Genomic DNA, 57,671 nt, shown 5'->3' on the forward strand with positions numbered 1-57,671 from the left:
TTAATTGGTGATCTAGTGTAACCTGATATTGAGCCATGAATAAATACTCCCCTCTGGAATGGTCTAGGCAACTTCTTCTAGATGAGTATTTACTTCATGGCTTACTTTTTATGAAGTTCTTCATTTTACACAATTATATGGACTCAACTCTTTTTGATGAATTAACAGGGGAAATTCCCGTTAGCGTAGGGATTCTCGTAACAATTGAAGGGATTTACGTGTGAAAAATGGATTTAGTAAAGGGTTTGGGTAACATTTGCGTGAATCGCGCGTAAAAAATTGAGTTAGCGTAGGGATTTCTCGTACCAATTGAGGGGAAATCCCGTGTGAAGAATCGAGTTAGTATAGGGAGTTTCGTATCATGGGAAAATTCATACGAAGAATCCAGTCAGTATAAGGATTTAGGTAATAAATTAGTGAATTCAGTGTGAAAATTTTCAGTTGGCGTAGGGAGCTTAGTAACGAGTGGCGAAGCAAGCTTGACTTTGGCAGCAGCGAAAGCGTGGCGCCAATTTGTAAAAAAGAGTCGTGGAAATTAGACGGATAAGTGTTGACGGATGGAAAACATCATGTTAAATTTAATTTATCCTATTGAATTAGTCGGAAATGAATAATGACACTTGCATCGTCATTCATGGCAATGGTTTCGCTATATTTGATTGCAAGTCGCGCTCGCTAGAAAACTGGAGGCGCATGCCAACCGAATGCCGAATCGGTTGTCGTGCGCCTTCTTTTTATTCAAAGGAAGAGGAGATGGGGATAGTGAGTCATGTTGGTTTTGGAGCTAATGCTCAGTCACTTGAGCAGCAATACAGTAAAGAGGTTGCCGATGCAAGAAGCCCTGATTATCCTGTACACCCGCTTATTCTGAATCGATGGTCGCCACGATCCTACTCGGAGCAGCTTGTGAGCGATGAAGAGCTTTATACGGTTTTGGAAGCTGCAAGGTGGGCGCCATCGTCCAGCAATTTGCAGCCATGGAGATTTTACGTGGCAAGGGAAGAAGCCGAGCATGAGCAGTTCCGCAAGTTCATCGTGCCTGGCAACCGCTTGTGGACAGACCACGCACCCGTGCTGCTGCTTCTAGCTTCTGAAGCGGTTAAGCAAGATGGCAATCCGAATGTGTCGCATGCTTTCGATACAGGAGCTGCTTGGGCAACTTTGGCGCTGCAAGCAAGGCTGCTTGGTCTATCGACTCGTGCCGTTGGAGGATTTGACCGAGCGGAAGCACGCAAGATTTTAGAAGTACCTGAACATATTGCACTGCATGCCGTCATCGCACTCGGTCATCGTGGAGGACTTGATACGCTCGATGAAAAGTTTCGCGATAAAGAAATTCCGAATGGGCGTCGTCCCTTGGCTGAGAGTCTATTGGAGATTAAGGTAGATTAAACGGCAAATGCTTTCTGGAAACCCGTGTGACCATGCATTTGGTTTGATGGCACTTATACATTTAGTTTGAAAACACTCATAAATTTGGAGAGGATGTTGAATATGTCCAGAACGGTTGAGGTTGCTGATGAATGGTTGAAGCGAATACAGGATCAATTGGCAGGCGTTCAATATGGCATCGTTCAAATTACGATTCATAATGGTCAAATTGTACAAATTGATCGGACGGAGCGCAGCCGTTACGAGGTGGAGAAGCTGCCATCTGCTGCTCGCAAGCAAAGATAACCGTTTATAAGTGGAGAGGATGCGTATGAAGAACGATAGGAGCTCCAGTTTATATGAATGGCCGGATCTTGCCTTTCATCATTACTGCTTGCAAATGTATCGGCTGAACCGTGGTGTCTACAATACCATTGATCAATGGCTGTATGACAACGGTTATGCTGGAATTAAAGGCCGGCGGAAGATGATTATTCAGTTTCTAGATCACATGATCAAGCTGCAGGCGGAAGAAGGCCGTAAGTATTTATCTTTTGGCAAAGGAAATTTGGTCGCTCAGCTTAGCCAATTTGCTGCTGAACACGAAGTTCCGGTAATAAGAGCCTTGGCCGCATACTAATAATGAATATATTCGACCGGAAAACCGGAGACATTTTGCAAATGCAAAACCTGTCTCCGGTTTTTTTTTGTACAAAATTTGAGGAGGATAACGAACATGGAATATCGTAAATTGGGAAGAACAGGACTAAAAGTATCTGAGGTGAGCTTAGGTACGATGGCGTTTGGAAGATGGATTGATGAGGAGGCATCTGCTGGAATTTTGGATGCCGCGCTGGATCATGGCATTAACCTCGTGGACACTGCTAATGTATACGGGGAAGGTGAGTCGGAACGTATACTGGGCAATTTGTTAAAAGAAAGACGTCACCAAATTGTGCTGGCAACCAAAGTTCATGGCCGCGTAGGCGAAGGGGTAAATGATTCGGGGCAAAGCCGCTATCATATTTACAAGGCTGTTGAAGACAGCTTGAAACGGTTGAAAACCGATTATTTGGATCTGTATCAGGTACATCGATTTGATCCTAATACCCCTCTTGAAGAAACGCTTCGAGCTTTAGATGATCTGGTGCGTCAAGGGAAAGTAAGATACATAGGCGCTTCTAATTTTGCTGCATGGCAGCTTGCGAAGGCTCACGGTATAAGCGCGCTGCATAGCCTGCATCGCTTCGAAAGTCTCCAACCGGAATACAGCATCATCTCGCGTGAAATTGAGAAGGAAATTATACCTTTTGTGCAATCGGAGCAAGTAGGCGTTATCGTTTATAGTCCGCTTGGCAGAGGAATACTCTCTGGCAAGTATAGGGTTGGAGAAGCGCCGCCTGAAGGATCACGGCTTGCGGCAGGCGAGCAAAGGCTGGAGGAGCTTTTGAAGAAAAATGCAATTCCAGTTGCTGAGGCGATTAGACCTTTGGCGGAAGAAAAGGGCCTTACTCAAGCGCAATACGCATTGTCTTGGGTACTGAGTCGTCCTGGCATTACTTCGGCAATTCTAGGCGCTTCAAAGCTTGAGCATATTACGGAAGCTGCAAAAAGCTGGGATGTTAAACTAAGCGCTGAGGAACTGGCGAAGGCTGATGAAGCAACCTCCAATTTGGAGTCGGCAAAAGAAGCCATTCCGAGCTAATTCTATAATGGAATACATTCTACCGTATAAATGGAGGATATCAGAGCAGTGTGTGATATCCTCATTTTTTTATCAAGTTCGGATGGGAGGCGGTAAGCATGGCGGGAGTAACGATTAATCATCTATACAAAAGATATGGCAAAGACAAACACGCGGTTGTGCAGGATTTCCAGCTGGAAATTAAAGATAAGGAATTTATCGTATTCGTCGGTCCTTCCGGCTGCGGCAAATCGACGACATTAAGAATGATTGCCGGGCTTGAAGAGATCTCCGAAGGCGAAATTTATATTGGAGAGCAGCTCGTCAATAAGCTACCTCCGAAGGACCGTGATATTTCGATGGTTTTTCAGAACTATGCCCTCTACCCCAATCTAAGTGTATATGAGAATATTGCGTTTGGACTGAGGATGCGCAAGCTTCCTAAGCATGAGATCGATTTGGCGGTAAAAAATGCTAGCCGAATTCTGGAGATTGAGCCGTATTTAAATCGCAAGCCAAAGGAGCTGTCGGGCGGTCAGCGCCAGCGGGTGGCGCTTGGCAGAGCTATCGTGCGTGACCCGAAGCTGTTTTTGATGGATGAGCCGTTGTCTAACTTAGATGCCAAGCTTAGAGTAACAATGCGTATGGAAATAACGAAGCTGCACAAAAAATTAGGCACAACCTTTATATTCGTTACCCATGATCAGGTCGAAGCGATGACGATGGCGGACCGTATTGTCGTGATGAAGGGCGGACTCATTCAACAATGTGATACGCCGGAGCTGATCTACTCCAAACCTTCGAATACGTTTGTTGCGAGCTTCATAGGTTCTCCTCAAATCAATTTCATTCATGGACGCGTGCAGGAAAATCCGCAGGGGCGATTAGAGTTTCATACGAATCGTTTTCAACTGAAGTTAAATGAAGTGATGGAGGATATTTTACGCAAAAATAACCAACTAAACAAATCGGTGATATTAGGTATAAGGCCGGAAAATGTGAAGCTGGAAGGCTTGTTCTCGGAGACGATCATTACCGGAACCTATAAGGACAATGAACTTATGGGCGCTGATCGTTTTCTTTATTTAGACATCGGACAGGAGAAGCTGCTCATTGCACGCGTCGATCCCGATAATCGTTTTGCTGAAAATGAGAAAGTGAAAGTAGAGCTTGATATATCGAAGGCTCATTTCTTTCATAAGGATACGGGTGAAAGATTTACAGAATGATCGGTATTTGCGAAGGAGGGAGGCGGCTTAACCTTTATGAATAAGAAACGGAAATGGCTTGTCTATGGTGCCAGTATTGTCATTGCAGCATGGCTGCTTAATGCTGGAGCGGCAGTAAACTCAGAATCTGGAGACAAAACCGATACGGTCCAATATGACAAGCTCGTAACTACATTTAATTATGAGGTTGATCCTTATTTTAGCGATGCGCTGGCAGCATGGCAGGAGAAGGGCCTGAGCAATGCAACAACTTCAATTCAGCTGGATGCAGCGAAGCCATCTCGTGTATCGAATGAAGAGGAGATCAAAGCAGGCGATTATGACGGTAAATCAAACATACTGATTTGGAATACAAGGAACACAGGATGGGTTGAATATCAAGTTGACGTTGCAGAGAGTGCGCTGTATGAAATCCACGTATCTTATAACCCTCTGAAGGATGGAAGAAAGGGACCGATCGGGTGGGAGGTAACGATAGATGGCCAAAGGCCGTTTAGGGAAGCCTCTTCCATATCCTTATATCGGACATGGGAGGATGTGCGCCCTATTCTGAAGAACTCAGACGGCGATGAAATTCGTCCTCGTTCGATTGATGTGTCGGGCTGGAGCGAGAAGCCGTTAACGGATTCAGGAGGGGCATATGCGCAGCCTTTGCAATGGCATTTCGAACAAGGAACGCATACCATTCGATTGCAAGGGTTTGACCCCGTTGTGCTTGAGCGAATTAAGCTTGTTCCGAGCAAGCAAATACCTGATTATGCTGAAGTTAAGGCTGCGTATTCCGATACGCCTTCTCTTGCGGGCGATGTATTGACGATTCAAGCGGAGGATTTTACGAGCAAAAATGATACGGCAATAAAGCTATTTTCGGATAAAAACTCACGCACGCTGCCGCGGTATACGGGAAGAATTATTTACAATACGGTCGGCGGTCCGCGCTGGCTTGAACAAAACCAGGAAATCTCATGGTCGTTTGAGGTGCCGGAGAGCGGCTTGTACAAAATAGGCTTTCGCGCTCTGCAAAATACGATAGCTCAGAAAACCTCCTACCGGGTCGTTCGAGTGGATGGAGAGGTACCGTTTACGCAATTTTTAGCGTATGGCTTTCCTTATTCTACTGGTTGGAACGGAATGATTTTGCAGGACGAAAAAAAGAATCCGTATTTGCTTAATCTAGAGAAGGGCAAACATACGTTGTCGCTAGCCGTCACACAATCGCCTATTAAGTCTATCGTTGTGGATGTCGAGAAGCTGATCGCTCATTTGGATGCGATTGACTGGGATTTGCGTACGATTACAGGCTCGAGCTCGAAGAAGACCATTGACCGCAATCGTACGTGGAACATGGAGCAGGACTTCCCAGGGATGACTGACAAGATGGCGCTGGCAGCGGATGTCATGGAGTCACTGTCGAAGCGGGTAGTTAAAGCAAATGGCAACAAGGATTCAATCAGTCAAGGACTCGATACATCAGCAAAGGATTTGCGAGCATTGCTTAAGAAGCCTGAAGAAATTCCTTATCAGGTCGAAGAGATTTCTTCGATGAGAGAGAAATTCGGTACTTTTATCGATACACTGCTCAAGCAATCGCTGCAGCTGGATGAGGTTTATATTATTCCCGAGAAGACGGATGCTCCGAAAATGGAAGCTGGTTTTTTTGGCCGGCTATGGGGCAGCGCTCAAAACTTTATTTACTCTTTCGATGCGAGGGACAGCCTTAACGATTTGGACGACAAGAAGCTGAACATTTGGGTTCAGCGCGGCAGGGATTATGTGGATCAGCTGCAGCAGCTTGCTGATGAGTCGTTCACGCCAGAAACAGGCATTGAGGTAAAGGTGAACCTGCTTCCAAATGCTGAGCTTTTGCTTATGTCTAATGCAGCTGGCGTGCAGCCGGATATTGCCCTTGGCTTGACGCAGGATTTGCCAGTCGATTATGCCATTCGCGGTACGCTGCAGGATTTAAGCAAGTTTGAAGATTTTGATCAGTTGTATCCGAAGTTTAGTCCGGGATCGTGGCTGCCGCTGCACTACGATGGCGGTTATTATGGCGTGCCGGAAACGCAGTCGTTTCAAGTTCTCTATTACCGCAAGGATATTTTGAAGCGTATTGGAGCTGAAATTCCCGAGACATGGGAGGACGTATATCAGCTATTGCCTACGCTGCAGCAAAACTTTATGAACTTCTACGTAAATCCGAAGGAGTTTACGCATTTCTTCTATCAAAATGGCGTCGAGTTTTATGAACCCGGCGGTGTGAAATCAGGTCTCGATGGTCCAGAGGCTTATCGTGCTTTCAAGCAATGGACGGATCTATTTAATACATACGCTGTGGAGCGGGAGGTGCCGAGCTTCTATCAGCATTTCCGCAGCGGAACGATGCCAATCGGCATATCGGATTACAACATGTATGTGCAGCTTTCGGCTGCTGCGCCTGAGCTGAATGGACGCTGGGGCATCGCGCTTATTCCCGGTACGAAGCAGGCGGACGGATCGATAAGCCGCTGGGCTGGCGGGGGGCAGCGTACGGGTGTCATTTTTGACAAGTCCAATAAAAAAGCAGAGTCATGGCAATTCCTAAAGTGGTGGTTGTCAGCTGAGGTGCAGGAGCAATATGGCTCTGATTTGGAAGCGGTCAATGGCGTCGCTTTCCGCTGGAATACGTCCAACGTGGAAGCCTTCACGCATCTGCCGTGGAAAAAGGAGGATGCTGAAATTATTTTGAACCAGTGGAAATGGTATAAGGATATTCCGAATGTGCCCGGCGGATATTTCTTGGAACGCGAGATTCATAATGCATGGAATCGATCCGTTGTTGGAACAGCGAATTATATGTCCTCCTTGGAGCAAGCCGTTCGGGACATTAACCGCGAGCTTCTAAGGAAGCAGCAGGAATTTGGCTACATCAATGAGCGAGGCGAACAGGTGAATAAGCTGGACATTCCTATTGTCGATCAGCCTTGGGAAGGGATTGATCGTTATGTGGAGTAGATTATGGTCGTATCGTATTTCGTATTTGTTTATCGCGCCGTTTCTGATATGCTTCGCTCTGTTTATCGTTATTCCGATTCTTGCCGCGGTAGGCTTAAGCTTTACCTATTACAACGGGATTGAGCCTCCTCGCTTTATTGGCTGGAGCAACTTTCAGTATTTGATCGCGCAGGATCTGCTGTTCCTAAAATATGCGCTGCCCAATACATTTAAGTTTGCTGTCATTGTTGGTCCCGGCGGTTATGCTGCCGCCTTCCTGCTCGCATGGCTTATTTCACGGCTGCGCGGCGGCGTTCGCAAGTGGGTGGCGCTTGCGATGTATACGCCATCGCTTACCGTTGGCATAGCGATGACGATTATCTGGCTTCCCTTGCTGTCGGGCGATCGCATTGGCTATTTGAACAGCTTTCTATTAAAAGCAGGCCTTATCGACGTGCCAAAGTTATGGGTGACCAGTCCAGAGTTTCTTATGAACTCGATGATCGTCGTCACATTGTGGTCGAGCATGGGTGTAGGCTTCCTAGCAATGCTGGCGGGTATTCTTAACGTGGATACGATACTTTATGAGGCAGGAAGAATCGACGGCATCAGAAACAACATACAGGAGCTATGGTATATTACGATTCCGTCCATGAAGCCGCAAATGCTGTTTGGCGCCGTAATGGCGATTGTTACGACCTTTAAGACCGGATCAATTGGTGTTGAGCTATCCGGTCAAAACCCGACGCCCGAATATGCCGGGCATTTGATCGTGAACCATATTAACGATTATGGTCTCATCCGTTTTGAAATGGGTTATGCGGCGACGGTTTCGGTGTTTCTTCTTATATTTATGTATTTCGCGAACAAGCTCAGCTGGGGATTGTTCGGTACGAAGGAGGAGTAACAGCTGAAACAATCAAGCCTTGGTATAAAAATAAGCTTTAATCTGTTCATGCTTATCATATCCGTCATCATGATCCTGCCGATCATTTATATTTTTAATCATGCCTTCAAGCCTTATCATGAATTGTTCGTCTATCCGCCGACCTTCTTTGTGAAGGAGCCGAACATTCAGAACTTTGTTGAGCTCTTTTGGGTAACGTCCAATTCAATCGTTCCGGTATCGCGCTATTTGTTCAATAGTTTGTTCATTTCGGCTGCGAGTGTTGTTGGCGTGACGACTGTGAGTGCGCTTTGCGCTTATCCGTTGTCAAAACATCCTTTTCCGGGCCGCGCATTCATCTTTGCTACGATTATTCTAATGCTGATGTTTACGCCGGAGGTTATTCAAATTCCGAGGTATTTGGTCGTCAGCCACCTTGGCATTATGAATACGTATTGGGGGCATTTGCTGCCCGTACTTGCTTTGCCGGTGGGCGTGTTCCTGCTCAAGCAATTCGTGGATCAGATTCCTGATTCACTGCTGGAGGCTGCACGAATAGACGGGGCAAACGAATTTATCGTATTTGCTCGTATCGTCATTCCGATGTGTATGCCGGCCATCGCAACCGTTGCGATACTCTCCTTTCAGAACTCTTGGGGCAACGTGGAGACATCGATGCTGTTCATGCAGGACGATGAAATGAAAAACTTTCCGTTTTTCCTATCGACATTGACCAATAACTTGGCGAACAATGTGGCACGTCAAGGCGCCGCTGCTGTAGCAGCGCTTATTATGCTCGTTCCGAATTTAATTTTCTTTGTTATTTTGCAAAGCAAGGTCATTTCGACAATGGCGCATTCCGGTATTAAATAAGGGGGAAATCGTTTGAAGAACAGGAGGCTGCGGATTCGTCCGATCATTATAATCCTGATTACGGCGATTTACATAGCTTGGCCCATCTCACCGGCCACAGCCTCGCAGTTACCGTACGAAACCTACTATAAGGATGGATTCGGACAGCTGGTGAAGACGCAAGCGGCTTACATTCCTGCTGGCATTATTGGCACGGATGTTGAGATTACGGAAGCAAACCAAGCTGCGGGAGCCGAAGGGAAAACAAAGCTGCAGCTTAATCAGCCCAAGGATCTATTTGTGGATGATAAGGATCATATTTACATCGCAGACACGGGCAATAATCGAATCGTACACTTGGATGAGCAAGGCCAATATATTCGTGAAATCAAAGTAACAGAAAGCCCCCTCAAGAAGCCAAGCGGCATTTATGTCGATGAGGCTGGAGAGATTTACGTTGCAGATACGGGCAACAACCGGGTTGTAAGGCTCGATCAAGAAGGCAAGCTGCTAAAAGCATTTGGCCGTCCGGAGTCCAGCTATTTGCCGCCGGCTTTCAAGTATGATCCGGTTAACCTCATTGTAGATAAGCGCGGCTTTATTTATGTAACGACGCTTGGCGCTTTTCAAGGCTTGGTGCAGCTTGATCCAGAGGGCAATTTCATTAGTTTTTTTGGGCCGAATCGCGTAAGCTTCTCTTTGTTTGATGCATTTAAGCGATTTGTATATACGCGGGAAATGTATCAAAGGGAGCTTAAGAAGCTGCCTGGAGCTATCGCCAACTCAACGATAGACAAAAACGGATTTATTTATACGGTGACGAAGGAAATTAGCGCGGATCAGGTGAAGAAGCTCAACATCGCGGGTCTCGACCAGCTGGTAGGCAAAGGTGAATTTGCTGCCCTGCAGCCGGTGCGTTCTTACGGAGAGGTATTTCACAGAACGAAGCAAAGTGTAAGTCCCCAGCTCAATGATATTACGGTGGATGCTGCCGGCAACTTTACTGTGATCGACTCTGTAGGCAATATGATTAGTCAATATGATTCGAATGGCAATCTGTTGTTTTTCTGGGGCGGGGATGTCATTACCGCTACGTCCAAGACAGGAATCGTCAAAGCGCCAGCAGCTATTGCGAGCAATTCCAAGGGTGAGCTGCTCGTGCTGGACAGCGTCAATAATTTCATTCAAGTGCTGCGGCTGTCTGAGTTCGGCCATCTCGTCCACGAAGCGAATCAATTAACGCAGGAAGGCAGATACGAGCAAAGCGAGCCGCTCTGGAGCGAGGTTCATCGTTTAAATGCACAATATACACCGGCACTGATCGGTTTGGCGAAGGCCGCTTACAAAAAAGAGGAGTACGCAAGATCGGAGCAGCTGTTTTATCAGGCAGGCGTAGTAGGCGGCTATTCAGAATCCTTTTGGCAAAATCGGTTGACGTGGTTCCAGAAGCACTTTGGCGTCCTCATGAATGTGGCGCTCGTGCTTGGCATCGTGTATCTTCTCTGGAATGTTTTATCCAAAAAGCTTCGCTTAAAAGGCAAACCATCAGCTAAACGCAGTGCTAGGCATCCGATACTTGAACAGCTGCAGCATATGTTCTATTTAATAAAACATCCTGTAGACGGCTTCTATGCTATTCGGTACGAAAACAAAGCAGGATGGTTAAGCAGCATACTGATACTTGTATTTGCATTAGCATCGTACGGATATATGCAGGCGGGCACAAGCTTTGTCTTTAACCCTGCTGTGCATGTCGGTATTGATTTGTTTCCCATTACGATTCAATTTATCGGAATTTGGCTCGGCTTTGTCGTCTCCAACTATTTAATCAGCTCGCTTCTTAGAGGTGAGGGACGGTTCCGAGACGTATTTTATGGCAGCTGCTATGCCTTATTTCCGATTATTCTCATCGGTATACCTGTAACTCTACTCTCGAATGTACTGACCTTAAACGAGCTGGCGATCTTTAAGTTTTTGAAGCTGTTTATCGTTTTATGGGTAGTATTCCTGTTCATATGGATGGTGCAAGGCATACACAACTATACCTTCATCGAAGCTATTTTTATTATCCTCTTATCGTTGCTTGCGCTTGCGATAATCGTCATTCTTATTTTCATCTTGATTAGCCTAAGCATAGAATTGGTCAACTTTATTAATTCCTTATATCAGGAGGTGATCATCCGATGACTGTACGCAAAATAAACATAAAGCTCGTTATGAAGCTGCTGCTCTTAGCTGTTTTGCTGACCGGTATAGGATGGTTTGCTCTTGTGGCGGTCGGGTTATGGGGTAAACCCGCCGACGTGGCCGTAGTTGCTGCAAATCCATTTGAAACGAAAGGCACTGTTCCCTATAAAGCGGGATTGCCAGTTGAAGCAAATTTTGAGCAAATCGCAGAATCAGACCAATTACTGTTGCTTGTAGATAAGGAATCAGCTCACTTCCAAGTAATCAATAAAGCAACAGGGAAGATATGGCGTTCCTATCCAGAGCCGAAGTATTGGGAGGAAGAAACGGTACCGAATACGTGGAAAAATAATTTAACTTCTCCCGTCATCATTGAATACGTAAATGCTAAAAACTACAAATCCTCTTCTGTAACTGCCGGATTAATCGAGAACCAAGGTTACTTGGAAAACTTCCAGGCTGCGGAAAATGGATTTTCGGTCACCTTCGCGCTGCCGAAGGTGCAGTTGAAAATTCCGATTGAGGTGCGTCTGCACAAGGACTATGTAGAGACGAGAATTTTGGATGAGGGAATCGTCGAAGGCGCTTTAAGCTTATTGAATATTAAGCTTTACCCTTTGTTTGGGGCTCAGCCGTCTGCTGGCCAAGAGGGTTACCTTTTGCTGCCGGACGGCTCCGGCTCGTTGATCCATTTTGAGGCAGATCGCTTGATGCAGCAGTTGACCTACAATGAGAGTGTTTATGGGCAGGATCTATCCTATTACAACGAAAATACAGGCAGACAGGGGATTACGATGCCTGTATTCGGCTTAAAGTCAGGGGATCAGGCGTTTGTTGCGATCATCTCCGAAGGGGAGTCGTTCGCGAATGTTTATGCAGCGCCGTCAGGCGCGGTGGGCCGCTCGAACTGGGTGACGACCGAATGGCAGTATCGGAAAAAGTTTTTCCAAAGTGTAAGCAAGAGCACGGGTGAAGGCTTCTATACATACAGCGGCGATAAGTTTATAACGAAAGCTCGCGCAACGCGTTATTATCCACTGCTCCCTAATAAAAGCGATTATGCTGGCATGGCGGAGGTTTATCGCAATTATTTGATTCAAGAGCAGGGTGTAAAACCGCTGGAAACAAACAAAAAAGACATTCCGCTGTTTGTAGATATTGTAGGCGCAGACATCGAGAAGGGGCTTTTTGCAGATTCATATTTAAAAGCGACTACGACAGAAGAGGCGACCGAGCTTGTTCGTTCGATTTATGACAGCGGCATTCAGCATCTGCAAATTCAATTCTCAGGGTGGCAGCAGGACGGTTACAGCACGCATGGCGGCTACTTTCCTGTAGATAAGCGCTTAGGTGGAAACAAAGGGATGAAAAGCTTTATCTCCTTCGCTCATACCTTGGATATTCCTGTTTATTTGACGGCGAATTATACGCTCAATACGAATGGCGATGATCGGTTCTGGTGGAGGCGCGACGGCTTGCGCAATTTGGCAGGAACGGTGCTGGAGGAAAGGGGAAATGAGGACCAGGATGCAGCGAAGTTTGTAAGCCCGAGGTTTTATGAGAAGGTGGTCTCGGCCGATTTGAACAGCTATAAGAGCTTGGGAGCAGACGGCATCTATTTCGAGGATGGCATTGGCAAGCAGGTCAATACGGATTTCAACAGCCGATACTTGGCGAGCAGGGCAGAGGTTGTCGATGTACAGCGCAGCATTTTGAACAAGAGCAAGGAAGCACTCGGGTCGCTTGTGGCGAATAATGTGAATTTCTATGCGCTAGCTCAAATCGACCATATCCATCGCCTAACCGCTGATTATTCGTATGATGTCTTCATCAGTGAAGCGATTCCTTTTGCCCAAATCGTTCTCCATGGCTTGCGCACATATTCGCTGGAATGGTCTAATTTGCGCGATGAGTTTGATGATGAGCTGCTCCGCAGCATTGAATATGGGGCATACCCTGCTTATGTGCTTAGCGGCGACAAGGCAGCTGATTTGAAAAATTCCTATTCCTACTGGTATTACAGCTTGAACTATAAGGATTGGATCGATCATTTAAGTGCTGAATATGCCAAAACCAATGAGGCGCTTGCAGCTGTGCAGGAGCAGTTTATTACGGGACATCGTACGCTCGCTCCAAATGTGAAGGAAACAGAGTATGGCAGCGATTATCGCATTATCGTCAATTATAATCAGACCGATTACAGCAAGAATGGCATTATCGTTCCAGCAAAAGACTTTGTCGTCATAAAAGGAGGAACGAAGCCATGAGATGGAGTCGCAAGCTGGAAAATACGACAGTTAGGAAGCTCGAAGGCTCCCTGTTTATCGCGCCTTGGGTGTTTGGCTTCCTCGTTTTTGTGGCGTTCCCGCTCGGCTATTCGCTGTACATGAGCTTTCATCAGGTGAAAATTACGGTGAGCAGCGTCAACTATACGTTTATTGGACTCAGCCATTACCGGGAAATTTTGATCGCGAACGGAAGCTTGCTCTATGAGGAGCTGTTCCCGTTTCTAAGGGAGTCTGCCATGATGATTCCGATCATTCTTGTCTTTTCCCTGTTTGTCGCCATTTTGCTTAATTTGCGTTTTCCAGGCAGAACGCTGTTTCGGGTCATCTTCTTTTTGCCTGTTATTTTCTCCTCTGGCCAGATTGTGCAGGAGTTTATTGCGCAGGGGGAAGGCTCTCTCAGCATTATGGAGACGCTGCGTATCGACTATTATTTGCGTGAATATGTTCCGGGATCATGGGCGGCTCCGATTCAAAAGGTCATGAGCTCATTTGTTCTCGTCCTTTGGTATTCAGGCGTGCAAATCCTTATTTTCCTTGCTGGACGCCAGACGCTGCCAGCATCTGTGTACGAGGCTTCCCGTATTGACGGCTCGGGACCTTGGAATACATTTTGGAAAATAACGCTGCCCGGTCTTGTCCCTTATATCTTCTTGAACTTAATGTACACGGTAGTCGATTTATTCACCTTCCCATCCAATCCGATTGTCAGCCGAGTGAATACGAGCAATTATGGCAGCTCCAGCGCTTTGGCATGGATCTATTTCTTAATCATCCTAACCTTCGTACTCTTGACCTTATTGCTATACAGCCGAGTGGATAAGTCGCTTTCAGGAAAACGATAAGTGGGAAAGAGAGGTGAGCGTTCATGAAAATTGTGAAAAAAGGAAATGAGATTGCGGCTAATCTATATAGCGATGAAAAGCTGCGAAGAAGCTTGATTGGTCTCAGGTATCGGCTGCTTGGAGCAGAAATTGATAAGGGCATTCTCTTCAAGCTGTTTGTTTATATTATTCTGATTAATGTCGCCTTCATCTATATGAAGCCGATTCTATACATGGTGACGACGATGGTTAAGGATGCGAGAAACATTCTTGACCCAACCGTTATTTGGGTGCCGCGGTCCATATTTTTGGGGCATCTGCAGCAGGCGAGTGAAATGCTGAATTACACGAAGAGTTTCCTCATCAGCGTCTCGCTGGCTTCTTCCGTAGCGGTGCTGCAGGTATTCTCCTGTGCAATTGCCGGTTATGCGTTCGCAAGGCTGGAGTTCCCCTTCAAAAAAGTATGGGGAGCTCTGCTGTTGTTTACGTTTATTATGCCGCCGCAAATTACGATTTTGCCATCGATCATGCTCTTTAAAGAGTTCGGCTGGCTGAACACGTTTTTGCCGATGGTTGTCCCCGCTCTATTTGGCCATGGATTGAAAGGAGCAATGTTCGTTATCATCTATCGATCCTTCTATTCCACACTGCCCAAAGAGCTGGATGAGGCTGCGCGTATGGACGGAGCAGGCCCTTTCCGCCTGTTCTTTCGCGTCATGTTTCCGCTGTCGAGGTCGGCTACCGTTGTGGTCGTACTATTTTCCTTCGTTTGGAACTGGAATGATTTTTACTTTCCGTCACTCTTTATGTTTACTGCGGAGAACGTACCTCTCTCCATTACGCTGGCAAGAATGGCTGGCGAGATGAAGCTGGCTGAAGGGGCAGGGGAGATTACGGTTTATGCCGAAGCGATCAAGATGGCGGCCTCTTTCCTAATTATTATGCCGCTGCTTGTCGTGTATTTGTTCGCTCAGCGGTGGTTCATTGAAGGGGTTGAACGGACAGGATTGGTAGAATAGTAAATCAAAAAAACATTGACATTACGAAGTTGAGATGATAAATTCTTAGCACTTACTATAATACTTATAAAACCAATTTGTTTAATTGGAAATAATCGACCGGATAGCCGGAGATTGCCTTAGGGCAGCTCTGGCTATTTTTTTTGGGAATTGAACAACGGTAATTAATTCGAAAATGACTTAAGGGGAGTCGTGCGATGAGTGGATCGGAGAGAAAACTAAATCTTAATGCGTTTCTGGCCGCATCAGGCCATCATGAAGCATCGTGGCGGCATGCGGATACGCAGCCGGAGCGAGGCGTTGATATTAAGCATTACTTGAAGCTGACTCAAATTGCCGAACGCGGCTTGCTCGATTCTGTATTTCTGGCGGATGGCTACTGGGCGGGATCGGGATCGCTTGAACCGTTCACCATGCTGTCAGCATTAGCAGCAGCAACCAAACATATCGGTCTAATTGCAACGGTAGAAACGACCTATAATCAACCGTTTCATATCGCAAGGAAGTTTGCATCCTTAGACCATATTAGCAAGGGTCGTGCAGGCTGGAATATCGTGACGGGAGCGGGACCTGCTGCAGAGCAGTTCAGCAGGGAACAGCATCCGGAGCATCATGATCGTTATGAATCAGCGGAGGAATTTGTAGAGATCGTCAAGCAGCTGTGGGACAGCTGGGAGGATGACGCGCTGCCAAATGACAAGATCAGCGGCATCCTGATCGACGAAGCCAAGGTTCATACGATTGATTATGCTGGGAAGTATTTCAAAGTAAAGGGACCGCTAAATATCGCGCGGCCGCCGCAAGGTTATCCTGTACTCGTCCAAGCGGGCTCATCTGAGACGGGCAAGGAATTTGCCGCTAAGCTGGCGGAGGTTATTTTCACTGCTCAACTAACCTTCGAGGAGGCAGCAGCTTTTTATAAAGACGTGAAGTTACGTTTGGCGAAGTATGGCAGGACGACGGATCAGCTGAAAATATTGCCTGGACTTAGTCCGATATTGGCGGATACAGAGGCAGAGGCGCAGGATCTGGAAAATGAGCTGTTTGCGCTTATCGATCATGAAGGGGCGATTAAGCGGTTATCGGGTCGCTTAGGCGTTGATTTGTCTAATCATTCACTTGATGACCTTGTCAATCTGGATGGCGCACAAACGACAGATCAGGTAAGCGGCATGAAGAGTCGTCACCAGCTTATTTTGGATTTAGTAGAACGCGAACAGCCGACGCTCAGGCAATTGATCAATCGCTTAGCAGGGGCAAGAGGGCATTTTACTTTTACGGGTACACCGCTGCAGCTGGCTGATGTCATTGAAAAGTGGTTCAAGAATGGGGCGGCCGATGGCTTTAATGTGATGCCACAGGTGTATCCAAGCGGGCTGGAGCGCTTTGTCGATAAAGTTATCCCTGAGCTGCAAAATCGCGGATTGTTCCGTACATCCTATGAAGAGCAAACGCTGCGCGGAAATCTAGGTTTAGCGAGACCTACAAATAGCTGGCAGGCCAAAAAAACGGAAGAAGAGGTGCATTCCTAATGAGTGAAGCGAGTCGAAAGGTTCATTTGAATGTTTTTTTGAGAGCGACAGGCCATCATGCGGGAGCTTGGCGGCATCCAGATGCGCGTCCGGATTTGGAGCTGGATATTGATTACTTAGGGCAGCTGGCTCGAATCGCTGAGCGTGGCAAGCTGGATTCCGTATTTTTAGCAGATGGATATGCAGGCGGCGGCAGCAAGCTGGAGCCGTTCACGCTGCTCGCAGCACTTGCTTCTGTAACGGAGCATATCGGCTTGATTGCGACAGTCGGGACCGTATATAACGATCCGTTCCATGTCGCAAGGCAGTTCGCCTCGCTGGATCATATAAGCAGCGGCAGGGCTGGCTGGAATATTGTGACGGGTGCGGGCTCAGCTGCCCATAACTTCAGCAGAGACGAACATCCAGAGCATGCGCAGCGCTACGAGACGGGCGAGGAGTTTGTGGAAGTGGTGAAGCAGCTATGGGACAGCTGGGAAGACGACGCCCTTATTTTCGATAAAAAAGCGGGTAAATTGCTGGATGCAAATAAGGTACACGAGATCAACTTCAAAGGCCATACCTATTCGGTGAAGGGACCGCTTAATATTCCGCGTCCGCCGCAAGGATATCCGGTGCTCGTGCAAGCAGGCTCCTCCGAGCAAGGCAAGGAGCTGGCAGCGAAAACGGCGGAGGTTATTTTTACGGCGCAGCAAACGTTCGATGCAGGCCGTGCCTTCTACTACGATGTGAAATCACGTTTAGCGAAGTATGGGAGAACCGTTGATGGGCTCGTTATTTTGCCAGGGCTCGCTCCGATTGTGGCTGATACGGAAGCGGAAGCGCGCGAGATCGAGGAGGAGCTGCATGCTTTTGTAGATACAAGGCGTGCACTTGATAGCTTATCGGAGCGATTCACGGTGAATTTGAATGATTATCCGCTCGATGCGCCGGTGCCGCTGGGTAAAGCAAAACCTGCTGAGGAGTTCAACGGCATTCGCAGCAGGCAGGAGGTTATTATCGATGCGGCGCGCAGAGAAAGCTTTACGATTCGCCAGCTTCTTTATCGCAGCAATGGAGGACATGGGCATATCACGTTTACCGGGTCTGTGCTTCAAACGGCGGATTTTATTGAAAAATGGTTTAAAAACCATGCGGCTGATGGCTTCAACGTGTTGCCGCAGCTCTTTCCTACAGGGCTTGAGACCTTTGTAGACAAGGTCATTCCAGAGCTGCAAAACCGTGGGTTATTCCGTACCGAATATGAAGGCAAGACGCTTCGTGACAGCTTAGGGCTACAGCGTCCTGCCAATACGCGCCATCTTCAGCAAATATAAATAAATAATAGAAATGAGAGGATATAGGATGAAGAAACTAGGGGTTATTATCGTCATATTTGTTCTTGCAGCATCGATCTCCGCATGCGGGGGAGACAATAACGCACCTGCAAAGCAGAATGATGCATCAGGTAAGAAGGAGGCAACGAACAGTGCGACCGAAACGGCGGATTTCAAGAAGCTTGGGGATGAGCCGCTAAAATTATCGTTTTATTCCACTGGCGCTACCTTTACGGACGTGGAATTCGAAGCGATGATTGCAGGTCCCATTCATGCGAAGTATCCGAACGTAACTATTGAACGAATTACGCCAGCCGCGACGACAACTCCGGAGGAAGTGCTGTCCACACATGTGCCGGACATTATATTTGGCAGTGTGCAGCAGCGCGTTATTCGGACGGGTGTATATCAGGATTTAAGAGAATTAATCAAAAAACATCATTTTGACGAGAGCCGTCTCAAACCGATTGGCTACGACTATATCAAGGACATAACGAAGGGCAAAGGAGATGCGGTTCTCGCGCTTCCTTTCAATATCAATCAGCATGTTTTGTATTATAACAAAGATATTTTTGATAAATTCGGCGTTCCTTATCCAACCGAGAAGCAGTTGACATGGGACGAAGCGGTCGAGCTTGGCACGAAGCTGACCAGAACAGAAAACGGCATTCAATATATCGGGCTTGTTGTAGATAATTTAACTGGTTTGGGTAAATCGCTGGGCATTCCTTACTTGAACCGCGAGACGGGGCAGGCTGCGCTCGATACGCCGGAATGGCTTCGTGTCTTCGAGCTGCAGAAGAAGATTTTTGAAATACCAGGTTATGTAGCGCAGGACGGCACATGGAACTGGACTCGTGACCATTTCATGAAGGACCAAAACATTGCCATTCGGGTTTCTTGGCTTGCCAATATGGTTGGTCCGCTTGAGGAGCTGCGCCAACAAGGTGTGGAGTTCAACTGGGATATTGCGCCGGCGCCAAACTTCAGCGATCAGCTTGGCAATACAAGAGAAGCGCAAATCCATTCTATTGCGATCAACAGCCAAAGCCCGCATCAAGATGAGGCGTTTCAAGTGATCGCGGAAATTTTATCGGATGAGGGGCAGCGGATTATTGCTAAGAACGGACGTGTTCCAGCTATTATCAATCCGGAACTGGAGAAGGATTATGGCTTAGAAATACCGGTTCTACAAGGCAAAACCGTTCAGAATGTTTTTATTGGGAAGCCCATTCAAGAGCATTTCATTCATCCTTATGAATCGAGCATTACGATACGGCTTACCGAAGCAGCTGAGGATCTTGCCATCCATGGTCTAGATGTTAACTCGGCTATACGCAAAGCAACGGATGCGATCAATAAAGATGTAGAGACTTTAAAAACGACGATCGGTCAATAAGCAGACGATGGAGAGGGGATTAAATATGGGAGAATCGGAGCGCAAATTAAATCTCAACGCCTTTTTGTTCGGGACCGGCCACCATGAAGCTTCATGGCGGCTCCCGGAGGCGGAGCCGAGCCGCAACCTTGATTTCGAGCATGTGCTGCAAATCGTTCAGACAGCTGAAAGAGGACTAATGGATTCCGTATTTCTGGCTGATGGCTATATCGGACGCTCCAATAAGCTCGAGCCATTCACGGAGCTGGCTGCGCTGGCAAGCAGGACGAAGCATATCGGTTTAATTGCTACGGTTGGCACTACGTATAATGAACCTTTTCATGTGGCGCGGAAGTTTGCCTCTCTAGACCACATAAGCAAAGGCAGAGCGGGCTGGAACATCGTTACGGGTGCTGGATCAGCCGCACATAATTTCGGGAGGGAGGATCATCCCGATCATGCGCTGCGTTACGAGGAAGCAGATGAATTCGTAGAAATCGCCAAGCAGCTGTGGGACAGCTGGGAGGATGAGGCGGTCATTAATGATAAAACGTTAGGAACTCGCGTCCATAAGGACAAAGTCCATACGATTGATTTTAAAGGAAAATATTATTCGGTGAAGGGACCTCTTAATATCGCAAGGCCGCCGCAGGGTTATCCTGTGCTGGTGCAGGCGGGTTCCTCGGAGAGCGGCAAGGAATTTGCGGCAAAGGTAGCGGAAGTTATTTTTACCGCGCATCAAAGCATTGAAAGTGCTCAGCAGTTTTATAAGGATGTAAAATCAAGACTGCCGAAGTATGGAAGAGAGGCTGACCAGCTGAAGATTTTGCCGGGTATTAGCCCGATATTGGCAGACACGGTGGAGGAAGCAAGTGAAATCGAGAGCGAATTATTCAATTATGTAAATAGAGATGGTGCAATTAAACAGCTATCGGAGCGATTAGGCATTGATTTATCCGCGTATCCGCTTGATGAGCTGCTTTCATTGGAGGGTGTGCGTGAAACGGATGAGGTTAATGGCAACAAAAGCAGGCATCAGCTCATACTGGATCTCGTTCGCCATGAGCAGTTAACGCTGAAGCAATTGATTAATCGACTAGCAGGAGCGAGAGGGCATTTTACGTTTACAGGTACACCTCTTCAGCTTGCAGATGTGATTGAAAATTGGTTTGTTAACGGCGCTGCTGATGGGTTCAATGTTATGCCACAGATTTTCCCGAGCGGCCTTACGCAATTTGTAGATAAGGTGATTCCAGAGCTGCAAAATCGCGGATTGTTTCGGACGGAATATTCGGGAACGAGCTTGCGAGAGCAGCTTGGATTGAAGCGGCCGGCGAATATTCGTTATGAGAGCAAAGCTGTACTTTAAAAGACTAGGTGAGAGCTTGTTGGCTATTAAACGACACAGCTGTACCTCATGATAGAGGAGAGAGAGTTTAATCATGAAAAAACTTACGATAGGCGTAGTTATTTTAATGTTGTTTGCTTTATTGGGGGCTTGTGCCAGTAAGGATAATACACCGGCCAATAAGGCTGGGAGCAATGCAAATAAGCAGCAAGAAACGAACGCAGCCGTAGCGGAAGAAGCGGATTTCAAAAAGCTTGGCGACGAGCCGCTCACGTTAACCCTTTTCAGCACGAGCGGTACTTTTCCAGACGTGGAATTTAATACGCTCATCGCGGACCCGATTAAGAAAAAATATCCAAATGTAACCATCGAAAGAATAACGCCTGCGGCAACAACTACAAATGAAGAAGTGCTTTCCACACATGTTCCAGACATTATTTATTCCTCCTCTTCGTCCCATCAGCGCATTATTCGAACGGGCGCCTATGAGGATTTGAGAGAGCTTATTAAACGCCATCATTTTGATGAGAGCCGGATCAAACCGATTTTGTATGACTACATCAAAGATATAACGAAAGACAAGGGAGGCGAAATCTATGCGATTCCGTTTAACTCCAATCAGCATATCCTCTACTATAATAAAGATATTTTTGATAAGTTTGGTGTTCCGTATCCTACAGAAAAACAGCTGACCTGGGATGAGGTGCTGGATATTGCTGCAAAGCTGACTCGTACGGAGAATGGCGTGCAGTATATCGGTCTATCGGTTGATAACCTAACGGGGCTAGCCAAAGGGCTGGGGCTGCCGTACGTCGATCATGACACGGGAAATGCTGCACTCGATACGCCCGATTGGCTGCGCGTGTTTGAGCTTAATAAGCGCATCTTTGAAATTCCTGGTTACGTAACGCCAGACCATACATGGAACTGGGGACGCGATCAATTTATGAAGGATCAAATAATCGGCATGCGGGTAACTTGGCTGGCGAATATGATCGGTCCACTGGAGGAGCTGCGTCAGCAGGGCGTTGAGTTTAATTGGGATTTTGCTCCGGCACCAAACTTTAGCGACCAGCTGGGCAAAACAAGGGAAGCGCAAATTCATTCGCTTTCGGTGAACAGCCAGAGCAAGCATAAGGATGAAGCTTTCCAAGTCATTGCTGAAATTTTATCGGATGAGGGCCAGAGGATTTTATCTAGAAATGGCCGGGTTCCAGCTGTTATTAATCCAGAGCTGGAGAAGGAATATGGACTGGACATTCCAGTGCTGCAGGGTAAAACGGTGCAAAATGTGTTTATTGGCGAGCCGCTGCAGGAGCATTACGTTCATCCCTACGAACTGGAAATAACGACAAGATTGACAGAGGCGGCTGAGGATTTAGCCATTAACGGGTTGGATGTGAACTCTGCAATTCGCAAAGCAACGGAGGCCATCAATAAAGACGTTGAAACACTCCGAACGACAATAGGAGATAAGTAGATTAGAAGCCAGAGCAAAGGTGCAGCGTAAAATGCGGCCCCTTTGTTTTGTGCTGTTCATTTAAGCAGATTGGAATGGGATAAGGAAGGAAAGCGAAGGAGCAAGTGAATGTTTCATTCATTTGCCCCTGCTTTTATTACGTATGCTGCTGGATATGAGGAATAATGGATCGGCATGCTTGGCGCAAGCCAGCAACGAAGCCGAAAGCGGGACCATGTGTATAGGTCGCTAGCGGGCCGGCAAAGTAAAGTCCAGGTATGCTGCTTTCAAATTGAGCGTTTAGCAGAGGGAATTTTGCATTAGAATGCGGCTCTCGCTCGATATGCTGCAATACATAAGGCGGCAGAAAAGGAACTTGGTCAAGATTAATATGATAGCCGGTAGCGGCAATAACATGATCGACGAGGCGAGTTTCATTGTTTCCAAGCTGAAGCAGCACCTTGCCATCAATCGTAGCTTCTGCATGTGCAATGGCTGCGCCGCCAGTCATCGTCACTTTCCCTTCTACGTAGGGCTTTAAGAAAGGAGCAACACTGCTTTGACGCGGTGTATTTCGCCGCTCCGCCTTGAGCTGGTCGGGCTGTAGATAGAACTGTTCAGCGGAGTCGATGAGCTTCTGGCCAGATTCGACATTATCCTCGCTTGAATACTGAACGGCGTCACGCCGGAACAAAAGCTCAACCTCGCTTCCAGCCATATGAAGCAGTGCGGCGGCTTCCCAAGCGCTTTGGCCGCTGCCGATAACAGCTACCTTCTTGTTTGCGTAGGGCTTAAAATCACGATGAGCGAAGGTGTGGGAGATGAGCTGGGGCGGCAACGAGCTTAGTACTGGAGGGATGTAGCTATAATGCTGCAAACCTGTAGCTATGACTACATGCTTGGCTTGATATTGCTCACCTTCGTGAGTGATCACGTTGAAGCCTGAGGATGAATAATGAAGCTCTGATACGTACTCCGAAGTGAAGGAGATGTCGGTTTGTTTGGCAAACCATAAGGCATAATCGACAAAATGAGGACGAGGAAAGGGGGGCTGCAGTTCTATGCCGGTTTCGCAGCTAAATCGTTCGATGGTGAATTCATCATCCTTATCGGAGAGACTGATGTAGCGGGGATGGGTGCGAATGAACATATTTTGCGGCATTTGCTCCTTCCAGAAAAACATAGGTTTGCCCAAAATAACATAGGACATTTTGCTTGCGGCTGCATGAGCAGCAAGTGAAATTCCGTAGGGGCCGGCGCCAATAATGATGAGATCAACCACAGATTTCACCTCCATTTAAGTTGTTTTGATTTTATGCCGAGTATTATACTAAGAATAATATGTTTTGCAATACACTTTTTTCTAAAAGGTACGATAGATCGTATTGTGATAAACAATGATGATTGACAAAAGATTTATTACGTGATAAATTTTCAGTACATTTTTCGCACTAAAACAGTTTGAATAATCGGAATTATAGTTCTACCGGAAAACCGGAGACAACAGTTGATCTGTGTCTTCGGTTTTTTTGTTTCAAGAGTACTTATTCATGTAGAGGAGGTATAGCAATGAACGAAGTTATTGCTTTATTAAAAAACCATCGCTCCATCCGCAAATATAAAGACTCGCCCATTCCTGAGCATCATTTGGAACAAATCATATTGGCAGGGCAAGCAGCCTCCACCTCATCCAATATCCAAGCTTACAGCGTAATTGCTGTAAAGGACTCTGGGCGGAAACGAAAGCTTGCGGAGCTTGCTGGCAATCAGCAGCAAATAGTTGAAAGTCCGGTGTTTCTCATCTGGTGTGCCGATCTAAATAAAGTCAGATTGGCAGCAAGGCTGCATGAGGATGTAGAGCTTCGTCAGAACGTGGAGCTGTTTCTGCTCGGAACGATTGACGCGACACTAGCTGCACAAAATGCGGCAATCGCTGCGGAGTCGCTTGGTTATGGGATCGTTTATATCGGTGGAATTCGCAATAATCCTCAAGAAATAACTAAATTGCTTGAACTGCCTGAGCTTGTTTATCCGGTGTTTGGCATGTGCGTAGGCGTTCCTGATCAAGAGCCTGATCTTCGTCCAAGATTGCCGCTCGCAGCTGTCTATCATCAAGAAACGTATAAGCAGAGCGGGTTGGAGGATGAAATTATTGCTTACGATTCGATCACTCGGGAGTATTATGCTACGCGCAAAGGTGGAGGCAAAGGCGGAGAGCAGGAAACAAGGTGGTCTCGTGAAATGTTAAGAAGGTTTAAGTCGGATCGGCTGCGTGATCATTTGCATGACTTCCTTGTAGGTCAAGGGTTCAAGCTGAAATGACCCCATTTAATAAAATATAATACGACCGGACCACCGGAGATTTAGCTGACGATAAGCTAAGTCTCTTTTTTATTAGTTAGGCTCATTTTATTTGGATTCTTATCTTGTTTATTAATCTAACGGGAAAAACGCCAGTTAATTTTGCGAATTAATCAGATGGGTTCCATTTAACAGGAAAAGTTCCTGTTAAATGGGCGGAAATAAGCGGTTTTATCGGAAAATGCTTAAACTAACAGGAGAAATTCCTGTTAACGCTCTTTTCTCTTCGAATTCCGCTGAATGAACAGGAGAAATTCCTGTTAAGTACTCAAGTGGCACTGAAAAGTGTGGTGAAGAAACGAAGCCTGAGAATCAACATTGAACTTAAAGTGTTTTCATAATGAACCGAAAATGAGGGATGGCAAATGAGCGAGATAAAGCGGGACAAGAAGGCGCATTTCAACGTGTTTTTGCGTGGAGCGGGTCATCATTCTGCCGCGTGGAAACACCCGGATTCGAATCCAAAGGAGGATTTGGATTTGGAGTATTATGCGAACATAGCAAAGATAGCGGAAAGAGGGCTGTTTGATTCTTTGTTTACAGCCGACAATTATTCCGGACTTGGCAGGAGACTGGAGCCATTTACGCTTCTCTCTGGGCTTGCTGCGCTGACTAAGCATGTTGGGCTTATCGCAACCGTCAGTACAACCTATAACGATCCTTACCATGTAGCGCGGAAATTCGCTTCGCTGGATCATATCAGCAAAGGGCGGGCTGCTTGGAATATTGTAACGGGGCATTCGCAAGATGATGCTGAAAACTTCAATAAGACGGAGCACCCAGACGTGCAAAAGCGCTACGAAATTGGCGATGAATTTGTTGAGGTGACGAAGCAGCTTTGGGATAGCTGGGAAGAGGATGCGCTGATCTATGACAGAGCCGCAGATGTCTCATTGGACAAAAGCAAAGTGTACGAAATTAACTTTAAGGGCAAATATCACACGGTAAAAGGACCGCTTAACATCCCTCGGCCACCGCAGGGGTATCCGGTTCTAGTGCAAGCGGGCTCCTCGGAAAACGGCAAGGAGCTGGCAGCCAAAACAGCGGATGTTATTTTTACGGCACAGCAAACATTAGGTGCTGCCCAGGCGTTTTATACGGATGTGAAGGGAAGATTGCAGAAGCATGGAAGGACGCCGGATCAGCTGCTTATTATGCCAGGGCTTAGTCCAATTGTTGCTGATACGGAAGCAGAAGCCCGCGATATCGAAGACGAGTTTAATGGATTGCTGAATACGAAGCAAGCGTTAAAGCGGCTTTCAAACTATTTTACAGTCGATTTGTCAGAATATCCGCTTGATAGTCTTGTTCCTGTCGATAAAGCAAAGCCATACGGAACGATAACGACAGGAATTACAAGCCGGCAGGAGGTAGTGGTGGATGCCGCGGTACGAGACAAAATGACGATTCGGCAGTTTCTTGCTCGAAGCGCAGCCGGTCATGGTCATGTATCGTTTACGGGTTCTGTACTGCAAACGGCTGATTTCATTGAAAGCTGGATTAGAAATAACGGCGCGGACGGCTTTAATATTTTGCCGCATATTTATTACAGCGGGTTGGAGACGTTTGTCGATAAGGTCGTTCCTGAGCTGCAAAATCGCGGACTCTTCCGAACGTCCTATGAGGGCAAAACGCTGCGCGAGAATTTAGGGCTGGAAAAGCCGGAAAACAAACATAAAGCGATATGGGCTTTAAGCAGGGAAGCAGAAAAGATAAACGGCTGATTTCCATAACGAGGCAGCAGCTCTCATTCCGCTGCCGCAGCTGAAAACTAACGTTTGTATACATTTGAGGAGGTTATTCATATGGCGATTCAATATCGAAATTTAGGCGCAAGCGGATTAAAGGTTAGTGAGATTAGTCTCGGGAGCTGGCTGACGTATGGCGGTTATGTCGAGCGTGAAAATGCCGTGAAGTCGATTCAAACGGCGTATGATCTTGGCATTAACTTTTTTGATACAGCTAATGTGTATGCGAAGGGCGAAGCCGAGAAAGTAGTCGGAGAAACGCTGCGTGCTTATCCCCGTGAATCCTATGTGCTGGCGACCAAGGTCTATGGAAAAATTGGCGATGGACCGAATGATCGCGGGCTCTCTCGCAAACATGTGATCGAATCGGCAAATGCAAGCTTGAAGAGGCTTGGGCTTGAATACGTAGATGTGTTCTACAGCCATCGCTTTGATCAAGAGACGCCGCTTGAAGAAACGCTGCGCGCCTTTGAGGATTTGGTCCGTCAAGGCAAGGTGCATTATGTCGGTGTCAGCGAATGGACGGCTGCTCAAATAACTGAAGCGTTCGCCATCGCAGACAAATATTTATTAGATCGTATTGTCGTGAATCAGCCTATCTATAATTTGTTTGAGCGCTATATCGAGAAGGAGATCATACCGCTTGGGATTAAAAAGGGCTTCGGGCAGGTCGTGTTCTCGCCGCTTGCGCAAGGGCTGCTAACAGGGAAGTACTCATCCAATCAACAAGTGCCAGAAGAGTCGCGAGCCGCCAAGCAAGAAAATTTTAAAAACCGCATAACGGAAGAAAAGCTGGCGAAGGTTGAGCTGCTGAAGGAAATCGCATCCGAATTGGAGCTGACAGTGGGTCAGCTGTCGCTCGCATGGATTTTGCGCCAGCCGAACGTATCCAGCGCTTTGATTGGTGCAAGCCGTCCCGATCAGGTCGAAGAAAACGTGAAGGCATCAGGTATTGAACTTGATCATGAGACACTAGAACGTATTTCAGCGGTTATCGATAACGGCCCAGTATCTACACGAGGTTCATTCTAATCATCTCTGGCCGAAAATGAGCAAAGTCCAGTAAAGAGCATCTCGTTACTGGACTTTGTCATGAAATCGCAAGAAGTAATTGCCAGTTAACGATATATCGTATAGTATGTAAATTAATACGATATATCGTTAACGAAGGAGATTGCACAATGACGAAAGAATGGCAGCCAGAGGAACAATTGTTTTTACATCATGCGAATGAAAGGGAGGGACACGGCTCGGGCAGACGTTTTTTTAGCCGCGGCGGAGTTAAATATGCTTTACTGGCACTGCTTGAACAGGAGGGCATGCACGGCTACCAAATGATGAAGGCGCTTGAGGAGCAATCAGGAGGCACCTATAAACCAAGTGCTGGCTCCATTTATCCCACGCTGCAGATGCTGCGGGATCAAGGATTTGTAGAGTCGTCCAAGCAAGACGGCAAAAAGGTGTTTGAGATTACTGAGGAAGGCAGAGCTTATTTGCTGGAGGAGAACGATAATGCTGCAACAGGAATGGAACGCCCTGAGCAGAGTGAATCCGAAGACGAAGGCGCTCCCTTTGAGAGAAGAAAGCCGAACCGTCGATTGACGCCTGCTGGTAAGGAGCTGCTGCATTTGCTGAAGGCTGCAGAACGAGCGGCTGTCACTGATCCGAGCAAAGCTGCGCAGCTGCGCGTCATCCTGGATGACCTTCGAGTATCGCTTCGCCAAATCACAACAGAAACCGACTGTGACAGCAAAGAAGGGGGCGCGATATGAGAGAGCAGCACAATTCAGCGCCGGCATTTCGAGGCGGGGCAGGAATGGGCGGCATGAGAAAATTCGGAACAGGTGAGAAAGTAAAGCCTGCCAGCATTTACAGCATGTTTATACGAATATATGCGCATGCGCGGACACAATTGCCCGCATTGATTGCAGCAGTTGCCTGCGTTATCGCCATATCGCTGCTTGAATTCATCGTTCCGCAGCTAACGAGACTGACGATTGACCACATCATTCCGAATAAGCTTTTTAATAAACTGCTGCTAATCGGCGGCGGCGTCATGGGAGCAGCTGTTGTGCTCGGTGCTTTGCGCTATATTAGCACTTCCCTTATGGCGTCTATTGGTCAAAGGGTGCTTTACAATTTGCGAAACGACTTGTACCGCCATATGCAAAGCCTTGATATTTCTTTCTTCGATCGCAATCGTACCGGTGATTTAATGTCTCGGGTCACGAATGACGTAAGCATCCTACAGCAAATGATTTCCTCCAGCATGATGCAGTTGTTTACCGATTTTTTCACCTTTACGGCCATTGCGGTTTATATGCTGTGGATCGATTGGAAGCTGACGCTAATGCTGCTTGCGACCTTCCCTTTTATGATTTTGACAACTAGATTTTTCAGCAAAAGAATGCGCTCCTCGTTCCGAACGGTACAGGAATCGGTGGCTGATGTTAGCGATCATCTGCAAAATACGTTAACCGGCATCCGCCTTATTAAAGCGTTTACTGCCGAGAATTACGAGTCTGAACGATTCTCCGAACGAACACAGAAAAATATGGATGCGAATATTCAGGTGACTCGCCTGCGAGCCGCTTATGAACCTATTATTGATTTTCTTAATTTTCTTGGCCTTGCAATCGTCCTTGTTTTTGGCGCATGGCTTGCAATGAAAGAACAAATGACAGTGGGTACAATCGTTGCTTTTATAGCTTATCTCAGACTGCTGCAAAACCCGATTCGTCACTTTAGCCGCATTATTAATACGATTCAGCAATCGGCCGCCGCTTATGAACGCATTATGGAGGTTATGAACACGAAGGCTGAAATTATTGAGAAGAAAGGAGCTGTGAAGCTTCCGCCAGTGAGCGGGCATATTGTTTTTGATCATATTGATTTTGCTTATTCTAAGGATTCGACTGTGTTAAAAGATTTTCAATTGGAGCTTGCGGCAGGCAAGGTGACAGCGCTTGTTGGATCTTCGGGCTCTGGCAAAACAACCATTGCACATCTCATCGCTAGATTTTATGAACCTCAGTCTGGCGACATCACGATTGATGGTTATTCCTTAAAGGATATAACGATCGCGTCTCTTAGGGAGCAAATCGGCATCGTATCTCAGGATATCGTGCTGTTCAATGGCTCTATTGAAGAGAATATTCGGTACGGCAATCTGCATGCAACAGATCAGGAAGTGTTGGCAGCGGCAAAAGCGGCAAATGCTGCCGGCTTTATAGAATCGTTCCCGCAGGGCTATGAGACGCAAATTGGCGAGCGCGGCGTGAAGCTGTCTGGCGGGCAGAAGCAGCGGCTTTCTATTGCACGGGCGATTCTAAAAAATCCGCGGATTATTATTTTGGATGAAGCTACTGCATCACTTGATACCGAATCAGAGCAGCATATTCAAGACGCGCTCGCACAATTATTGCAAGGCCGCACTTGTCTCGTCATCGCGCATCGTCTGTCTACGATTCAGAAGGCGGATCGGATTTACGTGCTGGAGCAAGGTGAAATCGTCGAGCATGGAACACATGATGAACTGCTAAATCATCAAGGCCGGTACAGTCAGCTCTATGAGCTGCAATTCCCGCAAAAGGATGCTTCAGAACAATAATTTTGAAAAATAGGAAGTGGTCGCTTCTTGAAATCAAAAAGGCTGTTGGCCGATTTTTTTCGGAGTACATGGCATATTTACCTGTTCTCTCTCTTTTTCCATTTGATTTCTAACCTGATTAACGTTTTTTTTCCAAAGGTACTGGGACAATTCACGGATAAGCTGCAAATTGGTGGATTAACAAGCAAGCTTATTGTGGATTACAGCATATTGCTGCTGCTTATTGGCGTTGGGCAGGTGCTGTTTAACGGCATCGCAATGTATTTGGTTATGTATGTAGGAAGAAAATTTGAGTTTGTTGTTCGCAGAGGGCTATTCAAGCATTTTACACAAATGGGCGAACGGTTTTATTCGAAAAATGGTGTAGGCAAGCTGCTCAGCTACTTTATGAACGATGTTACAGCTGTAAGGGAATCGATCTCGATGGGGGTCAATTCAACAGCGAATGCGTCGATGCTGCTCGTGGCTTCCATAACGATGATGCTTGTCAGCCATATTCCTTATTATTTGATTTTGGCTTCGATATTTCCGCTGCTGCTTATCCCTTTTATCGTCGTATATCTCGGGCCTATTATTAGAAAACGGTCGCTTGAGGTGCAGGAATCTCTAGGCCTCATGACAGAGACGGCAGAGGAGCAATTCGGCGGCATCCGTGTAACGAAAAAATTTGCGGTAGAAGACATTATGAATGAACGCTTCGGCAAAACGGTCGACCAGATCAGGCTGAAGCAATTGTGGCTAGTGCGCGTTTCTTCTTTTTTCCAAGCGTTGATTCCGTTTCTAGGAGCAATTTCTTTAATCGTCGCGCTTGCTTTTGGCGGTTACATGACGATCACGAAGCAAATTACGCTGGGCAACTTTGTTGCATTGACGCTTTATATTAGAATGCTGATGAATCCACTCCAGCAGATCGGCAATGTCATTAATTCCATTCAACGTTCTCGCGCTTCACTTGAGCGTCTAAACGGCTTATTGTCGCAGCAAACCGAAATTATGGAGCTTCCTAATGCGAAAGAAGTGAATTTGACAGACGCGGGCATTACGATTCGTAATCTATCCTTTTCATACGATCCATTGTCTAGTCCAGTACTGAAAAATATTAACCTGAACGTTAAGCCAGGCTCGACACTTGGTATCATCGGGCGAACAGGGAGCGGCAAGACAACATTGATGAAGCTGCTGCTTCGCACCTACGACCCGCCTCCAGAGACGGTCTGGTATGGAGAAACAGATATAAGAGGAATGACGCTTGAAAGCTTGCGAACTCAAGTTGCCTACGTACCGCAGGATGGCTTTTTGTTCAGTACCACAATTAGAGAAAATATTGCTTTCTCCAATCGAGAGCTTGAGCTTGAAGCGGTTGAGCAAGCTGCGAAGCAAGCTCAAATTTATAATAATATCGCTGAGCTGCCTGATCAGTTTGAAACGAGGCTCGGCGAACGCGGATTAACTTTATCCGGCGGTCAGCGTCAGCGCACAAGCTTAGCCCGCGGAATGATTAAGAATGCTCCGATTATGATTTTGGACGATAGTGTCAGTGCCGTAGATGCGGTGACAGAGAAGGATATTATAGAAGCGATTCAAACGGAAAGAGACAGCAAAACGACGATCATTATTGCGCACCGAATTAGTGCAATCAAGCATGCGGATGAAATCATTGTGATGGATGACGGCTTGATTGTGCAGCGGGGCACTCATATAGAGCTGCTCTCGCAGCAAGGGCTCTATGCGACGCTTCATGCGATTCAGGAGGAGGGAAGTCAACATGCGACCGGCACAAGCCATTCATAATTGGCAGGCAGATCAGAAGGCTGATCCGAATCAACCGGAGCAGAAACCGGAATATGTCTCGGCCTTCCGCACATTGTTCGGGTATGCGAGACCTCATCTATGGGCTTTTATTGGTGTGTTTTGTTGTACGTTAATCGCGATTTTATCTGATTTGTTCCAGCCTTTTTTAATGAAAATAGCGATCGATGACAATTTATTATCCGGCAAAAATGACTACAAAGGGTTGCTAACCATTTGTTTCATATATCTGGGCTTGTCCATGTCTAGTTTGCTATTTAGCTATTTGCAAAACAATCTGCTTCAAAATATTGGGCAAAGCATCGTGTCGCGCATTCGCAAGCAGCTGTTTGGTCATATTTTGAAGCAGTCTATGCGGTATTTCGATCGGATGTCGAGCGGCAGCTTAATTACGCATGTCTCAAGCGATACAGAGGCGCTGAACCAGTTTTTTAATCAGGTGCTGCTGAGCCTGTTTAGGGATGGGCTTACACTCATTTTTATCATGGTGATGATGTTTCAATTAGACACGGAGCTGGCGCTTTATTGCTTGATTTTATTGCCGATCATATGGGCGATTGCGATCGCCTTCCGCTCCTTTATGCGCACGACCTATCAGCTTGCTAGAACGAGGCTATCCCGGCTTGTAGCGTTTGTTGCCGAGAACCTATCGGGGATGAACCTTGTACAGGTGTTTCATCAGCAGAAGGAGCAAGAGAAGCAATTCAACGAGAGAAACAGCTTATATTTTAAGGCAAATCTTCGGGAAATTCGGACGAATGTTGTGTTTGGCCGAACCTTTGATATTTTGAGCAATTTATCAATTGCATTTGTGACATGGCTCGGCGGGAATGCTGTTCTTGGCCACCAGCTGGAATTCGGCGTATTGTATGCGTTTATTACGTATATCCGCCAGTTTTTTCAGCCGATTAATACGATTACGCAGCAATGGAATACGTTGCAGTCTGCTACCGTTGCCATTACGAGAATTTGGGGCGTATTCGCGAATAAGCCGGACATTACAGACCGCGAGCTTGAATCGATCGAGCTGCATAAGACGGATAGCGATGAAGAGGCGGATGAACGTCAAGCGTCTATATCCACTTTGAGCTTGGAGCAGGTGAAGGGCCAAATCGATTTTAATCGGATCTCCTTCTCCTATGAGGAAGGAATTCCGATCATAAAAGATTTGGATTTGCATATCCATTCGGGTGAGCTTATTGGCGTCGTAGGTACGACAGGAGCGGGCAAAAGCTCGTTGATCAGCTTATTATGCAGATTCTATGATGTGAAGGAAGGCAGCATAAGAATAGATGAGATCGATGTAAGGGATATCCCGCAAGCAACCTTGCATCGACTAGTCGGCTTGGTTCAGCAGGAGCCTTATCTGTATTCGGGCAGCATTATTGAGAATATAAGAATGTTCGACGATTCCATTTCTCGCGAGGAGGTTATTCGTGCCTGTGAATTTGTAGGCGCGGATACGATTATCCATAAGCTGAGGGATGGCTATGATACGATGCTGTCAGAACGCGGCAGCGGTTTATCCGCAGGTGAGCGGCAGCTGATTTCTTTTGCGAGAATTATTGTGTTCAAGCCTAAAGTGCTTATTTTGGATGAAGCGAGCGCTAACTTGGATTCTCATACGGAACAATTGATTCAAAATGCGCTTCAGGTCGTATCGCAGGATCGAACAACTATTGTAATTGCGCATCGCTTGTCGACGATCATGCAGGCGGATCGGATTATTGTGATGAGCCACGGTGAAATCGTGGAGCAAGGCAATCATCAGGAGCTGCTGGAGCATGATGGACATTACAAGGAGCTGTTTGAGCATTCGCAAGGCAATATTGCTGTATAAAACTCTTTTTGCGCCATATTTACTTTTTTCGGCACGAGCCGCCAGGCCATTCATCATATAGGAGGCAGATTAGATGAGTCATGTTGTCAATCATATTACGGATTTGATAGGAAACACGCCTTTGGTTCGTTTGAACAGGGTCGTGCCGGACGGAAGTGCAGAAATTTATTTGAAGCTGGAGTTTTTTAATCCAGGCAGCAGCGTAAAGGATCGAATTGCCATCAGCATTATTGAAGAGGCGGAGCGGAAAGGGAAGCTGAAGCCGGGCGATACGATCATTGAAGCGACGAGCGGCAATACGGGCATTGGCATTGCATTGGTAGCCGCAGCTAGAGGCTATAAAGCGGTGCTTGTTATGCCGGAGACGATGAGCTTGGAGCGCCGCAATCTGCTGCGGGCATACGGTGCGGAACTGGTGCTTACGCCCGGAGCTGAGGGAATGAAGGGAGCGATTCGCACCGCGAAGGAGCTGCAAGAGAAACATCCGGATTATTTTCCGGCGCTGCAATTCGATAATCCGGCAAATGTGAAAATTCACCGGGAAACGACTGGCCCTGAAATCGTAAGAGCGGTGGAATCGCTTGATGGCAAGCTGGACGGTTTTGTAGCAGGTGTGGGCACAGGAGGTACGATTACGGGCGCTGGCGAAGTACTGCGTGATCGTTTCCCCGATATCCATATTGTTGCTGTTGAGCCGTCCTCATCACCGGTTTTATCGGGAGGAGCGCCTGGCCTGCACAAAATTCAAGGCATAGGCGCAGGTTTTGTGCCTTCGATATTGGATGCCGATATTTATAACGAGATTATTCAAGTGAGCAATGATGATGCATTTGAGACAGCTAGAAGAGTGGCTAAGGAGGAAGGGATCTTAGGCGGCATTTCCTCAGGAGCAGCTATATATGCCGCTATACAATTGGCGCAGAAGCTGGGCACCGGCAAGCGGGTAGTTGCGGTTATCCCAAGCAACGGCGAGCGCTACTTGTCAACGGTGCTGTATCAACAGGAACAGCAGCTTTAAGGTTTGGTAATAGTAGAAGGACGGACAGCTCGAGGCTTCATAGCCTAAGGCTGTCTTTTATTTGATGCGTATGGTGGGAGAGTAAGGCAGTTACAGGCTCAGACTGTTTTGGAGTGAGGGGTTAGGTTAATAGGATTGGTTTATTGACTAAACGATTGTTTGCTTTGTTGATTGAGCGCCATATTGGGGTCTAAGTCTGGTTTCTAGACTTTGTTGCACGAATTAGGCTGGATTGGTGGGAATAGATCTAGTATATAGATCTATTTTTGCTGATTTGGTGCTTGGACGAGGATAGTGTGGCGATTTACTTACGGATAAGACTAGTTTTTAGTCTTATCTGCACGAAACAAGCTAATTTGATGGAAATAGAACTAGTTTCTAGTTCTATTTTTGCTGATTTAGTACTTTGGCGGGTATATTGGGTCGATTTATTTATGGATAAGACTAGTTTCTAGTCTTATATGCACGAAATAAGCTAATTTGATGGAAATAGAACTAGTTTCTAGTTCTATTTCTGCTGATTAGCCGATTAGATGAGGATATTGGGGCGATTTATTTATGGATAAGACTAGTTTCTAGTCTTATTCGCACGAAACAAGCTGATATGATGAAAATAGGTCTATTTTTTAGTTCTATTTTTGCTGATTGGTACTTTGGCGAGGATAGTGGGGCGATTTACTTACGGATAAGACTAGTTTTTAGTCTTATATGCACGAAACAAGCTAATTTGATGGAAATTGAACTAGTTTTTAGTTCTATTTTTGCTGATTTGGTGTTTAGATGTGTATAGTGGGGCGATTTAATTACGGATAAGACTAGTTTTTAGTCTTATATGCACGAAACAAGCTAATTTGATGGAAATAGAACTAGTTTCTAGTTCTATTTTTGCTGATTTGGTGTTTTGACGTGTATAGTGGGAAATTTACATCAGGATAAGACTAGTTTCTAGTCTTATTTGCACGAAACAAGCTAATTTGATGGAAATAGATCTAGTTTCTAGATCATTTTCAGCCGATTCGCGGCTTAGAGGGGATATGGGCTGATTCGCCGAATGGATGAGCATGTGAATCGATTTGCAGCATCGCACATCAAAGCAAGTCACATAAGTCGCAGATTCACACAAATCACAGCTAGTCACAGCAAGTCACAGCCAATCACTGAAGATCAACCGCTTAGTCACAACAGCGAGCGTCACATGAATGCTTGCCTTATCAAGCATGAACCTATTAAAATGAGGAAGCGATCTTAGTCGCAGTCACGGCGATTTCCGACACTATCATTTTTCACACTATATAATAGAAAGAAGCAGATGCAGCGATGAATATTTTCTTTCACATTTTAATGACAAACGTGCTTCCGATGGTCATCATGATTGGGCTTGGCATTATTATTCAAAGAGCGTTCAAGCTGGATATTAAAACGTTATCGAAACTGAATTTTTACTTATTTTCACCGGCTATTATGTTCGACCTCCTGTATAAAACGGACATTTCTGCCCAAGTGGTAGGGAAAATCTTATTGTTTTTTGTGCTGTTTATGGTTACACAATATATTATCGTTGAGCTGGTTATTAGAATAAGAGGGTATCAGCCAAGCATGAAAAGCGCGATGCGCAACAGCGTCTTGTTCTACAACAGCGCAAATTATGGCATACCGCTCAATCAGCTGGCTTTTGCAGGCAACGAGAAAACACTCGCTATTCAGATATTAATTATGATGATGCAATCTCTTATACCGAACACGTATGGCATATATAACGTCAACGCGCACAAAGCCGATATGCGGGCGATTTGGTGGACAATTATCTCAATGCCGATTATATATGTCATCCCGCTTGCCTTCCTGCTCAGAGGGTTCGACGTTCCCATCCCGCAGCCTATAGCTACACCGATCGGTTACTTATCAGCAGCGTTTATCGGTACAGCACTTATTACGCTGGGCGTACAGCTGGGCAATATGGAGTGGAAAATAAAGCGCTCACTCCTCATTGATGTCAGCATATCGGGCATACTCAGACTGATTGCCGGTCCTTTGCTCGCATGGTTGATCGTCTGGCTGATGGGACTCGAAAAGCTGACGGCAGCTGCCCTCATCGTTTCATCAGCTGTCCCCACTTCACTCAGCAGTGTGCTGCTCGCTGTAGAGTTCGACAACGAGCCAGAGTTTGCCTCGCAATCTGTTTTTGTTTCTACTATTTTAAGTATAGTCACGGTTACCGCAGTCATTTTTTTCTTAAAACTTGATATTTAGAAACTAGTAAACCTATCAACCTCTTAATTTTGAGTTTGTTAGGTTTTTTATTTCTTGTGCAACAAGATGGACAAGGTTAAAATGGAAAAAGATACAAGGGTAATCGATTTATTGGAAATGGAGGTCTATTACTAGATGCTGCCTATCACGCATGATATTATTCATGCAAGCGCTTTAAAAAGAACATTTGGACGTGGAAACGGTGCAGTTACCGTACTAAAAGGTGTCGATTTGTCGATACCATCCGGCAAGCTTATTGCATTTAAAGGGAGATCAGGTTCTGGAAAAACGACGCTTATTAATTTGCTAAGCGCACTGGACCGTCCGACCGAAGGGAATATTACGTTTGCTGGACGCGATTTGACGGCGATGTCGAATCATGAGAGAGATATGGTACGCCGCAAGGAAATGGGGCTTATTTTTCAATCCTTTGCACTCATTCCTCTAATGTCCGCCTATGAGAACGTGGAGTTTATATTAAGAGTTTCAGGTATGGCGGCAAACGGCCGCAAGGAAGCAGCAATTAACGCTTTAGAGCAAGTTGGCTTAAAAAGCCGCATGCATCATCGGCCATTCGAGCTATCGGGCGGGGAGCAGCAGCGAACGGCAATAGCACGGGCAATTGCTCATAAGCCGAAGCTGCTTCTGGCGGATGAGCCTACAGCTGAGCTTGATAGCCGAACAGGCTTGCAAATTATGAAAGTGTTTCGTGATTTGGTAGAAATGGCAGGAATGACAATCATCATGACGACACATGATCCTGCAATAATGGAAATTGTTGACCATGTTTATGAATTGGAGGATGGACAAATTGTCGCAAAAGCTTAAGCCGATACTCGGCTGGTCATTCGCGCTGCTTCTAAGCGCTTCACTAACAGGGTGCTCCTTGCTTCCTGCCGAGGAGGCTGCCTTGAAACCTCCTCTTGTTAAGCCGGCGCAAGAGAATTACCGCACGGTAACGGTCGAGAAGGGGACAATTACACAAGAAATTAAAGGAAGCGGAAGCCTGGAGTCGACGCAATCAGAGATTGCGCAGTTTAAAGGACAAGGCGGCCGTATTGCGAAGATGATGGTTACCTCGGGAGCGCAGGTGAAGAAAGGAGATGTCTTGGTTCAGCTTAATGTAGATGGACTGGACATTCAATTAAAGGAACAGCAGCTCGCCCATGCCAAAGCTAAGCTTTCATTTAAACAGGCCAAATTAGGCGGTGACAATGATGCGATCGATATTGCTAAGCTGCAAATGGATATTGAACAGTTAAAGCTGGATCGTTTGACGGCGACCTTTAACAGCAAACAGCTTGTTGCCGAAATGAACGGCCAAGTAACTTTCGTAGAGGATCTGAAGGAAGGCGATTTTGTTGAGGCTTATCAAACGCTTGTTGTCATATCCGATCCATCACAGCTGCGTCTAGCGCTCCGAGTTGAATCAGGTGCGGAAATTAGCAGCGTTGATGTTGGTTTCCCAGCAATGGTTACCTTCGGGTCTGAAGAAGTGAAAGGGAAAGTCGTACAGACACCATCATCGGCTCCTTCAACGCTGAACCAGCAGCTTCAAGATCGTTACTCCAAAACATTATTTATTGAAGTGCCGAAAGTGCCTGGAAACGCCACAATCGGAGCGTTTGCTGATGTCAAAATTATTTTGCAGCAGCGTGATGATGTACTCAAAATTCCACGCAGCGGCGTGCGCAGCTTCCTTGGCAGAACATTCGTAAGAACGCTTGAGGATGGCAATAAAATTCGTGAGATTGATGTCGAAACGGGCATAAAAGGCTCGACGGAAATTGAAATTACGAAGGGCTTGGAAGAAGGCGCGATTGTTGTACTTCAATAATGAGTCTGTATAGAACGATTGATAACCATCAACTAGCTTCATAGGAAGGTTATGAGCCGTTTACGCTTGGGAGGTTTTGAAGTGGCTTTGTTTATTATGATTATTCGTAAAATGGTGCAAAATAAGTGGTTGGTCGGGAGCTTGTTTATAGGCTTAGTCATGTCCGTAGCCTTGGTAAGCAGCATGCCGATTTATTCGGAAGCCATTTTATCGAGGATGCTGGTCAAGGATTTAGAGACTATGCAGAGCGAGCGGGGGATATATCCCGGCAATCAATACAATAAACTTTTTTACACGAAAGAAACACCGGAGCAAGTAAATAAGATTTATACAAAAGTAGATCGCTACATACGTGAGCAAGCACAATCCAACTTTGGCATACCGGTGCAAGAGCTTATCGTTGATTTTCAATCCAGATCAATGAAGATCAGGCCGGAGAATGATCCAGAGCCAGATACGAAAAAAAATCTCAAGACGATGTCGCTGCGCTCCTTCAGTGATCTTGAAGAGCATATTACGCTGACGGACGGCAGAATGCCGGCTGAGCAGCAGCCAGTTGATGGCGTTTATGAGGTGCTTGTTACAGAACGAAGTCTGGTTCAGTTCAAAACAGTACTGGATTCAAAGTTTTATGTGAACGACGATAAAATTGCCGGGGAAATAGCATTTAAGCCGGTAGGCGTGTTCAAAAAAAAGCAGGATGACGACCCCTATTTTAGAGATACGGATCTAAGTGAGCTAAGCTCAAGCTTTGTCATTAGTGATAAACTCGCTAAGCAGCAGCTCATGCAGGAAAGCCGGATTCCGGTAGCGTCCGTTGGTTGGTTTTTTGTATTGGATTATTCTAAGCTTGAGCTTAGCTTGGTAGATGGCTTCATACAGACAACGAATAAAATTCGCAACGTTATGCTTAATAATGTAACGATGTATCAAGCCGTCTCGGAAACACCGGCTCTGGATACGATTTCGAAATACATGGTACGGGCAGAACAGCTGAAGACGCTCATGTGGTCGCTTAATGTTCCTGTTTTGATTATGCTCGGGTTCTACATGTTCATGGTATCCAATCTAATTGCGGATCGGCAAAAAAATGAGATTGCTGTTCTGCGAAGCAGAGGAGCTGCACGTTGGCAGGTTATTAGCTCTTATGCAGTGGAAGGCATTATTTTATGCGGCATCGCCTTTGGTGTGGGTCCCTTGCTTGGCGTCATCCTAACCGAGATGCTTGGTGCATCCAATGGTTTCCTTGAATTTGTACAGCGCGTTCGGCTGCCTGTCAAACTTACGGACGAGTCTTTCCGTTATGGAGCGATTGCCTCCGGCGTTTGTTTTGTCATTATGATGATTCCTATCATTATGGCTACTCGCGTTTCTATTGTTGGTCATAAGCAGCAGCTGGCTAGACTTTTGAAATCACCGTTATGGCACAAAATGTTCCTTGATGTGATTGCATTAGCGTTAGCTATTTATGGCTTATATACATTCCGGAAAAGGCTTGCTGATTTGCAGAGCTTAGGTTTAAATGCAGATGATTTGAACATCGATCCGCTGCAATTTGTTGTTCCTGCTTTGTTTATTATGGGTGCGGGTTTGCTCTTGCTTCGTTTGTACCCTTGGGTTCTTAGACTCATCTATTGGATCGGCAAGAAATGGTGGCCGCCATCCGTATATGCAACATTAATTCAGGTTGGACGCTCCAGTTCGCAATATCAGTTTTTAATGATTTTTCTTATTATGACGATTGCTACCGGCGTATTTAGCGCTTCAGCCGCAAGAACGATCAACAATAACACAGAGGATCGAATCAGGTATGGCAATGGCGCAGAGGTCGTATTGACTACACAATGGATGAATGATGCTCCGCCGCCTCCACCTCCGGGTGCGCCATCAACGCCAGCGCAGGATTTAGCTATGCTCGCGCCTGTCCACTACTTGGAGCCGGCATTCGAGCCCTTTAAAGCACTCAAAGGTGTAGAGCATGCAGCTAAAGTATTCAAGAAAGAAGTAGCCTTTAGCGTAAATGAAAGCAATGGCCCTGCAACATTAATTGGTATTGATTCCGATGAGTTTGGTGAAACAACGTGGTTCCGTGACAGCTTGCTTGACTATCCGCTTAATGATTATTTGAACCTGCTTGCAGCAGATCCGCAGGCTGTTCTCATATCGCGGACGTTAGCCGATCAGAACAAAGTGAAGCCTGGCGACACGATTTGGGTAGGCTGGAGCGATGTACCGCAGCAGCCGTTCAAGGTGTATGGCATCATTAATTATTTCCCAACCTTTAATCCGAACCCTGCTGTAGGCAGCGTAAATGTTAGTGAAGATAAAGATACATCGGGTGGCCGAGCTCCGATGCTGATCGTCGGCCATTTGCCGCGTATTCAAGTTCAGCTTGCACTTGAACCTTACGACGTATGGCTTAAGCTAAAGCCGGAGGTGAGCACTTCCGAGTTTTATGAGGGGCTTAAGGAATCGAAGCTTCCGATTACGAATATTGTCAATACAAGAGAGAAGCTGGTCACTGCCAAAAACGATCCGTTCCTCATGGCACTAAACGGTATTTTGACTTTAGGTTTTGTCTTGTCGATTCTTGTTAGCTTTATCGGGTTTCTATTATATTGGGTACTATCACTCCGAGGCCGGACCTTGCAAAATGGTATTTTGCGCGCGATTGGCCTATCGCTGAGACAGCTCATCGGCATGCTTGGGGTTGAGCAGCTGTTAACATCGGGCGTTGCCGTTCTTATTGGAATAGGTGTCGGAAACATCGCGAGTCGATTGTATGTGCCTAACTTCCAAATTGCGTTCAATCCAAGCAGCCTTGTACCGCCATTCAAGGTCATGTTCGATGCAACGGATTTAATACGGATCTATGTTCTTGTCGGCTTTATGTTGGTCATCGGACTTGGCATATTAGCTTATATGCTATCGAAGCTGCGTATTCATCAAGCGATCAAGCTAGGGGAGGATTGACGGATGATTCATTGCGAAGGGCTTGTCAAAATATACAAAACAGCCGACCTAGAGGTATTCGCCCTGCAAGGCCTCGATCTTCAAATTGAAAGCGGCGAGCTGATGGCCATCATAGGCAACAGCGGCAGCGGCAAATCAACGCTGCTGAATATGCTTGGCGGGCTTGACCGTCCGACGGCGGGGAAGCTGACCGTTGACGGAAGAGATATGCTGAAGTTTAAGGAACGCGACTTCGTTCGGTACAAGCGAGAGAGCGTAGGTTTCGTCTGGCAAAATAATGCGAGAAACTTGATTCCTTATTTAACCGCGCTTGAAAATGTAGAGCTGCCTATTTTGCTAACAGGCAGCCGCAAGCGCTGGAGAGCAAAGGAGCTGCTTGACGCCGTTGGCTTAAGCCACCGTGCTTCAAATAAGCTATATGAGTTATCAGGGGGAGAACAGCAGCGGGTCGCAATCGCCATTGCGCTCGCCAATCATCCTAAGCTGCTGCTTGCGGATGAGCCTACGGGGTCGGTAGACTCGCGAATGGCTAATCAGATTTTGGACTTATTCCGTGAACTGAATCGTACGATTGGCATTACCGTTGTTATCGTTACGCATGATCCAGAGCTTGCGAAGAAGGTAGATCGTGTAGCGGCCATCCGAGACGGCAAGATTTCATCCGAAATGCTGCGCAAACGTTCATATGCGGAAGAGCTGGCGGAGCTTGAGCAGGAGGATGAGGAAGGCACGCATGTAGAATATGCGGTGCTTGATAAAGCGGGCCGATTGCAGGTGCCTTCCAACTATTTGGAATCCATCGGTGTGAAAAACTCGAATAAGCTGCGCGTAGAGCTTGGAGAAGGCAAGATTATCCTGCTGCCTCCTGAGGAGAAAGAAAAAGCCGAGTAAATATTCAATGGCAAAAAGAGCTGTGCATGGTCTGCGATGACCGTTGCACAGCTCTTTTTATTGCAAGCCTACAAGTTAGATAAGCTAGAGAATGAGGCGTTCGATTGGCTCACTTCGGTAAACTCGTCGTTGCCCCATTCATCCCAAGAGCCTTCATAGGGGCGAATATGAGGATAGCCCATTAGTCGTAAAGTAAAATAAGTATGCGCTCCGCGTTGATTTGTCTGGCAATAAGGCACGATTGTTTTTGCAGGGTCAATGCCAAGAGCATCAAATTGCTGCTTTAAATCTCGATAAGCTTTGAAACGCACGACGCCATCTTGATCTGCCCCTTCAAGGGAATCGTTCCACTCTTTATGAACTGCGCCAGAAATATGCCCGCCCTTACGATTCGAGCGTTGATCAGCTCCGGTGTATTCTAAAGCGGAACGTGTATCGACAAGAAGGCAATTATCAAGCCCAGCTTGGATAGATGCTTTCGTGGCAACCAGCTCTGAATGAGCAGATAACGTCAGTGCTCCTTTAGAGGGCAGCGGCAAATCTATTGTTGTCTCATAGCCTGCCGCTGTCCATGCTGCGAAACCGCCATTCAATAGCTTCACTTGATCCTTCAGACCATAATACTCCAGCACATAAAAGACGCGCGACGCTAACACTCCGCCTCCATCGTCATAGATGATAATTGTTGAATCATTGCTGACGCCAACATTTTCAAGCAAATAAGCAATAGCATCCGCGGCAGCAAAAGTGCAGCGTGAGCTATCCTTTAATGCTTTGGCGTCCAGCCAGTACGCCCCTGGAATGTGACCTGATTCATATCCGCGGGCTCTGACATCTAATAAAACGATGTTCGGCTCTTGGTAATAGTTTTTAAGCCAATGCACCTCTGCCAGCAGATGTTCATTAGGGTAATGTAAATGGCTCGTATTCGTTATGTGAGCAGCCTCCTCATCTTAATAAGTTACAACGGACTGAAGCCGAGGTTTTCACGCAAATGTTGTCCAGCATACTCGCTAGGAAATAATCCTCGCCTTTGCAGCTCAGGAACGACTAGTTCCAGAAAGGCGTCAATACCGCCAAATGCCAACTGAGGCATAACGCTAAAGCCATCAGCAGCACCATTCACGAACCAATGCTCCATAATATCAGCTACTTGGTTAGGTGTTCCAGCAATGCTTAGCTGACCGTTGCCTACCCAATATTTCTCGAGCAGCTCCCGGAGTGTCAGCTGTTCATTATCAACAATCTTTTTGACCATCTGATAGAAGGTTTGATACGCATTAACTTGGCCCATATCAGGCAGCTTCGGAAAAGGATCATCCAGTGCATATCCCGAAAAATCGATGCCAAGCAAATTGGAAAGAGACATGACGGAACGTTCTATTGAACCGAGCTGCTGCAGTTCTCTCGCAATGTCACGAGCTTCAGCCTCCGTTTCACCAACAATAACATGAATGCCCGGCAATACTTTAATATCATGCGGGGAACGTCCGGCTTTGACAGTTCTTTCTTTGATGTCTTGATAAAACAGCTGCGCGTCTTCCAATGAGTTTTGGACGGTGAATATAAGCTCGGCATATTGAGCAGCTAAATTTCTGCCATCCTCTGAGGCTCCGGCCTGGATAAGCAGAGGTCTTCCCTGTGGAGGACGCATCATATTAAGCGCACCGCGTACGGAATAAAAATCTCCCTGATGCTGTATATCATGAACCTTGTTGACGTCGGCATACACTCCTGATGTTTTGTCTTGAACGAGCGCATCGGCTTCCCAGCTGCTCCACAATTTGAGCACGACCTCTGTGAATTCCCGCGCTCGCTCGTAACGTTCGGCATGAGCTGGCAATTGCTCCAGCCCAAAGTTGAAGGCTGTACGTTCTACGCCAGTAGTTACAATGTTCCAACCAGCTCGCCCGCCGCTTATATGATCAAGCGAGGCGAATATTCTAGCTGTGTTATAGGGCTCGGTGAAGCTTGTAGAAACGGTAGCAATAAGGCCGATTCGCTCCGTTACGGTCGCAATTGCAGATAACAATGTCAGTGGTTCGAAGCCGAAGATCGGACCATGCTGGACTGCTTTTGCCTCAATCGACAGACCGTCCGCGATAAATAGGGAGTCTATCCGGGCGGCTTCCGCTTTTTTGGCGATCCGCAAGAAATGATTGACGTCATGAATTTCATCCAGCTTCGTGCTTGCATGACGCCAAGCTCCTTTGTGAGCGCCCGCATTGTGTAGAAACAAATTTAAAATCATTCTGCGATTAGGCTCGCTCATCTGGATCACCTCCTGTTTATTTCATGCCGCTAAGCGCAATTCCACGAATGATTTGCTTCTGGAAAATAAGAAAAATAACAATAAGCGGAGCGATTGAAATCGTTGTTCCTGCCATAATTAAGATCCAATTGCTCGTATCCTTCAGCTCACTGGAAAAATAAACAATCCCGACGGGCAGTGTGAATTTCTCCTCCGTTTGCAGCACGATGAGCGGCCAGATGAACTGGTTCCAGTTCCCGATAAAGGTAAGAATAATCAAAGTGATAATAGCTGGCTTCACTAGTGGGATGGCGATATGCAGCAGAATACGCCATTCATTAAGTCCATCAATGCGAGCCGCATCCAGCAAATCGGAAGGAATGGAGTCCATAAACTGCCTCATAAGAAAGATGCCGAAGGCTGTAATAATGCCGGGAAAAAGCACGCCCCAATAAGTATCGGACCAGCCTAATTCATTCGCAATTAAATACCACGGGATGATGAGCATCTCTGTTGGAACCATTAAGGTGCTGATTATGAGCAGAAAAATGAGCTGTTTGCCGACGAATGAAAATTTGGCGAGTACATACCCCGCCGCTGTATCGAAGATTAGAACAGTAGAGGTTGCAATCAGAGAGATGAAGAGCGTATTTTTGATCCATTGTGCGAAAGGAGCCTTCTTGAATATGGCAGCGTAATTGTCGAAGGTTATCGTCTCAGGAATTAAGCGTAGATTATAAACGTCCTGAGGAAGCTTGAAAGAGGTAGCGACCATCCATAAGAACGGAAACAACATGATGCCGACGCCGAGCGTTAGCAGCAAATAAATGACAAGCGTGCGCAGCCTCTCTGCGGGGGACTTTGCGTTTTTCTGTGTTTTGTAAACGCTTTGTGTGCTCACTGATTCGTCCTCCCATCAATATTCTACTTTTTTGTTCAACACTTTTAATTGAAGCAGCGTAAGCACCAAAATGACGACGAACAAAATAACCGTAGCAGCTGCGGCGCTGCCCATCTTAAACTGCTGGAACGCTAAATTGTAAATATGGAGCACCATCGTCGTTGTCGCGTTCAGCGGTCCTCCATTTGTCATGCTCAGCACCTGTCCGAATGATTGCAAATAAGAGATGACGCCAATGACAGCCGAAAAAACGATGACAGGATTAAGCAGCGGAAGCGTAATATGACGAAATTTCCGCCATGCGCTTGCGCCATCGATAGCTGCCGCTTCATAATACATGCGCGGTATCGCTTCAAGCCCGGTCATAAAGATAAGCATTTGAAAGCCGGTGCTTTGCCATATCATCGTTAATGTAATGAGAATAAGCGCCTGACGCGGCGATTGTAGAAACAATTGAGGTTCGAGACCGAGATTTAATAACATCTCGTTTAACCAGCCGTTGCGCATGAGAATCCACCGGAATACCCAGCTTACTGCGACGATGCTTGTGACGTATGGGATGAAGTACACAGTACGGAACAAGCCGCGCAGCCGCTTAATATTGTGAAGCAGCAGTGCGACAAATAGCCCAACAATCAGCTGTCCGGGAACACCAATAACAACAAATTTGAACGTATTGGCGATCGACTTGAGGAAGATTTCATCTGTGAACAGCGCCTTGAAATTCGCGAGTCCAACATAAGGTTTGCTCGGGGACAATAAATCCCATTCACGAACGCTCACATTGAAGGCATACAGGATGGGGAGCAACCGCGTGCTGAGGAAATAAAGCAGAGGAATTCCGAGCGTAATATAAATAAACAAATAACGCTGCGTGCGGTAGGATAAACGTGTGAGGAACAGTTCTCGGCTTTTGCGTACGGTTAGCTTTAAGGCATGTGCAATCATAATGAAACTCACCTCCATTTCATCAAAAGAAAGGCGCTCGCTCTAGGCCGAGCGCCTTTTAGATTACTTTTTGTCTGCAGCAGCCCAATAGTCGTCATAGAGCTTTTGCGTTTTGGCTACAAGGTCTTGGAAGGCCTTCTCGACCGGAACTTTATTAAGCAGCACTTCATTTGTCGCATCAACAAACAATGTTTTTTCTTGGGTTTCGTCGATGAAGAAATGCGCGCGGCTATCGTCCAATTGGGAAATAAATGGCCCTAGCTTCTCGTCGTTTACGTATTTATCCTGCGTCGCAACAGCTTTCTGTGCTGGAAGCTCTCCGATTTGCTCTACCCATTTCTCCTGAACCTCTTTGCTCGTTAGAAATTCCAAAAATTCAGAAGCAGCCTTCAACTTGTCGCCTTCAACATTTTTGGGAATGGCGTTCGCCCAGAAGGAGGAAGGAGCTGATTTGGTTTTGTAGGACGGTAGAGGTGCAACGCCATAATTTAAATCTGGAAAGTCCTTCTTAATGGAGCCAAGTCGGAAGGAACCGTCGATATTAATAGCTGCATGACCGGTCATAAAGGCATTGCTGTCATTCTCATAAAATCCGTTAATCCCAACCTTATGCTTCACGGCAAAATCGATTAAATATTGAAATGCCTCCAAACCTGCAGGTGTTTCTGCCCATAATATTTTGCGACGATCATCACTTAAGTCTTGACCGCCTGCTTGATGAAGCAGACCATCTCGATACCAGTGATGCAGCTGCGCGCCGGGCTCCCATGCGAAACCTTCAGTGACAAACTGTCCTTTGGCATCTGTTTCTGTCAGTTTCTTGGATACGTCTACCAGCTGCTCCCATGTTGTAGGAAGCTCAGTAATATTGGCTTTGGACAATAGATCCTTATTGTAGAACAAGGCGAGTGTGCGTACGGCAGTAGGAATAGCGTAATAGGAGCCATTAATTTTTGCGGCGCTCACTAATGGGTAAAAATTGCTTTCAATTTCCGCAGTTGGAAAATGATCCTCAGGCAGCGGCTGCAAATAACCGGATGAGACGTATTTCGGCAGCCAGCCATAGTAGAGGTTAATAACATCTGGGCCTTTGCCGGCTGGCACCAGCGTAGCAACCTTCTGATTGTATTGATCATAAGGAAAGTTGGTTTGTTTTACGGTTATGTTCGGATGTAAGGTTTGGAATTCTTTTATGAGTTCATTGATCAGTTCAACCTTGGCTGGAAATTCATATTGCCAATATTCAATCGTCACTTTTTTATCTGGTTCTTTGTCTGTTTCTTTGTTTGTTGCTTTATCGGTTGGTTTTTCCGTTGCTTTATTTTGTTCTGTGCTGTTTGCTTGATTGTTGCTGCCGCAGCCTGCTAGAGCAAGTGCGATGATAAGTGATCCTGTAACGATAGAAACTAAGCTTTTGTTCTTCAATGGTATCCACTCCTTTTTTTATAAAAAAACGATGCTTATGCTTGGCTTGCGATGTCGGATTTCTTGGAAATCGTGTTAGGCGGCAGCTCAAGACCGAGCAGGCGCCTAGCGTTATTGCCGAATATGTTCTCGATATCTTCCTCTCCGAATCGCAGTTCGCGGCAGGCGCGAACTTGATCCTGCAGGTAACGATAAGGGTAACCTCGAGGAAATCCGCTGGCGTCCGTTCCAAAAATAATACGTTCAGGCCCGATCAGCTCATAGGTTTTGCGAAGCGCGAATTCCAAGGTGAGCTCATAGGGCATCCAGCGCATCCATTGATTGGAGCCGGAAGTATCGACATATACATTCGGGCAGCTCCAGCACAGATGAAGCAGCTCTTGGAAATAACCTGCGCCAAAGTGAGGAATGATGAACGGAATGTCCGGAAATTCTCTTGCCGTGTTGAAAATTGCTAGAGGACTTATATTCGGATGATGGGCAATTCCTCCCGCATGGCCGAGTAAACCGAAGTGGATCAACACAGGAAGCTTCTTCTCTGCGAGAAAGGTCCATACGGGCGTGAGGGACGGATCATCAAAAGGAATGGAAGTCAGCGGGCCGAACAGCTTATAACCTTTAAGCCCTAACTCATTAACTGCCCTTCGAAGTTCTTCCTCTGCGCCAGCATCCTCGATGGCGTGATGGGCAAAGCCGGTAAAACGATCAGGATGACTGGCCAGATGATCGGCCAAATTGTCATTATCAAGCGCGGTGAGGAAGTTGAGTCCTCCGATCCCGTACTTATCAAGCTCCTTCACCCATCGGTCAATTAACGGCGTGTTTTCATTTTCACTATCGTTGTCTGCAATCGTTGCATCTGGAAAATCCCAAGTGAGCCGCATTCGCTCGCTTCTCTCTGCACCATAGCGTGCGACGGATTCATGTCGTTTGTTATTTCCTAGCACTAATCGGTAAGGAAGATGTCCATGTACATCAAATACTTTAAATTGGCTGCGAAACATAGCTTCACTCCATTCATAATTCCTTGATGATCCAATCAGTCAAAATCAAATCAATATCGGCAGCGCCAGCTGCCAATCGTGATTCTCGTTCCTCCAGCCATAGCGCAAGCTCGGATAATCTATCTTGCTGAACAGTAAGTGCCCGGTTCATCTCTGCGGGGCTAGGACCGCCCCGCAGCCTGCGTATATTTACAAAATGCGCAGGCTCCAACGCTTGCTTTAATTGCTCCTCAGTCAGCCCAAGCGGGAAGCCAATGGTTTGGATCGCAGCTTCATTTAATGCTTCAAGGTTCAAGTCAGTTATCTTGTTGCCATGCTGAACGGCATGCGTGACGAGCTTGCTTACGATTGAATGTGCTTTATGAAAAGATAATCCTTCATCTCTGACGATCGTATCAGCAAGTTCGGTAACAGTAGCGAAGCTTGCAGCAGTGCGCTGCCTCAGAACATCCTCGTTTAGCTGCAAGGTAGAGATGACCTTGGACAACAATCGATACACAACTTCAAGCGTCTCTAGGCTGCGCCAAGCATAGGGCTGCATATCGTCTTCGGTATCCACAATATCTCCAAAAGGCGTATTGTGAATCATCGTAAGGACGGTCTGAGCATTGCCTGCAATGCTGGATAAGAGTGAACGGATATGCTCAACAGAAACGGGATTTCTTTTTTGCGGCATAATGGAGCTGATTTGGACGTATGGGGCGGCTATTTGAATGACTCCAAATTCCTGTGTGCACCACAGCAGCAGCTCCTGCGTAAATCGTCCAAGATTAATCGCTGCGAGCGAGATTCCAGCGGCGATTTCACCTACATAATCTGCTCCGCTTACAGCGTCATATGAGTTTTCAATTAACCCGTCAAAAGCAAGCAGCTCGGCAACGCGTTCCCGGCTAATGGCAAAGCCCGACGTTGTCAGAGCGGCAGCTCCCATGCTGCTTAAATTACAATTTGCGTAGGCCGCTTGCAATCTGCGTATATCCCTTGCGAGCGAGTCGGTTACCGCTGCAATGTAGTGGGCGATTGTCGTCGGCTGTGCTTGCTGGGTATGCGTATGAGCGATAAAGATCGTTTCTGTATGCTTCTGGGCGAAAGCAAGCAGTTCAGTGTGCAGCTTCAGGGCAGACGAGATCGTTTTAAGCAGTTTTTCTCGTAAAGTGATTCGGTATATGGCGATACCCATGTCATTGCGGCTTCGAGCCAAATGAAGGCTGCCGGAGGCTTCATCCGATAATTTAAGCAGCTGGTGTTCCACTTCAAAAAACAAATCCTCAAATTGGCCGGTATAGGTACCGCTGTTTAACTGCGCCAAATCAACAGAAAATAATGATTTGGCGATTTTATGGCCTTCTTCCTTGCTGAGCAGCCCTTGCTCAAGGAGCATGATGAGATGCGCTTTATGCACGGAGATCATTGGAAGCAGAAGCTCCTTCTTGGCTTGGTCATAGGCAGGCGCAAGTACCGCTTCAGCATAGGTTCTGCCAGGGAACGAGCTGCCTTCCGCTGTGTCGCTCCGTCTAATCGTCATCGTGTACGCCCTCCTTCGTAAAATAACTTTTTATTTGGCAGATGTTGAGATTGCATGAGAATATAAAAACAGCCGGAGCTATCGCATAAAGCGATTTCTCCGGCTGTCCGGTCGTTTTCCATATTATTCCTAGTGGAATTGTATGATTAGAATAGTATCACGGTTTTATTTGGAGCGCAACTCTTTTTATCTTCCGTTAGATCTTCGACATTTCATCGCTTGGTACAGGCAGGAGCTCGCTCGAGTCAAGAGGTGTATACGAAAGTAAAGACTAGTATATGGATCAACATTGCTCACCTTTCTATACTAGAACTAAGAAGGAAAGCTGCATAAAAGCAGCCGCATTATTATTATGAAGACCATGTGGAGGGGTAGTATGAAGAAGAAAAGGAAGGCGCTTTTGAGTATCGCATTGGTTCTTAGCTTGGCCGTAGCTGGATGTGGCAAAAACACGAATGAACCGGAAAAATCGACTAACACGCCTGTTGAAAAAGGAAATGAAGTAATTGAAGTATCGACGGTTTCGCCAAGCGATCAATATTTGAAGTTTGATGAGGGCGAGAGTTTCGAGAAAAATTCCGTATACGATGCCTATGAGAAAGACATTGGCGTCAAGATTACGAACAAGTGGGTAGCCGATACGAGCCAATTCAAGGAAAAGGTAAAGATTACGATCGCATCCGATGATCTTCCCGATTTCCTCCTAGTTAATGCAACGCAATTGAAAGAGCTGACTGAAGCGGATATGATTATGGATTTGACCAAAGTGTATGACGAGAATGCCACAGAGGAAACGAAAAAGTTTTTGACGATGGATGGCGGCATGCAGATGAAAACAGCGATGTTTGACAACAAGCTGATGGGTATTCCGAGCTCATACAATCCGTACCAATATCAGTTTTTGTATGTGCGTACAGACTGGCTGAAGGAGCTGAATTTGCCTGAGCCGAAGACGATGGCAGATTTCATGGCGATTGCTGAAGCTTTCAAAGCCAAAGATCCAGGCGGCACAGGCACATCATACGGGCTTGCCGTAAGTAAAAATCCATTCAGTATGGATACAGGAGTAACGGGACTACGTGCATTCCTCAATGGTTATCATGCCTATGAAAATATTTGGATTGAAGATGGCAAAGGCGGCTTGGTTAACAGCGACATTCAGCCGCAAGTAAAGGATGCGCTTGCTGCACTGCAGGATATGTTCAAAAAAGGGCTGATTGATCCTGAGTTCGCTGTAAAAGATGTGGAGAAAGCGGCAGAACTCGTTTACAACAATAGCATTGGCATGGTTTACGGTGCATCTTGGACACCAGCTCAGCTTGTGAAAGGTGCTGTGAAGGACGAAAAAGTGGTTCAGGAGTGGGGAGCATTCCCGATTCCAACAGTAGACAGCAGCCCTGCATTATCCCAAATCGGGCTGGGTGTTGATGAATATTATGTCATCTCCAAGAAGGCGAAGCATCCAGAAGGCGTTATTAAGCTGTTGAACCAGTGGATTGCCGTCGATAATCATCCAACCGATGAGCAAAAGGTATATGAATTCGGTAAAGACTTGAAAGAGAAGGGCAACAACTACTGGCTGCTTAGTCCGCTGCGCGTAGGTAAACAACTGGATAACAACGGCGAAATACTGCCAAAAGCGATTGCCAATAAAGACACTAGCATTTTGGTAACGAAGGATCATAAAACGCGGTATGAGCGGGCAATGAAGTATGTTGACGGTGATACGAGCATGTGGTGGGAGTATTTGATCTCAGGCCCAGGCGGCGCGTTCTCTCATGTACCGGAAATCCAGAAGAATAAGCAATATTTGCAAAATAAATTTTACGGCGCGCCAACTCCAACTATGGTAGACCGACAAGAAATTTTGCTCAAAAAGCGGGATGAAGTTTTCTTCAAAATCATCATGAATCAAGTATCAGTGGATGAATTCGATAAATTCGTCGTGGAATGGAAAAAGCTTGGCGGCGATGAAATTACAAAAGAAGTAAACGAGTTTTACGCTGCTCTGAAATAATTGCAAAACGAATGAGTAGAGGGATTGGTTGAAGCAATCCCTCTTTTTATTAACCTTAAACAACGAGGTGAATGGCTTGAATGTACTGACACGGATGTGGAAGAGGGAATGGCCTCTTCATCTGATGCTGCTTCCGGGAATCGTTTTGGTTTTGATTTTTAGCTATGTCCCGATGGTCGGCATCATTATGGCTTTTCAGAAATATGTACCAAACAAAGGGTTATTCGGGTCTCCTTTCATTGGACTGAAAAACTTTCAGCTATTGATTGATTACCCTGATATCGGACGTATTTTCTTTAATACGGTCTATATAGCCGTGATGAAAATCATAGTAGGTCTCATTGTACCAATCACGATTGCGATATTGCTTAATGAGCTGCGGAGAGAATGGATAAAACGGACGTTTCAGACGCTTGTATACTTGCCACATTTTCTATCATGGGTACTGCTAAGCGGAATTATCGTTGATGTTTTTTCTCCATCCTCAGGCGTTTTTAATCAAATATTAGGCTTGTTTGGGATAAAGCCTATTTTTTTCTTAGGGAGCAATGATTGGTTTCCATATGTTATGGTCGCCTCGGATGTATGGAAGGAGTTTGGATTTGGTACAATTGTGTATTTGGCTGCGCTGACGGGCATCAATCCCTCGCTTTATGAAGCAGCCGAAATTGACGGTGCAGGGCGTATCAAACAGACCTTTCATGTGACACTGCCTGGAATGATGCCGATTATCGTGCTTATGTTTACGCTTAATATCGGGAATGTACTCAACGCGGGCTTCGAACAAATCTTTAATTTGTATAGTCCGCCTGTCTATGAAAGCGCAGATATTATTGACACCTTTGTCTATCGAATGGGTGTGCAGCAAGCGCAATTTGGTTTCGCCACGGCAGTAGGCTTATTGAAATCTATCGTCTCTTTTATATTCATTTCTCTATCTTATCTGTTAGCTTATCGTGTAGCGAATTACCGCATTTTCTAACGATGCGTTCGTAATTCAGAAGGGAGACATTACGTGGTTACAAACCGATCATTTAGCAGACGACTATTTGTAGCGTGCAACTTTACTTTTCTCATGCTGACATCCTTCTTATGCCTCATGCCTATCATTCATATTTTGGCGATCTCATTCAGCTCTGGAGCTGCCGCGGCTGCTGGGAAGGTTATTTTATGGCCGGTTGAATTCACCACTGCGGCTTATGATAATGTATTTGGAAAACCGGAATATTTGCGTGCGTTCTGGGTATCGATTCAGCGCGTTGTTCTAGGAACCTCCATTAGTATGGTTTTGATGATTATAACCGCTTATCCATTATCCAAAGATCCCCGTCAATTTCGGCTTAGAACCTTATATGCTTGGTTATTCGTGTTTACGATTTTGTTCAGCGGCGGTCTGATTCCTTCTTATTTGACTGTAAAATCGCTAGGTTTAATCGATACGATGTGGGCGCTAGTCCTGCCAACGGCTATTCCGGTGTTTAATGTTATTTTATTGCTTAACTTCTATCGTAATTTGCCTAAAGAACTAGAGGAATCCTCGCGTATAGATGGTGCAGGTCATTTCACTACATTATGGAAAATATATGTACCGCTATCGTTACCAGCTTTGGCAACGACGGGACTTCTTACGATGGTGGGGCATTGGAATAGTTGGTTTGACGGCATGCTTTATATGAATCATACTGAGAATTATCCGCTTCAGACGTTTCTGCAGACGGTCATTATTAAGATGGATTTCCGCTTTATTAAAGCGGAAAATGCCGAATTAATGCTCAAGCTGTCTGATCGCACAAGCCGAGCGGCACAAATTTTTGTCGCAGCATTTCCGATTCTGATTGTGTATCCTTTTTTACAGAGGTTTTTCATCAAAGGAATCGTAATGGGGAGCGTAAAAGAATAGTGCCGGAATGGTCCACTACTACTAGCAGGAGTTAAAACGATGAAAAACCTATTCTTTTTGCATGATTCCTCCATATTCAAAAAAATTATGGCTGCCTTTTTGGCGGCCTTGCTGCCGCTGATGGCCATTACTTGGATGATAATAGAGAAGGGCTCGGAAAATATTCGCAGCGAGATCTCAGAATCGATACTGAATACGACTAGATTTTATATGGACTCTCTCGACAAGGAAGCGGATCGAATTAGCCGTTACTTGCCGAACTATGTGATGGACAAAGATTTGATGGAAATTGCTACAACGGGCAATGACATGAGCTCATATGAGCGTTCGCGCAAAATATTGGATATCCAGCGAAGGCTTGAGCTTATGAAAAATTCAAGTCCGTTTATTAAAGAAGCTAAGGCGTATATTCCATTAATCAAGCGCACGATTCTGAGCAATGATTTTGAGACCTCTTTGAATGAATCGGAGTATACCGCCATGCAGGCTAATGTGAAATTGTATGAAGAGCCGTTCATTTTTTGGGAGAACCGATTGTTTATAACGATGCAATATCCTATTATTACAGTTAAAAATCCGTTGTATATTGTAGGGGTTGAGCTCTCAACGAGCAAAATAAAGGACACGTTATCGCAAATTGGCGGAACGCGAGACGGACACAGTGTGCTTCTTAATTTGGAACGCGGCTGGGAAATTGAAAGCGGGGTAGACTCGGCTTTACTGGGGCAAATGAAAGCTTTGGCTGTTAAAAAGCAGCAATCAAAGTCCAATGAAGGTTACGAAACGGTTATCTACAATGGTAAGCGCTTTCTTACAGTATATAAATATTCTACGCTTTGGAATTCCTATTCGATTACCTGTATTCCCGAAGAGAAGGTTCTTGGATCATTGCAAATGTACAGAACATTATTTTTATGGGCTTGTGCTCTTTCGGTAGGTATCGTCTTATTTTTCACCTATTTCCTATTGCGCTTTATTTACCGGCCTCTTATGAAGCTGGTGCAAGCCTTTCGCCGTGTTCAGCAGAATAGGCTGGAGCCGATTGTGATTGACCGTGGAGGAGATGAATTCGGATATTTGTACAAAGCCTTTAATGACACGGTACGATCGCTCAATACGTTAATTAAGGAAAATTACGAGCAGCAAATTCGGAATCAGCGCTCGGAGCTGAAACGACTGCAATCGCAAATTAATCCTCATTTTTTATATAACTGTTTTTTTGTTCTGTGCCGATTAATTAAATTGGACAGTCAGAAGGAGAAGGCCTATCAATTTTGTTTATACATTGGGCAATACTTTCAGTTTATTACTCGCGATGATGAGGATGAGATCCCTCTCGAGCTTGAGGTAGAGCATTCGCGTACTTATGTTGACATGCAATCGATCTGTTACGGGGAACGGATACAGGTTTCTTTTGCAGGAGATGTCCCAGCTATTCACGTACCAAGGCTGATTTTGCAGCCTATTATTGAGAATGCCTATAAGCATGCTTTAGGCAATATGGTACAGCGCGGCGAATTGAAGGTACACAGTGACCAAACGGAAAATAAATTCACGATTTATGTGGAAGATAATGGCCAGAGCATTACGGATAAAGAGATTGAACAGCTTCAGAAGAAGCTGCTGCATTCTACAAATCATATCGAGGAAACAACAGGAATTATAAATGTTCATCGTAGAATTCAACTGCGTTATGGAGAGGATTACGGCATTGCGCTGTCACGATCTGATTTAGGCGGATTGATGGTCACAATCAAACTGAGTGCAAGCTAGAGGAGGAAACAACATGTACAGACTGCTCATTGTAGATGACCTGCCCATTATTGTTGATGGTTTAGTAGAGCTGTTCGAGCAGACAGAGCATTTGCAGCTCGAAGTGATGAAAGCTTATTCAGGGGAAGAAGCATTGGAGGTATTATCCCAGCATCGCATGGATATCGTCGTATCCGACATTAAAATGCCGGGAATTGAAGGAATCGAGCTGTTGCAGGAAATAAAGGCACAGTGGCCTGCCTGCAAAGTTATTTTTCTAACGGGATATAACGATTTTCAATATGCAAGAAACGCCATTACTTACGGTGGTTTTGATTATATTCTAAAAATAGAAAGCGACGAGAAAATCATCCAGTCTGTCGAACGAGCCATCGAGAAAATAGAAGAGGAACAGGATCAAGTACAGATGATTACGAGAGCGCAAACCAGTATGAGACTGGCATTGCCCTCACTGCAAAAAGAGTATATATGGGGGCTTCTGCAGGGTAAGCATGCAGCGGAGAATCAGTTAAAGCAGGCCTTCAATGAATTAAATATTCCGCTCGATGCTGCCCTGCCGGTTTATGTACTCATTGCCAGAATCGATGTATGGAAGGAAATGTTCACTGCGCCGGATAAAGCATTATTAACCTATGCGCTGCAAAATATTGGCGACGAATATTTGTCTGCACAGGTAAGAAGCTATTCCGTTGTATTTGAGCTGTCAAAGATCGTCTGGCTGATTCAACCGAAAAGCTGTGATGAGTTATCTGCTGATACCAGTTCCAGCAATTTGGATTTTGTTAGAGCCTATCGCTATACGAGCGGCATATTGGAAACGATTCAAGGCACATGCAAGAGGCTGCTCGGAACGACCGTTTCTTTTCTCCTTGGCAGCGAAGTGACGGAATGGAATGATCTATCGGATCGTTTTCATGCGAACAAATATGGTTTGGTGCAAGGGCATGGATTGTTTAATGAGGTTATTATGACCGATAAAGACATTCAGAATCAAGAGACAGACGATAAAGCCGGCAGCATTCATGATAGCTTTTACCATGCTCGGGTTCAATTGCTGATGAGCTGTCTAGAAAATAACAATCGGGAGCAGTTCAATAAATTGTATATGGAGCTTACTGCAATTTGGAATGTCCCAGGAACGCCTAATGAGCGCAAAATAGAAATGTATCATTCCCTATCGGCAGTGTTTCTTTACTATATACACAAAAACCGGGACATTCGGGATTACATGAATACACAGCTCGACTTGG

The 57,671-nt window shown here is 46.0% G+C and carries 43 protein-coding genes (1 of these 43 running past the window's edge); 35 read left to right on the top strand and 8 right to left on the bottom strand.

All coding sequences use genetic code 11. The features are described from left to right. The first annotated feature begins 762 nt into the window (after positions 1-762). The 17 genes from AC1DOV_RS29720 to AC1DOV_RS29800 all read left to right on the top strand — a co-directional run bounded on the left by AC1DOV_RS29720 (position 763) and on the right by AC1DOV_RS29800 (position 22,361). Complete coding sequence (locus AC1DOV_RS29720) at positions 763-1,392, top strand: nitroreductase family protein (RefSeq protein ID WP_477551775.1); 630 nt, start codon at positions 763-765, stop codon at positions 1,390-1,392. Between the two features lie 102 nt (positions 1,393-1,494). Beyond that, the gene (locus AC1DOV_RS29725; protein ID WP_076269036.1) at positions 1,495-1,677 is read left to right on the top strand and encodes a YezD family protein; all 183 of its coding nucleotides are present in this window, start codon (positions 1,495-1,497) and stop codon (positions 1,675-1,677) included. A gap of 25 nt (positions 1,678-1,702) precedes the next feature. Next, positions 1,703-2,011 (top strand): hypothetical protein, encoded by a 309-nt coding sequence (locus AC1DOV_RS29730; protein ID WP_477510657.1) that lies wholly within the window; start codon positions 1,703-1,705, stop codon positions 2,009-2,011. Positions 2,012-2,107: 96 nt separating this feature from the next. Further along, on the top strand, positions 2,108-3,076 hold the full coding sequence (locus AC1DOV_RS29735) for an aldo/keto reductase (RefSeq protein ID WP_477510656.1): 969 nt from the start codon (positions 2,108-2,110) through the stop codon (positions 3,074-3,076). A 98-nt stretch (positions 3,077-3,174) separates the two neighbouring features. Beyond that, positions 3,175-4,284 (top strand): ABC transporter ATP-binding protein, encoded by a 1,110-nt coding sequence (locus tag AC1DOV_RS29740; protein ID WP_477510655.1) that lies wholly within the window; start codon positions 3,175-3,177, stop codon positions 4,282-4,284. A gap of 36 nt (positions 4,285-4,320) precedes the next feature. Further along, positions 4,321-7,275, top strand: coding sequence for an extracellular solute-binding protein (locus tag AC1DOV_RS29745; RefSeq protein WP_477551776.1), 2,955 nt, complete (start codon positions 4,321-4,323; stop codon positions 7,273-7,275). Beyond that, the gene (locus AC1DOV_RS29750) at positions 7,265-8,161 is read left to right on the top strand and encodes a carbohydrate ABC transporter permease (protein ID WP_083682186.1); all 897 of its coding nucleotides are present in this window, start codon (positions 7,265-7,267) and stop codon (positions 8,159-8,161) included. Before AC1DOV_RS29745 ends, AC1DOV_RS29750 begins: the two co-directional genes overlap by 11 nt. A 48-nt stretch (positions 8,162-8,209) precedes the next feature. After that, a complete protein-coding gene (locus tag AC1DOV_RS29755; RefSeq protein WP_477510653.1) occupies positions 8,210-9,013 on the top strand; it encodes a carbohydrate ABC transporter permease in 804 nt (267 codons plus the stop codon). A gap of 12 nt (positions 9,014-9,025) precedes the next feature. Next, positions 9,026-11,179 carry an SMP-30/gluconolactonase/LRE family protein gene (locus tag AC1DOV_RS29760; RefSeq protein ID WP_477551777.1) on the top strand — a complete coding sequence of 718 codons (2,154 nt, stop codon included), beginning with the start codon at positions 9,026-9,028 and terminating at the stop codon, positions 11,177-11,179. Further along, positions 11,176-13,446, top strand: coding sequence for a DUF5696 domain-containing protein (locus tag AC1DOV_RS29765; protein ID WP_477551778.1), 2,271 nt, complete (start codon positions 11,176-11,178; stop codon positions 13,444-13,446). The genes AC1DOV_RS29760 and AC1DOV_RS29765 overlap by 4 nt, the downstream gene beginning before the upstream one ends. Continuing rightward, on the top strand, positions 13,443-14,309 hold the full coding sequence (locus AC1DOV_RS29770) for a carbohydrate ABC transporter permease (protein WP_076269028.1): 867 nt from the start codon (positions 13,443-13,445) through the stop codon (positions 14,307-14,309). The genes AC1DOV_RS29765 and AC1DOV_RS29770 overlap by 4 nt, the downstream gene beginning before the upstream one ends. 23 nt (positions 14,310-14,332) lie before the next feature. Next, positions 14,333-15,307: a carbohydrate ABC transporter permease gene (locus AC1DOV_RS29775; protein WP_339204716.1), complete on the top strand. Its 975-nt coding sequence runs from the start codon at positions 14,333-14,335 to the stop codon at positions 15,305-15,307. 197 nt (positions 15,308-15,504) lie between these two features. Continuing rightward, on the top strand, positions 15,505-16,839 hold the full coding sequence (locus AC1DOV_RS29780) for an LLM class flavin-dependent oxidoreductase (RefSeq protein WP_477551779.1): 1,335 nt from the start codon (positions 15,505-15,507) through the stop codon (positions 16,837-16,839). Beyond that, positions 16,839-18,155 carry an LLM class flavin-dependent oxidoreductase gene (locus tag AC1DOV_RS29785; protein WP_477551780.1) on the top strand — a complete coding sequence of 439 codons (1,317 nt, stop codon included), beginning with the start codon at positions 16,839-16,841 and terminating at the stop codon, positions 18,153-18,155. Before AC1DOV_RS29780 ends, AC1DOV_RS29785 begins: the two co-directional genes overlap by 1 nt. 28 nt (positions 18,156-18,183) lie before the next feature. After that, positions 18,184-19,554, top strand: a complete 1,371-nt coding sequence (locus tag AC1DOV_RS29790) for an ABC transporter substrate-binding protein (protein ID WP_477551781.1) — start codon at positions 18,184-18,186, stop codon at positions 19,552-19,554. Between the two features lie 25 nt (positions 19,555-19,579). Beyond that, on the top strand, positions 19,580-20,902 hold the full coding sequence (locus tag AC1DOV_RS29795) for an LLM class flavin-dependent oxidoreductase (RefSeq protein WP_477551782.1): 1,323 nt from the start codon (positions 19,580-19,582) through the stop codon (positions 20,900-20,902). 73 nt (positions 20,903-20,975) lie between these two features. Continuing rightward, positions 20,976-22,361 carry an ABC transporter substrate-binding protein gene (locus tag AC1DOV_RS29800; protein ID WP_441883633.1) on the top strand — a complete coding sequence of 462 codons (1,386 nt, stop codon included), beginning with the start codon at positions 20,976-20,978 and terminating at the stop codon, positions 22,359-22,361. 136 nt (positions 22,362-22,497) lie between these two features. Here AC1DOV_RS29800 and AC1DOV_RS29805 read toward each other — a convergent pair whose 3' ends face one another. After that, on the bottom strand, positions 22,498-23,622 hold the full coding sequence (locus tag AC1DOV_RS29805) for an NAD(P)-binding domain-containing protein (protein ID WP_477551783.1): 1,125 nt from the start codon (positions 23,620-23,622) through the stop codon (positions 22,498-22,500). A 287-nt stretch (positions 23,623-23,909) separates the two neighbouring features. Here AC1DOV_RS29805 and nfsA point away from each other — a divergent pair, with 287 nt between their 5' ends. The 13 genes from nfsA to AC1DOV_RS29870 all read left to right on the top strand — a co-directional run bounded on the left by nfsA (position 23,910) and on the right by AC1DOV_RS29870 (position 42,677). Then, positions 23,910-24,662 (top strand): oxygen-insensitive NADPH nitroreductase, encoded by a 753-nt coding sequence (nfsA, locus tag AC1DOV_RS29810; protein ID WP_477551784.1) that lies wholly within the window; start codon positions 23,910-23,912, stop codon positions 24,660-24,662. Positions 24,663-25,066: 404 nt separating this feature from the next. Then, the gene (locus AC1DOV_RS29815) at positions 25,067-26,425 is read left to right on the top strand and encodes an LLM class flavin-dependent oxidoreductase (RefSeq protein ID WP_477510645.1); all 1,359 of its coding nucleotides are present in this window, start codon (positions 25,067-25,069) and stop codon (positions 26,423-26,425) included. Positions 26,426-26,506: 81 nt separating this feature from the next. Beyond that, positions 26,507-27,481, top strand: coding sequence for an aldo/keto reductase family protein (locus AC1DOV_RS29820; RefSeq protein ID WP_477551785.1), 975 nt, complete (start codon positions 26,507-26,509; stop codon positions 27,479-27,481). 149 nt (positions 27,482-27,630) lie between these two features. Beyond that, positions 27,631-28,221 carry a PadR family transcriptional regulator gene (locus AC1DOV_RS29825; RefSeq protein WP_477551786.1) on the top strand — a complete coding sequence of 197 codons (591 nt, stop codon included), beginning with the start codon at positions 27,631-27,633 and terminating at the stop codon, positions 28,219-28,221. After that, a complete protein-coding gene (locus AC1DOV_RS29830; protein WP_477551787.1) occupies positions 28,218-30,059 on the top strand; it encodes an ABC transporter ATP-binding protein in 1,842 nt (613 codons plus the stop codon). Before AC1DOV_RS29825 ends, AC1DOV_RS29830 begins: the two co-directional genes overlap by 4 nt. Positions 30,060-30,086: 27 nt before the next feature. Next, positions 30,087-31,850, top strand: a complete 1,764-nt coding sequence (locus AC1DOV_RS29835) for an ABC transporter ATP-binding protein (protein ID WP_477551788.1) — start codon at positions 30,087-30,089, stop codon at positions 31,848-31,850. After that, on the top strand, positions 31,825-33,708 hold the full coding sequence (locus tag AC1DOV_RS29840) for an ABC transporter ATP-binding protein (RefSeq protein ID WP_477551789.1): 1,884 nt from the start codon (positions 31,825-31,827) through the stop codon (positions 33,706-33,708). Before AC1DOV_RS29835 ends, AC1DOV_RS29840 begins: the two co-directional genes overlap by 26 nt. 73 nt (positions 33,709-33,781) lie before the next feature. Next, the gene (gene cysK / locus AC1DOV_RS29845) at positions 33,782-34,726 is read left to right on the top strand and encodes a cysteine synthase A (RefSeq protein WP_441883609.1); all 945 of its coding nucleotides are present in this window, start codon (positions 33,782-33,784) and stop codon (positions 34,724-34,726) included. A gap of 1,317 nt (positions 34,727-36,043) precedes the next feature. Continuing rightward, complete coding sequence (locus AC1DOV_RS29850) at positions 36,044-36,976, top strand: AEC family transporter (RefSeq protein ID WP_477551790.1); 933 nt, start codon at positions 36,044-36,046, stop codon at positions 36,974-36,976. A 135-nt stretch (positions 36,977-37,111) separates the two neighbouring features. Further along, entirely contained in the window at positions 37,112-37,804 is a 693-nt protein-coding gene (locus AC1DOV_RS29855; protein WP_441959150.1) for an ABC transporter ATP-binding protein, read from the top strand. Then, a complete protein-coding gene (locus tag AC1DOV_RS29860) occupies positions 37,788-38,813 on the top strand; it encodes an efflux RND transporter periplasmic adaptor subunit (protein WP_339204697.1) in 1,026 nt (341 codons plus the stop codon). The genes AC1DOV_RS29855 and AC1DOV_RS29860 overlap by 17 nt, the downstream gene beginning before the upstream one ends. A gap of 81 nt (positions 38,814-38,894) precedes the next feature. After that, positions 38,895-41,786: an ABC transporter permease gene (locus tag AC1DOV_RS29865; RefSeq protein ID WP_477551791.1), complete on the top strand. Its 2,892-nt coding sequence runs from the start codon at positions 38,895-38,897 to the stop codon at positions 41,784-41,786. Between the two features lie 3 nt (positions 41,787-41,789). After that, the gene (locus AC1DOV_RS29870; RefSeq protein WP_076269010.1) at positions 41,790-42,677 is read left to right on the top strand and encodes an ABC transporter ATP-binding protein; all 888 of its coding nucleotides are present in this window, start codon (positions 41,790-41,792) and stop codon (positions 42,675-42,677) included. Positions 42,678-42,745: 68 nt separating this feature from the next. Here the strand turns inward: AC1DOV_RS29870 and AC1DOV_RS29875 are convergent, their stop codons facing one another. The 7 genes from AC1DOV_RS29875 to argH all read right to left on the bottom strand — a co-directional run bounded on the left by AC1DOV_RS29875 (position 42,746) and on the right by argH (position 50,731). Continuing rightward, positions 42,746-43,561 carry a sulfurtransferase gene (locus tag AC1DOV_RS29875; RefSeq protein ID WP_477551792.1) on the bottom strand — a complete coding sequence of 272 codons (816 nt, stop codon included), beginning with the start codon at positions 43,559-43,561 and terminating at the stop codon, positions 42,746-42,748. 77 nt (positions 43,562-43,638) lie between these two features. Continuing rightward, the gene (locus AC1DOV_RS29880; RefSeq protein WP_477551793.1) at positions 43,639-44,949 is read right to left on the bottom strand and encodes an LLM class flavin-dependent oxidoreductase; all 1,311 of its coding nucleotides are present in this window, start codon (positions 44,947-44,949) and stop codon (positions 43,639-43,641) included. A gap of 16 nt (positions 44,950-44,965) precedes the next feature. Further along, the gene (locus AC1DOV_RS29885; RefSeq protein ID WP_477551794.1) at positions 44,966-45,829 is read right to left on the bottom strand and encodes a carbohydrate ABC transporter permease; all 864 of its coding nucleotides are present in this window, start codon (positions 45,827-45,829) and stop codon (positions 44,966-44,968) included. 15 nt (positions 45,830-45,844) lie between these two features. Then, positions 45,845-46,777, bottom strand: a complete 933-nt coding sequence (locus tag AC1DOV_RS29890) for a carbohydrate ABC transporter permease (RefSeq protein ID WP_339204690.1) — start codon at positions 46,775-46,777, stop codon at positions 45,845-45,847. 63 nt (positions 46,778-46,840) lie between these two features. Beyond that, positions 46,841-48,202, bottom strand: a complete 1,362-nt coding sequence (locus AC1DOV_RS29895; RefSeq protein ID WP_477551795.1) for an extracellular solute-binding protein — start codon at positions 48,200-48,202, stop codon at positions 46,841-46,843. 35 nt (positions 48,203-48,237) lie between these two features. Next, complete coding sequence (locus AC1DOV_RS29900; RefSeq protein WP_477551796.1) at positions 48,238-49,206, bottom strand: amidohydrolase family protein; 969 nt, start codon at positions 49,204-49,206, stop codon at positions 48,238-48,240. Between the two features lie 13 nt (positions 49,207-49,219). Continuing rightward, complete coding sequence (argH, locus tag AC1DOV_RS29905; protein ID WP_477551797.1) at positions 49,220-50,731, bottom strand: argininosuccinate lyase; 1,512 nt, start codon at positions 50,729-50,731, stop codon at positions 49,220-49,222. Positions 50,732-51,107: 376 nt separating this feature from the next. Here argH and AC1DOV_RS29910 point away from each other — a divergent pair, with 376 nt between their 5' ends. From AC1DOV_RS29910 to AC1DOV_RS29930, 5 genes are all read left to right on the top strand, one after another. After that, positions 51,108-52,748 carry an extracellular solute-binding protein gene (locus AC1DOV_RS29910; RefSeq protein WP_477551798.1) on the top strand — a complete coding sequence of 547 codons (1,641 nt, stop codon included), beginning with the start codon at positions 51,108-51,110 and terminating at the stop codon, positions 52,746-52,748. A 94-nt stretch (positions 52,749-52,842) separates the two neighbouring features. Beyond that, positions 52,843-53,730 carry an ABC transporter permease gene (locus AC1DOV_RS29915; protein WP_430060408.1) on the top strand — a complete coding sequence of 296 codons (888 nt, stop codon included), beginning with the start codon at positions 52,843-52,845 and terminating at the stop codon, positions 53,728-53,730. A gap of 33 nt (positions 53,731-53,763) precedes the next feature. Beyond that, a complete protein-coding gene (locus AC1DOV_RS29920) occupies positions 53,764-54,648 on the top strand; it encodes a carbohydrate ABC transporter permease (protein WP_441883573.1) in 885 nt (294 codons plus the stop codon). A gap of 39 nt (positions 54,649-54,687) precedes the next feature. Beyond that, positions 54,688-56,421, top strand: a complete 1,734-nt coding sequence (locus AC1DOV_RS29925) for a sensor histidine kinase (RefSeq protein ID WP_477551799.1) — start codon at positions 54,688-54,690, stop codon at positions 56,419-56,421. A gap of 13 nt (positions 56,422-56,434) precedes the next feature. Then, on the top strand, positions 56,435-57,671 hold the 5' portion of the coding sequence (locus AC1DOV_RS29930; protein ID WP_477551800.1) for a response regulator transcription factor. It continues 455 nt past the right edge of the window; the window shows 1,237 of its 1,692 coding nt (coding positions 1-1,237); it begins with the start codon at positions 56,435-56,437; its stop codon lies beyond the right edge, outside the window.

The organism is Paenibacillus sp. 01T47, assembly GCF_056398245.1.

Excerpts from the sequence above, each read along its gene's own strand:
- AC1DOV_RS29850 (WP_477551790.1), top strand. The coding sequence starts at position 36,044 with ATGAATATTTTCTTTCACATTTTAATGACAAACGTGCTTCCGATGGTC.
- AC1DOV_RS29825 (WP_477551786.1), top strand. The coding sequence starts at position 27,631 with ATGACGAAAGAATGGCAGCCAGAGGAACAATTGTTTTTACATCATGCG.
- AC1DOV_RS29870 (WP_076269010.1), top strand. The coding sequence starts at position 41,790 with ATGATTCATTGCGAAGGGCTTGTCAAAATATACAAAACAGCCGACCTA.
- AC1DOV_RS29785 (WP_477551780.1), top strand. The coding sequence starts at position 16,839 with ATGAGTGAAGCGAGTCGAAAGGTTCATTTGAATGTTTTTTTGAGAGCG.
- AC1DOV_RS29750 (WP_083682186.1), top strand. The coding sequence starts at position 7,265 with ATGTGGAGTAGATTATGGTCGTATCGTATTTCGTATTTGTTTATCGCG.
- AC1DOV_RS29915 (WP_430060408.1), top strand. The coding sequence starts at position 52,843 with ATGTGGAAGAGGGAATGGCCTCTTCATCTGATGCTGCTTCCGGGAATC.
- AC1DOV_RS29820 (WP_477551785.1), top strand. The coding sequence starts at position 26,507 with ATGGCGATTCAATATCGAAATTTAGGCGCAAGCGGATTAAAGGTTAGT.
- AC1DOV_RS29765 (WP_477551778.1), top strand. The coding sequence starts at position 11,176 with ATGACTGTACGCAAAATAAACATAAAGCTCGTTATGAAGCTGCTGCTC.
- cysK (WP_441883609.1), top strand. The coding sequence starts at position 33,782 with ATGAGTCATGTTGTCAATCATATTACGGATTTGATAGGAAACACGCCT.
- AC1DOV_RS29890 (WP_339204690.1), bottom strand. The coding sequence starts at position 46,777 with ATGATTGCACATGCCTTAAAGCTAACCGTACGCAAAAGCCGAGAACTG.
- AC1DOV_RS29840 (WP_477551789.1), top strand. The coding sequence starts at position 31,825 with ATGCGACCGGCACAAGCCATTCATAATTGGCAGGCAGATCAGAAGGCT.
- AC1DOV_RS29925 (WP_477551799.1), top strand. The coding sequence starts at position 54,688 with ATGAAAAACCTATTCTTTTTGCATGATTCCTCCATATTCAAAAAAATT.
- AC1DOV_RS29770 (WP_076269028.1), top strand. The coding sequence starts at position 13,443 with ATGAGATGGAGTCGCAAGCTGGAAAATACGACAGTTAGGAAGCTCGAA.
- AC1DOV_RS29725 (WP_076269036.1), top strand. The coding sequence starts at position 1,495 with ATGTCCAGAACGGTTGAGGTTGCTGATGAATGGTTGAAGCGAATACAG.
- nfsA (WP_477551784.1), top strand. The coding sequence starts at position 23,910 with ATGAACGAAGTTATTGCTTTATTAAAAAACCATCGCTCCATCCGCAAA.
- AC1DOV_RS29775 (WP_339204716.1), top strand. The coding sequence starts at position 14,333 with ATGAAAATTGTGAAAAAAGGAAATGAGATTGCGGCTAATCTATATAGC.
- AC1DOV_RS29730 (WP_477510657.1), top strand. The coding sequence starts at position 1,703 with ATGAAGAACGATAGGAGCTCCAGTTTATATGAATGGCCGGATCTTGCC.
- AC1DOV_RS29790 (WP_477551781.1), top strand. The coding sequence starts at position 18,184 with ATGAAGAAACTAGGGGTTATTATCGTCATATTTGTTCTTGCAGCATCG.
- AC1DOV_RS29830 (WP_477551787.1), top strand. The coding sequence starts at position 28,218 with ATGAGAGAGCAGCACAATTCAGCGCCGGCATTTCGAGGCGGGGCAGGA.
- AC1DOV_RS29900 (WP_477551796.1), bottom strand. The coding sequence starts at position 49,206 with ATGTTTCGCAGCCAATTTAAAGTATTTGATGTACATGGACATCTTCCT.
- AC1DOV_RS29855 (WP_441959150.1), top strand. The coding sequence starts at position 37,112 with ATGCTGCCTATCACGCATGATATTATTCATGCAAGCGCTTTAAAAAGA.
- AC1DOV_RS29755 (WP_477510653.1), top strand. The coding sequence starts at position 8,210 with ATGCTTATCATATCCGTCATCATGATCCTGCCGATCATTTATATTTTT.
- argH (WP_477551797.1), bottom strand. The coding sequence starts at position 50,731 with ATGACGATTAGACGGAGCGACACAGCGGAAGGCAGCTCGTTCCCTGGC.
- AC1DOV_RS29815 (WP_477510645.1), top strand. The coding sequence starts at position 25,067 with ATGAGCGAGATAAAGCGGGACAAGAAGGCGCATTTCAACGTGTTTTTG.
- AC1DOV_RS29910 (WP_477551798.1), top strand. The coding sequence starts at position 51,108 with ATGAAGAAGAAAAGGAAGGCGCTTTTGAGTATCGCATTGGTTCTTAGC.
- AC1DOV_RS29740 (WP_477510655.1), top strand. The coding sequence starts at position 3,175 with ATGGCGGGAGTAACGATTAATCATCTATACAAAAGATATGGCAAAGAC.
- AC1DOV_RS29780 (WP_477551779.1), top strand. The coding sequence starts at position 15,505 with ATGAGTGGATCGGAGAGAAAACTAAATCTTAATGCGTTTCTGGCCGCA.
- AC1DOV_RS29745 (WP_477551776.1), top strand. The coding sequence starts at position 4,321 with ATGAATAAGAAACGGAAATGGCTTGTCTATGGTGCCAGTATTGTCATT.
- AC1DOV_RS29795 (WP_477551782.1), top strand. The coding sequence starts at position 19,580 with ATGGGAGAATCGGAGCGCAAATTAAATCTCAACGCCTTTTTGTTCGGG.
- AC1DOV_RS29800 (WP_441883633.1), top strand. The coding sequence starts at position 20,976 with ATGAAAAAACTTACGATAGGCGTAGTTATTTTAATGTTGTTTGCTTTA.
- AC1DOV_RS29735 (WP_477510656.1), top strand. The coding sequence starts at position 2,108 with ATGGAATATCGTAAATTGGGAAGAACAGGACTAAAAGTATCTGAGGTG.
- AC1DOV_RS29880 (WP_477551793.1), bottom strand. The coding sequence starts at position 44,949 with ATGAGCGAGCCTAATCGCAGAATGATTTTAAATTTGTTTCTACACAAT.